At 42.1% G+C, this 57,671-nt stretch carries 53 protein-coding genes and 3 pseudogenes (1 of these 56 running past the window's edge); 21 read left to right on the forward strand and 35 right to left on the reverse strand.

Annotated elements, in window-relative coordinates; translation table 11 throughout:
- Positions 1–488, reverse strand: a pseudogene (locus tag JC525_RS12720) (DDE-type integrase/transposase/recombinase); the annotation flags it as partial.
- Positions 489–1,844: 1,356 nt separating this feature from the next.
- A pseudogene (locus JC525_RS20245) lies at positions 1,845–1,965 on the reverse strand (IS5/IS1182 family transposase); the annotation flags it as partial.
- A 540-nt stretch (positions 1,966–2,505) separates the two neighbouring features.
- Here JC525_RS20245 and JC525_RS12730 point away from each other — a divergent pair.
- Complete coding sequence (locus JC525_RS12730; protein WP_198816183.1) at positions 2,506–3,645, forward strand: AAA family ATPase; 1,140 nt, start codon at positions 2,506–2,508, stop codon at positions 3,643–3,645.
- A 690-nt stretch (positions 3,646–4,335) separates the two neighbouring features.
- Here the strand turns inward: JC525_RS12730 and JC525_RS12735 are convergent.
- On the reverse strand, positions 4,336–5,217 hold the full coding sequence (locus JC525_RS12735; RefSeq protein WP_198816184.1) for a hypothetical protein: 882 nt from the start codon (positions 5,215–5,217) through the stop codon (positions 4,336–4,338).
- 386 nt (positions 5,218–5,603) lie between these two features.
- Positions 5,604–7,070: a hypothetical protein gene (locus tag JC525_RS12740; RefSeq protein ID WP_198816185.1), complete on the reverse strand. Its 1,467-nt coding sequence runs from the start codon at positions 7,068–7,070 to the stop codon at positions 5,604–5,606.
- 536 nt (positions 7,071–7,606) lie between these two features.
- Between JC525_RS12740 and JC525_RS12745 the strand changes: the two genes are divergently transcribed.
- The 3 genes from JC525_RS12745 (at position 7,607) to tnpA (ending at position 10,239) form a co-directional block, all read left to right on the forward strand.
- On the forward strand, positions 7,607–8,530 hold the full coding sequence (locus JC525_RS12745; RefSeq protein ID WP_069945549.1) for a ParA family protein: 924 nt from the start codon (positions 7,607–7,609) through the stop codon (positions 8,528–8,530).
- Positions 8,530–9,657, forward strand: a complete 1,128-nt coding sequence (locus tag JC525_RS12750; protein ID WP_198816186.1) for a ParB/RepB/Spo0J family partition protein — start codon at positions 8,530–8,532, stop codon at positions 9,655–9,657. Before JC525_RS12745 ends, JC525_RS12750 begins: the two co-directional genes overlap by 1 nt.
- A gap of 390 nt (positions 9,658–10,047) precedes the next feature.
- On the forward strand, positions 10,048–10,239 hold the full coding sequence (gene tnpA / locus JC525_RS12755; RefSeq protein ID WP_198816187.1) for an IS66 family insertion sequence element accessory protein TnpA: 192 nt from the start codon (positions 10,048–10,050) through the stop codon (positions 10,237–10,239).
- Here tnpA and JC525_RS12760 read toward each other — a convergent pair.
- Positions 10,236–11,087 (reverse strand): IS110 family transposase, encoded by an 852-nt coding sequence (locus JC525_RS12760; RefSeq protein ID WP_198816188.1) that lies wholly within the window; start codon positions 11,085–11,087, stop codon positions 10,236–10,238. The two genes, tnpA and JC525_RS12760, sit on opposite strands and share 4 nt — an antisense overlap.
- The gene (locus JC525_RS12765) at positions 11,015–11,272 is read right to left on the reverse strand and encodes a hypothetical protein (RefSeq protein ID WP_198816189.1); all 258 of its coding nucleotides are present in this window, start codon (positions 11,270–11,272) and stop codon (positions 11,015–11,017) included. Before JC525_RS12765 ends, JC525_RS12760 begins: the two co-directional genes overlap by 73 nt.
- A 302-nt stretch (positions 11,273–11,574) precedes the next feature.
- On the opposite strand from JC525_RS12765, the gene JC525_RS12770 reads away from it, so the two are divergent.
- A complete protein-coding gene (locus JC525_RS12770) occupies positions 11,575–12,255 on the forward strand; it encodes a PEP-CTERM sorting domain-containing protein (RefSeq protein WP_198816190.1) in 681 nt (226 codons plus the stop codon).
- 170 nt (positions 12,256–12,425) lie between these two features.
- On the opposite strand, the gene JC525_RS12775 is transcribed toward JC525_RS12770, so the two are convergent.
- On the reverse strand, positions 12,426–12,893 hold the full coding sequence (locus JC525_RS12775; RefSeq protein ID WP_198816191.1) for a hypothetical protein: 468 nt from the start codon (positions 12,891–12,893) through the stop codon (positions 12,426–12,428).
- A 509-nt stretch (positions 12,894–13,402) separates the two neighbouring features.
- Between JC525_RS12775 and JC525_RS12780 the strand changes: the two genes are divergently transcribed.
- The gene (locus tag JC525_RS12780; protein ID WP_198816192.1) at positions 13,403–14,347 is read left to right on the forward strand and encodes a DNA replication terminus site-binding protein; all 945 of its coding nucleotides are present in this window, start codon (positions 13,403–13,405) and stop codon (positions 14,345–14,347) included.
- 122 nt (positions 14,348–14,469) lie between these two features.
- On the opposite strand, the gene JC525_RS12785 is transcribed toward JC525_RS12780, so the two are convergent.
- The 3 genes from JC525_RS12785 to JC525_RS12795 are packed head-to-tail and all read right to left on the reverse strand — an operon-like array spanning position 14,470 to position 16,636.
- Positions 14,470–15,165, reverse strand: coding sequence for a hypothetical protein (locus JC525_RS12785; RefSeq protein ID WP_198816193.1), 696 nt, complete (start codon positions 15,163–15,165; stop codon positions 14,470–14,472).
- A 26-nt stretch (positions 15,166–15,191) separates the two neighbouring features.
- Positions 15,192–15,701, reverse strand: a complete 510-nt coding sequence (locus JC525_RS12790; RefSeq protein WP_198816194.1) for a hypothetical protein — start codon at positions 15,699–15,701, stop codon at positions 15,192–15,194.
- Between the two features lie 14 nt (positions 15,702–15,715).
- Positions 15,716–16,636: a DUF6694 family lipoprotein gene (locus tag JC525_RS12795; protein ID WP_198816195.1), complete on the reverse strand. Its 921-nt coding sequence runs from the start codon at positions 16,634–16,636 to the stop codon at positions 15,716–15,718.
- Positions 16,637–17,187: 551 nt separating this feature from the next.
- Between JC525_RS12795 and JC525_RS12800 the strand changes: the two genes are divergently transcribed.
- The 3 genes from JC525_RS12800 (at position 17,188) to JC525_RS12810 (ending at position 21,888) form a co-directional block, all read left to right on the forward strand.
- On the forward strand, positions 17,188–18,588 hold the full coding sequence (locus JC525_RS12800; protein ID WP_198816196.1) for a GIY-YIG nuclease family protein: 1,401 nt from the start codon (positions 17,188–17,190) through the stop codon (positions 18,586–18,588).
- Positions 18,589–18,921: 333 nt separating this feature from the next.
- The gene (locus JC525_RS12805; RefSeq protein WP_198816197.1) at positions 18,922–20,253 is read left to right on the forward strand and encodes a hypothetical protein; all 1,332 of its coding nucleotides are present in this window, start codon (positions 18,922–18,924) and stop codon (positions 20,251–20,253) included.
- A gap of 258 nt (positions 20,254–20,511) precedes the next feature.
- Positions 20,512–21,888, forward strand: a complete 1,377-nt coding sequence (locus JC525_RS12810) for a family 16 glycosylhydrolase (RefSeq protein ID WP_198816198.1) — start codon at positions 20,512–20,514, stop codon at positions 21,886–21,888.
- 526 nt (positions 21,889–22,414) lie between these two features.
- Here the strand turns inward: JC525_RS12810 and JC525_RS12815 are convergent.
- From JC525_RS12815 to JC525_RS12835, 5 genes are all read right to left on the reverse strand, one after another.
- A complete protein-coding gene (locus JC525_RS12815) occupies positions 22,415–22,585 on the reverse strand; it encodes a hypothetical protein (protein WP_198816199.1) in 171 nt (56 codons plus the stop codon).
- Between the two features lie 62 nt (positions 22,586–22,647).
- The gene (locus JC525_RS12820) at positions 22,648–22,908 is read right to left on the reverse strand and encodes a hypothetical protein (RefSeq protein ID WP_198816200.1); all 261 of its coding nucleotides are present in this window, start codon (positions 22,906–22,908) and stop codon (positions 22,648–22,650) included.
- An 89-nt stretch (positions 22,909–22,997) separates the two neighbouring features.
- Positions 22,998–24,209, reverse strand: a complete 1,212-nt coding sequence (locus JC525_RS12825) for a type II toxin-antitoxin system HipA family toxin (RefSeq protein ID WP_198816201.1) — start codon at positions 24,207–24,209, stop codon at positions 22,998–23,000.
- The gene (locus JC525_RS12830; RefSeq protein ID WP_198816202.1) at positions 24,199–24,447 is read right to left on the reverse strand and encodes a helix-turn-helix transcriptional regulator; all 249 of its coding nucleotides are present in this window, start codon (positions 24,445–24,447) and stop codon (positions 24,199–24,201) included. The genes JC525_RS12825 and JC525_RS12830 overlap by 11 nt, the downstream gene beginning before the upstream one ends.
- Positions 24,448–24,541: 94 nt before the next feature.
- The gene (locus JC525_RS12835; protein WP_233095181.1) at positions 24,542–25,516 is read right to left on the reverse strand and encodes a tyrosine-type recombinase/integrase; all 975 of its coding nucleotides are present in this window, start codon (positions 25,514–25,516) and stop codon (positions 24,542–24,544) included.
- A gap of 328 nt (positions 25,517–25,844) precedes the next feature.
- On the opposite strand from JC525_RS12835, the gene JC525_RS12840 reads away from it, so the two are divergent.
- The 4 genes and pseudogenes from JC525_RS12840 (at position 25,845) to JC525_RS20140 (ending at position 28,435) form a co-directional block, all read left to right on the forward strand.
- Entirely contained in the window at positions 25,845–26,717 is an 873-nt protein-coding gene (locus JC525_RS12840) for a hypothetical protein (protein ID WP_198816203.1), read from the forward strand.
- Between the two features lie 43 nt (positions 26,718–26,760).
- On the forward strand, positions 26,761–27,594 hold the full coding sequence (locus JC525_RS12845; protein ID WP_198816204.1) for a Dam family site-specific DNA-(adenine-N6)-methyltransferase: 834 nt from the start codon (positions 26,761–26,763) through the stop codon (positions 27,592–27,594).
- A gap of 58 nt (positions 27,595–27,652) precedes the next feature.
- A pseudogene (locus tag JC525_RS20135) lies at positions 27,653–28,075 on the forward strand (nuclease-related domain-containing protein); the annotation flags it as partial.
- 111 nt (positions 28,076–28,186) lie between these two features.
- Positions 28,187–28,435: a topoisomerase DNA-binding C4 zinc finger domain-containing protein gene (locus JC525_RS20140; protein WP_269822356.1), complete on the forward strand. Its 249-nt coding sequence runs from the start codon at positions 28,187–28,189 to the stop codon at positions 28,433–28,435.
- Between the two features lie 335 nt (positions 28,436–28,770).
- Here JC525_RS20140 and JC525_RS12855 read toward each other — a convergent pair whose 3' ends face one another.
- Positions 28,771–29,121, reverse strand: coding sequence for a methyltransferase family protein (locus JC525_RS12855; protein WP_269822355.1), 351 nt, complete (start codon positions 29,119–29,121; stop codon positions 28,771–28,773).
- 434 nt (positions 29,122–29,555) lie between these two features.
- Between JC525_RS12855 and JC525_RS12860 the strand changes: the two genes are divergently transcribed.
- The 3 genes from JC525_RS12860 (at position 29,556) to JC525_RS12870 (ending at position 31,433) form a co-directional block, all read left to right on the forward strand.
- Positions 29,556–29,777, forward strand: coding sequence for a hypothetical protein (locus JC525_RS12860; RefSeq protein WP_198816205.1), 222 nt, complete (start codon positions 29,556–29,558; stop codon positions 29,775–29,777).
- Between the two features lie 630 nt (positions 29,778–30,407).
- On the forward strand, positions 30,408–30,689 hold the full coding sequence (locus tag JC525_RS12865) for a CRISPR-associated protein Cas2 (RefSeq protein WP_198816206.1): 282 nt from the start codon (positions 30,408–30,410) through the stop codon (positions 30,687–30,689).
- A gap of 339 nt (positions 30,690–31,028) precedes the next feature.
- Positions 31,029–31,433: an antitoxin Xre/MbcA/ParS toxin-binding domain-containing protein gene (locus JC525_RS12870; protein ID WP_198816207.1), complete on the forward strand. Its 405-nt coding sequence runs from the start codon at positions 31,029–31,031 to the stop codon at positions 31,431–31,433.
- Positions 31,434–31,552: 119 nt separating this feature from the next.
- Here JC525_RS12870 and JC525_RS12875 read toward each other — a convergent pair whose 3' ends face one another.
- From JC525_RS12875 to JC525_RS12965, 19 genes are all read right to left on the reverse strand, one after another.
- Positions 31,553–32,503 carry an IS30 family transposase gene (locus tag JC525_RS12875; protein ID WP_198816208.1) on the reverse strand — a complete coding sequence of 317 codons (951 nt, stop codon included), beginning with the start codon at positions 32,501–32,503 and terminating at the stop codon, positions 31,553–31,555.
- A 281-nt stretch (positions 32,504–32,784) separates the two neighbouring features.
- A complete protein-coding gene (merA, locus tag JC525_RS12880; RefSeq protein WP_012518534.1) occupies positions 32,785–34,224 on the reverse strand; it encodes a mercury(II) reductase in 1,440 nt (479 codons plus the stop codon).
- A gap of 3 nt (positions 34,225–34,227) precedes the next feature.
- Positions 34,228–34,506: a mercury resistance system periplasmic binding protein MerP gene (gene merP, locus JC525_RS12885; RefSeq protein ID WP_012518533.1), complete on the reverse strand. Its 279-nt coding sequence runs from the start codon at positions 34,504–34,506 to the stop codon at positions 34,228–34,230.
- Positions 34,507–34,556: 50 nt separating this feature from the next.
- Positions 34,557–34,904, reverse strand: a complete 348-nt coding sequence (locus tag JC525_RS12890; protein WP_015067766.1) for a mercuric transporter MerT family protein — start codon at positions 34,902–34,904, stop codon at positions 34,557–34,559.
- A gap of 123 nt (positions 34,905–35,027) precedes the next feature.
- Entirely contained in the window at positions 35,028–35,417 is a 390-nt protein-coding gene (gene merR / locus JC525_RS12895) for an Hg(II)-responsive transcriptional regulator (RefSeq protein ID WP_015067767.1), read from the reverse strand.
- Positions 35,418–35,509: 92 nt separating this feature from the next.
- The gene (locus tag JC525_RS12900) at positions 35,510–36,748 is read right to left on the reverse strand and encodes a tyrosine-type recombinase/integrase (RefSeq protein WP_012518530.1); all 1,239 of its coding nucleotides are present in this window, start codon (positions 36,746–36,748) and stop codon (positions 35,510–35,512) included.
- Between the two features lie 89 nt (positions 36,749–36,837).
- On the reverse strand, positions 36,838–38,256 hold the full coding sequence (locus JC525_RS12905; RefSeq protein ID WP_198816209.1) for an argonaute/piwi family protein: 1,419 nt from the start codon (positions 38,254–38,256) through the stop codon (positions 36,838–36,840).
- A 4-nt stretch (positions 38,257–38,260) separates the two neighbouring features.
- Positions 38,261–39,667 carry an SMEK domain-containing protein gene (locus tag JC525_RS12910; protein WP_198816210.1) on the reverse strand — a complete coding sequence of 469 codons (1,407 nt, stop codon included), beginning with the start codon at positions 39,665–39,667 and terminating at the stop codon, positions 38,261–38,263.
- Positions 39,668–39,918: 251 nt separating this feature from the next.
- Positions 39,919–40,524: a methyltransferase family protein gene (locus JC525_RS12915; RefSeq protein WP_198816211.1), complete on the reverse strand. Its 606-nt coding sequence runs from the start codon at positions 40,522–40,524 to the stop codon at positions 39,919–39,921.
- Positions 40,525–40,649: 125 nt separating this feature from the next.
- Entirely contained in the window at positions 40,650–43,760 is a 3,111-nt protein-coding gene (locus tag JC525_RS12920) for a CusA/CzcA family heavy metal efflux RND transporter (protein ID WP_198816212.1), read from the reverse strand.
- A 60-nt stretch (positions 43,761–43,820) separates the two neighbouring features.
- Complete coding sequence (locus JC525_RS12925) at positions 43,821–44,753, reverse strand: efflux RND transporter periplasmic adaptor subunit (protein ID WP_233095183.1); 933 nt, start codon at positions 44,751–44,753, stop codon at positions 43,821–43,823.
- A 5-nt stretch (positions 44,754–44,758) separates the two neighbouring features.
- Entirely contained in the window at positions 44,759–46,129 is a 1,371-nt protein-coding gene (locus tag JC525_RS12930) for a TolC family protein (protein ID WP_198816213.1), read from the reverse strand.
- Between the two features lie 72 nt (positions 46,130–46,201).
- Complete coding sequence (locus tag JC525_RS12935; RefSeq protein WP_198816214.1) at positions 46,202–46,579, reverse strand: hypothetical protein; 378 nt, start codon at positions 46,577–46,579, stop codon at positions 46,202–46,204.
- A 22-nt stretch (positions 46,580–46,601) separates the two neighbouring features.
- Complete coding sequence (locus tag JC525_RS12940; RefSeq protein WP_198816215.1) at positions 46,602–47,504, reverse strand: cation diffusion facilitator family transporter; 903 nt, start codon at positions 47,502–47,504, stop codon at positions 46,602–46,604.
- 216 nt (positions 47,505–47,720) lie between these two features.
- Positions 47,721–50,855 carry a CusA/CzcA family heavy metal efflux RND transporter gene (locus tag JC525_RS12945; RefSeq protein ID WP_198816216.1) on the reverse strand — a complete coding sequence of 1,045 codons (3,135 nt, stop codon included), beginning with the start codon at positions 50,853–50,855 and terminating at the stop codon, positions 47,721–47,723.
- A 60-nt stretch (positions 50,856–50,915) separates the two neighbouring features.
- Positions 50,916–51,851: an efflux RND transporter periplasmic adaptor subunit gene (locus JC525_RS12950; RefSeq protein ID WP_015065925.1), complete on the reverse strand. Its 936-nt coding sequence runs from the start codon at positions 51,849–51,851 to the stop codon at positions 50,916–50,918.
- The gene (locus tag JC525_RS12955; RefSeq protein ID WP_029937684.1) at positions 51,851–53,185 is read right to left on the reverse strand and encodes a TolC family protein; all 1,335 of its coding nucleotides are present in this window, start codon (positions 53,183–53,185) and stop codon (positions 51,851–51,853) included. Before JC525_RS12955 ends, JC525_RS12950 begins: the two co-directional genes overlap by 1 nt.
- A 72-nt stretch (positions 53,186–53,257) precedes the next feature.
- Positions 53,258–53,653 carry a hypothetical protein gene (locus JC525_RS12960; RefSeq protein WP_004588585.1) on the reverse strand — a complete coding sequence of 132 codons (396 nt, stop codon included), beginning with the start codon at positions 53,651–53,653 and terminating at the stop codon, positions 53,258–53,260.
- Positions 53,640–54,257, reverse strand: coding sequence for a cation transporter (locus JC525_RS12965; RefSeq protein ID WP_015065928.1), 618 nt, complete (start codon positions 54,255–54,257; stop codon positions 53,640–53,642). The genes JC525_RS12960 and JC525_RS12965 overlap by 14 nt, the downstream gene beginning before the upstream one ends.
- A gap of 79 nt (positions 54,258–54,336) precedes the next feature.
- On the opposite strand from JC525_RS12965, the gene cadR reads away from it, so the two are divergent.
- The 5 genes from cadR to JC525_RS12990 all read left to right on the forward strand — a co-directional run.
- Positions 54,337–54,726, forward strand: coding sequence for a Cd(II)/Pb(II)-responsive transcriptional regulator (gene cadR, locus JC525_RS12970; protein ID WP_198816217.1), 390 nt, complete (start codon positions 54,337–54,339; stop codon positions 54,724–54,726).
- A gap of 128 nt (positions 54,727–54,854) precedes the next feature.
- Positions 54,855–55,619, forward strand: coding sequence for a helix-turn-helix transcriptional regulator (locus JC525_RS12975; RefSeq protein ID WP_052806655.1), 765 nt, complete (start codon positions 54,855–54,857; stop codon positions 55,617–55,619).
- 76 nt (positions 55,620–55,695) lie between these two features.
- Positions 55,696–56,538, forward strand: coding sequence for a sterol desaturase family protein (locus tag JC525_RS12980; RefSeq protein WP_198816218.1), 843 nt, complete (start codon positions 55,696–55,698; stop codon positions 56,536–56,538).
- 170 nt (positions 56,539–56,708) lie between these two features.
- Positions 56,709–57,161 carry a hypothetical protein gene (locus tag JC525_RS12985; RefSeq protein ID WP_198816219.1) on the forward strand — a complete coding sequence of 151 codons (453 nt, stop codon included), beginning with the start codon at positions 56,709–56,711 and terminating at the stop codon, positions 57,159–57,161.
- A gap of 36 nt (positions 57,162–57,197) precedes the next feature.
- Positions 57,198–57,671: the beginning of an APC family permease gene (locus JC525_RS12990; protein ID WP_198816220.1), read on the forward strand. The gene runs 834 nt beyond the window's last position; the window shows 474 of its 1,308 coding nt (coding positions 1–474); the start codon lies at positions 57,198–57,200; its stop codon lies off the right edge, out of view.

Consider the following 57,671-nt stretch of genomic DNA (forward strand, 5'->3'; position numbering starts at 1 on the left):
AAATCAGTGATCGGATTGAACCGAAATGGGTGATCGGAATGGGCCGGAACATGCAGCGTCGCCGAAATTAGCTCTGGGTCATTATCCACACGTAGCTGAGTTGGTAATCCTCGCTCAGACTTAAGCTGTTCTAACACGCGTACGACACGGCCAGCGGGCAAAGACGTATCAACTTCAATAGCGAGGCACTCTCGCGTGCCTTCATCCACTACATTCAGTGTTCGGAACCGTTTACCGCAATATAACGTGTCATGCATAAAGTCCAACGCCCATTGATGGTTTGCCTGATCCAGCACTTCTAATGGCTGGGCTATTCGCTTGGGCAGTACCCATTTAGTTCTGCGTCTCAGGTTCAATCCCATCTGGCAGTAAACGCGATAGACGCGCTTGTAGCTGAAGGGAAAGCCTTTGAAACGCATTCAGCCAAAACACTTCCAGAAGCCTGCTCATGGCGACTTGTCCAAAACCGCATTGATAGCATCAACGACAACTTTCAGAAGCAGCCTGTCTCCTTATGTCCGTCTGTAGGTAATATCAGAGACAAGTTCCACCAAAGAATACTTTGGTATAGTTATTTGGTTACTCTTTGGGCTTACGTTAACTCTCAGCATGATGAAATTAGGCCTTTTTTTCCGAAAATTTCTTAGGAAAGTAGTATGTAATAATTTAATAACCTACCGAACAATAAAAAATATATTTTGAGTTGTCATTTCTAAATTCGTTCTTTCAAAGCTAATCGAAGCCAAGCCACTGATTAATATAGATTAATTATTTTTAGTGCTCGCTATTTTAATTTTATTGATTTGCTTAACACTATTTTTTAGTAAAATTATCATTATTATTTATTCTATAGAATATGAATTAAGTTGCTGTATCTATTGCTTTTTTTGAGGCTTTAAGTGTATTGGTAGGTTATATATAACCTTCTTCTCACAAAAAAAGCCTTCACAACTCCTCGTTTCAAAAATTTTCATTTTCGATATAAATCTTTTATTTTACCCCCTCTACCATTAAGCTCATGACTTTTAACACCTTTTACTTATGATTAGTAAGCTAGGTAGGTTATTTATAACCTTCTTGATAAAAATGTTGAAATGATGGTAGTTGTTCACTAAATATGTTGGCACCATGATTTGGCCTCCTAACAGACAAAGCATGCGTGTTAGCCGTATTCTTATTGGTTTAGTGACACGTTTGTGTCCCAAGTGACATTTTTGTGTCCCAAGTGACATTTTTGTGTCCCTAATTGTTTGCGGAGTTTAATTTTTTGTTTTTCTTAGTGACACGTTTGTGTCCCAAGTGACATTTTTGCGTCCCAGCGTACTTTGGTATGTACAAGGTGAAAAATGTCGGTAGGTGAAAAAACATAAGTAATGATAATGAGCATCCTTCTATTACTTCAATTGAAGTGGATATGGAAGTACCACATGCGCCAGTGGCGATGATATGAATTCTATGGTGATGCCTCCTCGCCCTAAAAATTTTGGTACAAGAAATGGTTGAATGGGTGATTTACTGGTTACCAGCGAGATAATTTCGGTTGTTACTGCTAACGAACGACAAGCTGAAACGGATGTTGTATCTATCCAGTAAGCGTAAAAGCGCTGAGGTGCTAAACGATAACTACATCGTTAGTGATGAATGCAGAACGACGTTTCTTGGTTGCTGAGCGTTGCAACCTCATGATGAAGTCGACATACTAGTACATGGTAAATTGCGATTAAATCGTACAAATTAGTCATTATACGAGACTATCTTCGCATCAAACGTCGTACCCTTTGTCGTCATCACACCACAACCCGACAGTCATAGGCTTCCGATTTTAAGTAACCTACGCGTGAATTTGTTTTTTTCAAGTAAGTGCCGGAAATTCATGATGGCAGTGTGGTCAGGAGCTGCATTATCCTGTGGCAGTCGCACAAACTTGCTTATTGAGCCAATTTCATATAACGCATATTCCATTGCCCTCCTGGCTTTAGAAAGGCTACAATTATAGACAGCAGTTCAGACCTTGGCAGCAGGTTCTCCATTAGGAATAAGACAATCTTTTCAAGGGTTTGCCAGCGCTTGCTGTAAAACTCACCATCAGCGAAAGAGACTTTTGGCTCTTCGGTGGTTGTGCTTTACTGTACAGCTATGATTTCACATCAGGGACTAGATCACACCATCCCTAAGTTTGGTAAATCATTAAAGCGAGACTTACAACTGCGAGTTTTCAACATTACTGTCTTCAACAGTCGAGCACTACAAGCTCTTTTCGGAGGCTTCATTTTTCCATTAAAATCTTTCTCGCGCTCGACTCTAATAAAATTTAACAAATGTAACTACACTTTATATTAACTTTTCTTATTCTTTGAGGTATGCAAGGTCTGGACTATTCCAACCACTAAAGGAAAAACACCGGTAGGGGCGAAGAAGAAGTGATCGGGTAAAACCGAACCGACAGAACTGACTCTCCGTTGCACGTATTCCGCATTTTTATATGGAAAATAGGGTCTAAATCAAGTGGAAAAAACAACTTTAAAAGCAGTCAAAGACGTGGTGGGCATACTTATAGAGCACGCTACAAAGGTAGAGAGCTCACTGCAGACTGAGAAAAAAATGAGATATTTTTCTACCAAAGAGGTGTGCAATTTTATTAATAGGACTACATCAACTTTATACAAAGCTGAAGAAGACGGTGTTATTAAAAAGCCGGAAGTGAACCCTGATACAGGGCGTAGAATAGGTTATACGTTAGAGCAAGTGAACCTCTTACGTGATCACTTCAAAATTGCTCCTAAGTTGAAGAGAAATAGACCTAAAGAACATCTAGGTATTACTACTGCGCTATATAACCCTAAAGGGGGAGTTGGCAAAACGACTACGGCTGTTAACATCGCACAGTACTGCGCCGTGATCGGCTACGAAGTATTAATAATAGATATGGATAGCCAAGCAAGTACGAGCGCTTTTTTTAGCACCGTTGGCAATGGTGACTTCGATGAAAATGACACCATTTTGTCTTCAACTTTAGATTCAGAAGAGACAACGCTTGATTATGCGATACGTGAAACCCACTTCGATAACTTGCAAATTATCCGCGCGACGCATCATTTGTCTAGTTCCGAGTTTGATGTATACAACCAAGTCAGTAGCGACGATATAGACCTTGTGAAATACTTTCAATCTTTGAAAGTTGCCATTGACTCCGTAAAGGGTAACTATGATTTCATTTTTTTAGATGCACCGCCAAGCCTTGGGATGAACGGTCTGCAGACACTTCTCAGTGTAGATAATATCATAATCCCATGCCCTCCCCGTATGCTTGATTTAGTTGTCACTAAACAATTTCTGGAAATAGCTACCCAACTTGTAGATAAGCATTCAAACGGAAAGAAATTTCACAGTGTCAAGGTTATGGTGTCGATGTATGACCTAAAAAAAGAGGAGTCAAAGAAGTTGATGAAAATAATGCCGGCAGTATTTGGTAGTCATATGTATATGAATCAGATGTTATACTCTGAATCTGTTGTTAATGCCTCTGCGGCCTTGCAAACTGTATGGGAAACCCCAAAACCAGATAAGCATACCACTGAGAATATGCGAATGCTTTTCAACGAAATTATTTGCGATTTGGTTGTAAGTAATAGAACTACTATTTAGTTTCAGCTGCTAAAATTAGGTATTGATTTGTAGTGTGAGACTATAACTATTTTTGTTCAATCGGCATCATTAAATATTCTTTCATAAGTTCCTCACTCAATATTGTTTTCAATTTACAAGACGGAATAAATTCTAAGGCTAGACATTGTTTTTGATATTTTTTAACTGTGACTTCCCCAGTGTGTTTGACTTAGAAAAAGCACTTACTGCAAGTCCATAACGCTCGAGTAAGTATGGAAACCGAAGACTTCTGAGTACTTTTATATCAATGCATTTAATTCAGATGGGTCAGCACAGAAAAGATTGTGATTTCTGACTAAGCAAATAAGTATCCTTTAAGAAAAATATCTGTGATTGGGTTGACCCCCTCTACCCTTTTCTTTCTCTTTCTATCTTATTCTAATGTACTTAGGTTTGGCGTTTTATTAACGTGAGTGGAATTCAAAGAGTTTCTATGGCGCAATATCATTATGGATGGTATCTGTTTTGAATAGGTGCGTATGGATGGCATCTATTGCACTTTAATAAAATTTTGAATCCATTATGTTCCCCTACTCTGATAGTTTTTTATGAGATAATAAGAATTACACAGCATTAACTGTGCTAGATTGTGTAAATATCAAACGTAAACGAATTTCAGGCACAAAAAATCTCCAGAACAAAGTCTGGATTTCAGGGAGTTGATGTGGTTCAGTAGTTCTGTGCTTTTCTCATTTCAGCCAGATAGTACGCATGTTCCGCTGGGGTAGCTTTTTTACCTGGCCGAGTGAGTTCCGTTGGCTTATTTATTGAATGACGAGTCTTACCTTGAGATTTTTGTTTTATGTCAAAAAGCCGAGATTTTAGCTGCTTGTACCCTGCCCTTACTCGCTCAGCTATCCTAACGCGTGTAAATGTAATTCGTTTGCCGTCTAGCTTAAGTGTTACTAGTCCGAGTTCGACAAGTGTATTGATTACCCGTCTTATGGTATTTCTTGACCACTGCATCATTGCTGATAAATAAGGCACACTTAGTGACAAGGTCGATTTATCAAATTTGTCTCTGAATTTGATTTTATTGTGAAGGTACCCGTGCAAAACTAGTGTTTTATGGAGGTGCCGAGATTGATTGCGCTTCCACTTTTCACATTTTGTAGAGGCTTGCAGCGCGTTCACATAAACTTTGAAGAATATATTTCTCAGGTCTGGTTGTTTATGTTTATTGCTTTTCCTTAGACAGTTTAAGATTTCTGACAATTCAGATGAGAACTCCTGTGCATACTGATGAGTACCAATTACTAAATAGTGTGATATGTCGTCAAAGTAGCTATAACGAAGAACTTTATTTTTGATGTCAGGTTTTTCAGCACGTGCTAAGAAGTTCTTCTCTACAAGCTTATCGATTGTTGACCTGATTGTGTTTGCGGAGTATCCAAGGTTTTTACAGAGACTTGCTGTGCTACGTTTAAATATTTGCCCCTTTTGCTTGTCACAAGCAAAATAAGTAACAAAAGAGAAAACATATGACTCTGTTTCATTGAGATGTTCAAAAAGCCCCGTGCTCATGAACACAAATTCTGTGTTTTTTCTCATTTTTTTACCAACAAATCGAGTTATTGTTGATAAAAAACGCCCTAACAGTTGACGTGATCGATCAATCCGCTAGAATCGGATGTGTAACTCGTTCGAAAAAGTTACATCCTAAGACCCGTGCAGTGCGCCAACACTTCACGGGTTTTGTCTTTTAAGCGCTTCTTATCTTCCCAAATAATTTATGTTGCTCTTCAATGAGCAAGTTAAAGATTTAATAAAAGTGAGAGAATGTCTTTAACAGATGTAATCTTTATACGAAAGGTAATAGAGATCAAGTTGGATCGTGATCTAATTTAGATCTTTTTATAGATTCGATCCGAGCCCTAATCTATTGATTTTCTTTGCTATAGATTCGATCCAAGGATTTTTTAGTATCAAATTATAAGTTATCGCTGACTATTGAAGTGGCTCAAAATATGTAATGCAGACATATCTCGTCTAAAAGCTATAACTGATGACCCATGCTCAGGTGAATAACCAATATTGATCAGGTAACCTTGTACCGTGGCCCGACCGTATTCGACTACTAATTCACCTTTTCTTGGCTCAGACAAATGGCATGTCTCTATAATTCGAACAATCTTGTCTTTGACAGCGTTATGAATTTTAGCTTTATATTCGGGATCTGCATTCGTAAGTACCATGTTTGAAAACTTACGCTTAAATTCACTTAGACTGGTCGAAGGAGCTACTGATTCACGAAGCTCGTTCCATGTATACATCTGCTGCGCCTGACGTCCAGTAATGAGATGTTCCCTCGCCCATAGGCCAAACAAAATTTCAATTTCATTCTTTGTTGCGAAAATATCACTGTCAATCAACAACATTTCGTTAAGAGATTTTTCAGCGCGCACGGCAGCTATAATATTTTTCACTGTCGAGCGCGGAAATTGAATAACTGCTGCTTTTTTTTCTATCTCTCTTTCATCTTCATAGGTAACAAGAGCCTCAAGTCTGAAAAGCTTGTAATACATTTCAATATCTTTAATTGTACTGTGGTCTTGTCCATATAAATCGCGCATATCAAATGTAGTTGCTGATATTCGCTGCAACGATTGGATAGCATTATTCATATAACCACCAGCTGATGCATCTGAAAGCGGAATATCCTTCGCCATTGATATAAGAGGCTCTAGTGGTAATGTGAATGTTTCTCCAATAGTATCTGCCTGTTCAACTCGTTCAGAAATATGATTGATAAGCCAGGTAATAGCGCCTGCGTAGTAGCTCATATCAGGTAGATAGATAAGCCTTCCCTCTTCTGCTCGTGCGGTGATGGAGATTGGTTTTACTCTACCGTCTACTTTTAGTTTAACGTTGATAGTACCTGCCTTATCTTTGCGATTAGTTCGCATCGCTTTAACTAGATATCTAACAATTTGTAGCTCAATAAATCGTGTTTTATCGTCATACCGGCCAATATCTATAGTTTCAACGGTATTAGATGACACCAATTGATAATTATCTCTCTCCGGTACTGATGAATAGTCTGCAGCTGCTACAGCCTGCCCTTTAGGTATCGCTAATGTAAAAAGCTTTCCTCTACGACGTCGTATTGGATCAGTTGTAATAAATTCACTTTTTATAAGATTAGCTTTTTCAAGAGTGACCAGATGATGTCGAATATTTGATACTTTTCGATTTATACATTCGGCGATATAATGGATACTTGCAATGCGTTCGTCGATATCCTGTAGAGCTATAAAGACGTCAGAAATCACAGCTATCGTAATTGGTGAAATAGATAATGCTCCACATAAACGAAGGTACAGTTTCAAATCGAGTGATTCAGGAGCGTTAACCAGAGGCGCTTTAAATCCATATTTTTCTGACAAGTCAAAAAGCTCTCGCACTATAATTTCCCCCATTGTTATAGATTACAGTTATTTCGTAGATTCGATCCTGAGGTTACCCAACTATCTTTATAAAGTCCATTTTAAAGGTTGAATTCAGTTGTAAGTTCATAAGAAATAAAACCTTTACTAGGTTCAGGTGAACCTGATAAGAGTTAACACCTCGCAAAAGCCTGCCCGTAATAGCTTTCAGCAAATTTCTAATTAATAAATCAAATAAGGAATTTATTAGGTTTATTGAGATCAAAGTCCTGGTTTCCTGTGATGATGTTTCAATAATAGGTACAAACTTTCAATCCTCTCGTAGCCTGCCGGACAAGCCTATTTACTTAACATTTTCTTAATTGAGTTCATATGAACCTAATAGGCATCAACACCTCTCAACACACTGCCAATAAAGGGTTTCAGTAAGATATCAATAATTGAAAGAAATAAACTAAATAGCTTCTCTAAATGGATTATTAAAAGATTCGATCCGAGACATTGAAAGGTTAGCATGTCAAACTGATATTATGTGCTGATACAAGGTCGAGATTATGAATAAAGACGAAATGTACAACGGACTGCGGGTGCTCTCTAGTTACCATAGAAAAGGAGGCGTTGGAAAAACGTTTCTCGCATCAACAATTGCATATCTGTTAGCAACCGGAGGGCCAGGCGGGAAGGGGATAAAGCGCCGTGTTTTAGTGCTGGATTATGATTCACAGCAAGATTCGTCAAAAGCATTCTTAAAAATGGATGCTATACCAGGCGATGATGAATACGCTGCTCCGCTACACCCAGAATTAGAAGAGATTGATGATCCAGAGTGGAGTGGTCGAAATACTTCCACTGATATCTTGTTTGACTCACCAGTATATGAATATCCGACAGCCTTCGAAAACATCAAAGTGTTACCATCTGAAGGTAATGTTGACCGCGTACTAGCTCTGACACCGCAAGCGGATAGACTGGTTTCAAAAATTTCGACACATATGCGCGATTGGTTTTCAATTCCAGAACTGGCGGAAGATTACGATATCGTTATTGTTGACAACCCGCCAAGTAAGTCACCGGTTAGCGCTGGTATGTTGGGAGCCGCTACTCATGTGATAATTCCAACTGAGCCTGAATACGACTCGATAGATGGTGTACCTATGTTGCTCAATCGAGTAGATCGTATCAACGAAGACCGACAAAAATCTCCACTGAAGATTGTGGGTGTTGTGCCAAATAAAGTTCCAAGCAAATCACGTCTTACTCAGAAAGATGAAGTGGCACTTGCGAAACTTTACGATACAAATGGTCCTACGGGAAAACATATGACGCGCTTTTGGCTTCAGCAGCGAAATTGCTATCGCGTTATGGAACGTCCATCTGTTGACGAGTCACATTTTAATTATGTGCATAATTATCACGCGCAAAAAGAAATGCAGAAGCTTTATGAACTGATTGAAGGTAGCTTATGGGGGAATGAATAATGAACAGCCCTAAAAAGGCAAGACGTAGAACAGTCGGAAAAGTTAATTCTCAAGAAGATTTAATAAGCCAATTTGAGTCAGGGGAGGGCGTATCCAAAAAATCTCAACAGATGTTGGATGACCTCAAAGCTCGGGACAAATCCAAAGAAAGCGAAGTACATGACGATCCTATCTTTAAGACATCTTCTGAATTAGATAGGGTGCTGGTGGATTATATACAACCACAGTCAGATAATTCACGATATTTACCCGTTACCTTTGCACAGAAAGCAGATAATGAGTCTATCGCAGCTTTGGATAATTGTGTTGTCTGTGAAAAGGGGATTCTTGAGAACCGATTATCAAAAGACAACCCCCGTTATGATGCCGTTAATTTAGAAATAGAAGAAATTAAAAATTTAGCTGAGACGCTAAAGCACAGTGAACTAGTTCATCCGATTTCTGTTTGGAGAAAGAATATGACTGACTATCCTATTGTAGCTGGTCATAGACGTTTCTACGCAATTCGTTTCCTTTACGGTGGTTTGATAAAAGTTAAAGTTAAAATCTATGCTGAAAAACCACGAAATCTTAATGTGCTCCGTCACATTGAGAATTTCTCTCGCTCTGATCTAACTCCACCCGATGCGTTAAATAGTTATGCAAAAGCGGTTCGCGAATTAGAAAGTTTGGAAGGGGCAAAGATGCAGACTGAACGCTTATCGTTAGTGACATCTTATTTGGGAATCAGTCGTACTTCATATTTCCGTTATGACAAGCTTTATGAACATTTTGATATTGTTTATAAACTTCTTGAAAACAAAGTAGTAACAAGCCTTATTGCGCTTTATGAAGAGATTAAGAAAGCGGAAAAATATAATGATGCAGAGCGTTATCTTAATAGGTTGGCAGACCTTGGAAAGTTTAAAAGATATATTCCTTCTGACGTATCTAAGAAGCCGGGCAGGGCGAAGCAATACATTACAATGCCAAAAGTGAAAGTGACAGAAACTTCAGCAATTCGTCGATTATTAACAGAGGATGTTACAAAGCTCGATGTTGGAATTGACTGGGAAAATGTTAACTTTGACGATGCAGTTGCATTAGAAAAGGTATTAAAATCTTTGTTGGTATCACTATCAAAATAACGTATCAAAGTTCAAGTGAAACTTTAGATCTTACTGGCGCTGCAGGCCAGTTATTACCTGGCTTGCAGTTGTTTTTTAATTAAAAAATTAAATGAAGTAAGAATTAAAGATTTTATGTAAGTTCCAAATTCGATCCGGCAATTACCCCTCCTATTTTTACACAAATTCAACCTTTAATTTCTGTCATTAGAAGCAACGGCTGGTTGACGAATGAGAGTTTGATACTAACAGTACTTATTTAGGCGTCAAAATACGCGAATGATTACTTGTGCTGCTTTTTAGTTCATACCGAGGATTTAAGCAGTTTGTATGTATCCGTCCGGTAATCCCCACATTCAATTCATAAATTAGCTGCGGCATGGTTTTCTCTTTTTGTTAAGGAGAATGACCATGCAGCAATATCAACGAAGAGAAGTGCAAGACTGGCTCAATCTATTTGAGCAACAAAAACAGAGCGGACTCACTGCGGTAGAGTTTTGTCGTCAGCAGCAGATTAACGCTCAACTTACCGTGCCAACAAATATTAATCCTCACTGGGTTGCAACTGTGATGAACACTTTTCGTATTTTTAAATTCGTTTAAGCGCTTGCTATTAACCCTGGATCATTACTTTCGTTTGTATTTACCATAGCCCAAGCTGCACGCGCTGTTTTGTTTGCTAACGCTACAGTTACCGTATTAATGTGCTTAAATGCGCAGAGCTTTTCAATCCATTTACTTAAATTATCATCATGTCGATGAGCATGCCGTATGACTGACCGTGCACCATGTACAAGTAACTTTCTTAAGTAACCATCGCCTCGCTTACTGATACCAAGTAACCTAGGTTTGCCGCCGGTACTGTGTTGCCTCGGCGATAAACCAATAGAAGCAGCAAAACCCCTTCCTCTACGATATCCTTTCGCATCACCGATAGCACAAGACAATGCACTGGCACATAGAATTCCAATACCTCGTAATTCAAGTAGTGAGCGTGCGACAGGGTCATTTTTGACTTCTTTCTCAATAAGCGTGTCGAGCGTATCAACTCGCTCTTGGAGCTGCCTTAAGTCATCAAACAAATCACGTAGCAACAAGCGAAACAGCGCCGACAAACCATTTTCTGCATCTTCCAGCCAAAGGGGGATGGCTTCTCTCAGTTTGTTGATACCCACCGGCGCAACTAGCCCATATTCGCTTACCAGTCCTCGTATCTGATTTGCTTTGGATGCTTTTTGAACCATCAACTTGTCCCTGATACGGTGTATAGATTTTATGTCTTGTTGCTTACTTGATTTCACACTTACAAAGCGCATATTCGGACGGCTCATAGCCTCACATATTGCCTCTGCATCAATCGCATCATTTTTATTACTTTTTACGTAAGGCTTAACAAATTGCGCATGAATGATTTTGACTTTAAAGCCTCGTTTTTGTAATTCTCGTCCCAATAGTGAGATGAACCACAGGCTTCCATTGCAATTTCAGTCCCTTTAGGGACCTTGTCCTCAATAGCATCCAACCACTTTGTTCGACAGTATTTTCCTTTCCACTGCCGCTCACCAAACCTATCTACCGCGTGCACATGAAAAACGGACTTTGCAATATCAACACCGACTCGAATAATCTGGCCCATGGGCTTCTCCTAATTTGAATACTGGTAACTCACCACTACCATATTGACCAAAAAAAGAACAATAGTTCAAGTTGAGGAGCAGTCCATCCCATTGCTTACGTTTGTATTCTCCTAGCATGCCAAAAAGGAAGAGTGAAACACTGATTTCTTTATGTATAAATACGTATCTTTCGATAAAGAAAAGTGTCTATTTTTTTTACATTCGTATTAAATAAGTTACGTCCTATTTGCTGTAGCTCACAAAATATAGGGCAAGGTATATATTTTGCTAATGTTTCACTGCTCAAGAAAAGGAAAACAGCATGAAGCACATTCTTACCACCTTATTATTGTTATTAATCAGTAAGGCAACGTTTGCCGACATTATAAAGTATGAGTATTCATTGAATTATATTGGCTACGAATACTATGGCGTAAATTACCTCGATGAGTCACAAATTGCCTTTGAACTTGATAATCTAAATACCAACCCGATTGAAGTATCCTTTACCTATGATGACACACTTATGTATTACTCCAACTGGCTTGATGGTGATAATGGAGTAGGGGAGTTCGGCGGTGGTGACGACACATTAGAGTCTCGATATGGGCCAGTAAGGGGATATAGTTTTTTTGATTTTACAGCGTTTAATATTTCCCCAGTGATTTTACTACTCGATGAGTTGATAGTTAGAATACCAGAGATTGAGAAAACAAATTATTCAAACCACAGCAACGCATACACATCGTCGAGCTCTACTGTAGACGCTTTCTCAATTGAGAAGGATTTTTACTCATTTTCACTGGAAGATAGCGCGAGCCTACAAACGAGTCGCGTTGTATTTTATCTGAATGAGAGTTCGCAACTGGCCGTCAATTTTGAAAGCAGCCTAGTTTCTAGAACCGTCACGCCATCACAATCCGATGTATCTGTTCCAGAGCCACAAACGGGTATTATCCTGGCAATGGGTGTAATGCTGTTGTTATTACGGCGCCGCCGCTAATAAGTATATTCACTAGGGCGTTTCTCTGTTTACCAAAGAGGGCAACGCCCAGCAAACATCATCAGATTTCACGTACGAGCGCCTATCTGGGTTCAATTAATGCAGCACGCCTTCAATAGTTATCATGTCACTATACGAAAAGCAAAAAAGCGAACATCAATCTAAAGCGTCTATTCGGTTCCAGGTTTTTCGACGTGATAATCCCAATTTTTCAACCAATAGATCAATAATGCCAAAGTGACCACAATAATGGCTGCGCGTGCTAAGAGGGCCATGTCGGTGAATGAGACCACCCACGTCCGAACAATAATGAAAATAGTGGTGCCGATAATCCATTTTAATTTTACAAATTCATCATATGGGCAAACCTTAAAGCCTTTAACATCTTTAAGCAGATGGTTGTAGAAACGGTTAGCAAAAAAGTAGCACAAGTGTCCGATGTAGAGACCCGTATAAGTGATGCTTGAATCCCCATATTCATCACGCAACTGTTTGGCGCTAGAGGAAGAAAAGGCCTCTAGTCCAATTTGATAAAGTAAAAAAGTAAGTGCACCGAACAGTGATGCGAACAACAGAGAAGATAGTTTAAATGCTCGATTTTTAGCGTTTTCTAGCGCTTTTTGTTCGTTGTAATCCATAATCAAAACCACAATTTAATGTTACAGCGGTGATATTATTTTTAAATTTTTTGATATTTTCAATATGTGTAAATCGTAGATGAAGATAATTTCATAAGGCTGAAGGTACGATACAACCGGCGACTATGTAATCGATAAATGTAGAAAAAAAGCATTCAATTAATACTTCTGACTTCCGGAAATTTCAGGTAGAAATATCTACTTCCCCAACAAACTCCAGGGCTGCGCCTGCTCACTAACACAAACGCAAAACACCGAAAACAACGATACCAACCTAATATTACAGACCACCTTCAAACAGGTATCAGAAAGAAAGGCGTCCCTCATCCACCACCGAGGTGCCCCTCTTGCTCAACTCGCGCCCGCCTTCGGCTGGTCGGGCAGGGCGGGTTTCAAGGTTGATGCCAGGTTTGGGCTGTCGCGGGTGGGTTTTATGGGGGTTTTCATGTGAAGGTGGTCTGTAAATATAATACAATAGGGATAGGTTTGATTGATAAGAGGATGTGGTGATGGTGAATGACTTTGCGCGCTTTAACAGTTTGCTCACTACATTAGATGAGTTATATGAGTCACTGTATAGTGCTATGCGGTTATCGCCCACGGCTTACTTTGCAGATATTGACGACGTCACCAAAGAGGATTTTAAAGCCTTCTCTGCCGGTGAATTAATACTAGGGCACCGCGATAGGTTCAATGTGCAGGCACAAATGCGCTGCCTGAATGCCCTTCAATGTTTTCATCGTCCTTCTCGGGATATTTCTGGCCGGGTAGCAGGTAAGTACCCTGGTATTTTGTTGCTTGAGAACCATGAAGACGTCATTGATACTATCGTTGCCATTAACACCACCAAGACGGCGATTAAGCAGTGTGTGCAAGATGTCGATCCAGTTACAGGCGCCCACCGTCGTAATCACCTGCAAAAGCATGAGTTTTTGCACCAGCACCGTGGGGCGGAGATTATCTCTTATCAGCTGTATCGCCATATCGATGTCATCAATTGTCGCCCTGATACAGATACCGCGCTTAAAAGCGTGAACTTCTATTGGGCTTACAAGAACGCTGACCAACGTTTACTGCCTGATAGGGCCAAGCATTATCTCTATAACTGCAATTCTGGGCTCAATGATGAGCAGCTTAAGGCGCTATCTCAGCAGATAGACGATACACGACACTCCCATCGCTTTTACGTGCGTAAAACACGCAATGCGTCGGTCAATGTCTCTTTGTATTACGGGGCCGTGGACGGAAAGCCGATGGTCAACACAATCAATGCCGCTCAGCCCATTATTTTGTGTAATTACGAAGACGCGCCCACGATACGCCCTTTAAGCGCCCATATACCTCAGAAACGTAAAGCAAATAGGCAGGGCCATGCGTGGATATGTCTAAACGAAGCCATGAACCTCTATACAAGGCCCATTACAGAAGCAGATAGAAAGCGTGAGGAACGTTAATAAATCAGTAAAATAATATACATCATGAACAAATGCAGGTGGCAACATAATAAAGAAGGCGAAAATAGCGCCTTCGCATCAAAACTGCCCGACACGTATTCATAAGCACCACAGGGCATTCCTTACGGAAGCTGCTGATTTGCTTTAGCACGGGATTTAAGCGGAGACAGTTCAGCGTTGATTCGAATGAGCGATAGGCTGTCTACCTCTGGTAGCTTGCTTCTCAAGCGCAGGTTGGTAAGCTCAAAGTCTACATCCTCCTCCTCCCAGTTTAAGTACACCTCTTTCATGCAGCGACCCGCTTTGGATAGATCTTTGGTTTCATTTGGGCCAAGTGGTAGCTGCTTCCCTAAGATAGCAACGCTCATCTGAATAGCGGGGTTGTTAGGGTCTTTATCGATGACATGCTCGTTAGCTGACACCAGTGCCGTCTCCCACTCTGTAATGGTATTTCCATTGGTATCATTTAATGCAACCCGTATATCAAGCTGCTCGATAATTTCGTTACCGCCATTAGTAATCTGTCCCCTAAAGCATAGTCGTTCACGTCTATCGTCGAAGTTGTTGCTTTTGTAGAAACTGAAATCCAACAACGATACATGATCGCTAAGATAAGTGGGGGATACGTGTTTGATACGTTCCACTTCCTCCTTATAGGCGTCTAATTTCTGTTTTGTTTGGGCGTACTCCGTTTGCAGTAAAGTCAATGTATTGAGTTCACTGTCAGACAATGGTGGTTCTGGAGATTTAGCAGGGGAGCACCCAAACATTAAGCCTGAGCTAATGATAATGATAAGGAGGGAGCTACTAGGCATCATGGGTTAATTCCTTTAATACGTGAGTGTTAGATTTTGTTGGGCTTGTCATTGCGTTCGAGGTAAGCCCGGTGCTCATTGGCTAATTGCACTTTAATATCGTTAATCTCCTGAGGTTCAACCTTTTGGCACTCCATCGCTTTGTAATCAAACGTTACATCTAAAGTCTTTCTGTCAATTGTGATATGGAGTGTCTTATCGCTCTCTAATTGGTCCAAGTAGATGAGCACGTTATTATCAGTTACTATCGCCTCTGTGGTGCCGTGAAGATTTGCTTCCTCAACATCATCATTCCATTCATAGTCGCCCATGAAAACGAACTGGCCTATGTTGCCCAATGTTGTCTCAGGATCGTAATACAGCACGTATGAATTTGCTTGAAGAGGACTTGAGCTGAAATTGGTTTTTTGGCAGAAAAAGAGCGTGGCATTCGCAAAATCACTGTCTACAAATTCCCGCTTGTTATCAGAGCAACCGGCCAACGCTGCCGTCAGCATCATTGTCGCTATTAGGCGCGTAAATGGAAGTCGAATTGGCATTGTGTGTCCTCATGTTAAGCGGTGAACGCGATATCAACGATTTTGATAATGGTCTTACTTTCATCCCACTCAGAGAGCTTTGATTTTAGGGTAAAGTATTTGCCTTCCTCCATTTCAGAGACGTAACCGGCTTTAAGTGGTTTGTTATTGTGTATTGAGTATCCGCTTACCAGAACGGGATGGAAGTCTTCTTCATAGATGGTGTTTCCGTTTTTGTCTTGGAAATACACGGTGACTTTGACTTTATCGAGTGAGCGGTGGCCATTATTTTTTAACGATACACGGATGGCTGGAACACCTTTATCGCGGTAGGTATCGATACGTTTTGCTTCAAATTCCGTGATTTCAACGTTTTCCATGTACTCCATTTTTTCGGTAAACGCACGCATGGCGATTCGGGTATGGGTGATGCCTGCCATGGCGAGGTCTTCAGCAGATGGGATTTTGGTCATGGCGTGGTATATATCTAAGGCCTCTTCAAAGCGTCGACTGCCGAGTAGTTCTAAGGCTTCTTCTTTAAGTTGTCGAACCGTTTCTTGTTCTTCGCGAGCTTTAGCCCGTGCGGCGTCTTGTTCAGCACGTTTGCGCTCTCTTACTTCCTTATCTTGTGCTAGAGCAGCGCGGTATTTGCTAAGTATTTCTTGCCCGGTTAACCCGTCCAGTGACTGAAGATTGATGGTCATGAGCGTTTCAGGTTTGGTGCCATCGTTGTTTCCGGCAAGTGAGCCCATCAGAGACGTGACTCCGTTGCGGCCACCGACAGAGTAATACATCAGGGCTTTGGAAAATTCCTCTCGCTCTGGCTCAGTCATGTCAGCGGTAATGTCTTGCGCGGAGCTTTTGATGGTTTCTTGTGACGTGGTATCGAGCGTGCTGGGGCCAAAACAGCCGGTAAGTAAAAGTAGAAGAGGGGCAATAAGGGCAAAGTGTTTCATGGCATCCATTCCTATGTGTGAGTTTTAACATTAACACTGCCTCAACAAGATAGCAGCGTGGTACGCGTTTTAGTAGTCTGTTCATCTGTTGATTGCATACACAATCATACTAAACATTATACATATCGTACTACCAACACTGAAAAGGGCGAACGTATTGTTAGGGTGGCATTCAGATTCGTCACTGAGAAAGTCATCGGGGTTAATATCTAGCGCTTTAGCAATAGCCACCCGCGCCGTCATCTGACGTTCAATACCCAGCCAACAAAAAAGCCCTCAATGATGAGGGCTCTGAACACATTAATTATTACAACTACAACCTATTATTTCTTCTCCAATAAACCTCCAGTGCTTTGCAACCTCGAGCAAAGAAAAGGTAGGCGACTATTGAAAAAGCAAGTAATGGTTCCAAAGAGTACAGGGATTCAATAAACGTGTGCATAATATCAATCACTTTTAAATGTAGTGTCTGTTAGCGCTTATGCGATATATATAGAATGGTGGGCTAACAAACATAGCTTGGCTCAACTCATAAAGGAATAGGAATGTTCATGGAAGATAAATTTGCTCTCATCACGCTAGCACTGCTCATCATCATCTGCTCTTACATCGCGTACCGCATTACAAAGAAACGAAAACTCTTTAATAAGGTCGTCAGTAACGCAAAAAAACGTGCAGTCACAATGGTTAGAGAGGCAAAGGCCCAAGCCTATGAAATAGAACAAGACATAGAACGACGAATTGACGATATCAATGCGCGTGAAGCTGCATCTGATGCACGTATAGCACGCCTTAAAGAAGCCGATAAAGAGATACGGGCTCGCCTTAAAGAGTCCAGGGCGCTCATCGATGACATCACGGATAGAAGCTGTCAGCATGCTGCAGATATTGAACTGCTGACTGAGGAAGACTTGCAGTCGAGTAAGTCCTATGTCGACGATAGAAAAGCGGTGAAAGCCAGACTGAAAAAATTGGCGATTGAAGCCATCGATAATGTGCGTGGCCACAATGCGGATGTTAACGTAGGTAAGTTTGTCGCGATATCTGCAAAAGCAGACATGGCCGGCGCATTGCTCTTGAGTGTCGTTGAAATGCTGTGTTCAAAAGTTACGGCAAATAGTGGACATCTTGCGGCTGAAAAACTCGCTGAGACCATTATTGCAACAGAAGCTTTGGTCAAAGCAATTGATAGTCGTGCTGAAATCAACAGCGAAATGAAAACGCTATTAATGAAACGCCTCGAAATAGAAATCAATTATAAGAAGGCTAAGCAAATTGCTAAGGAAGAGCAGCGCGAAATACGGGAACAACAGCGCGAAGAGAAAAAAGCTCGAGAAGAAGCCATGAAGGCACAAAAACAAGCCGAGAAGGAAGAACAAATCAAGGCTGACGCCATTGCAAAATTAGAAGCTGAAATGGCGCAAAAATCGGAAGAAGAACGTCTAGCTTATCAAGAACAGCTCGATGCGCTTAAATCGGAGTTAGCACTGGCCCACGAGAAAATGGAAAGGGCTAAAAGCCGCGCACAGGAAACTAAGCAAGGACACGTATATATTATTTCCAATATTGGCAGCTTTGGTAAAGACGTACTAAAAATAGGCATGACAAGACGTTTAGAGCCTATGGATCGCGTGAGAGAGCTGGGAGATGCCAGTGTTCCTTTTACATTTGATGTTCATGCGTTAATAGAATCGGATGACGCCCCAAACCTTGAATCGACTTTACACAGAGTATTCGAAGATAAACGTCTAAACCGTGTCAATCGACGAAAAGAATTCTTTAACGTGACCATCGAAGACATTGAACAAGAGCTAGAAAAGATGGAGATTGATGCACTTATCTCACGAGTACCTAGTGCCGATGAGTATTACCAGTCTCTCAAAATAGGGCAAAGCAGTAAGCAGACAAACAGCGAGAAAGATATCGATATACTCATAGAGCAAAAAGAATGATTGTGAGACCTTGCAGGCATCTATTGGTGTAAAATAGAGCATAATATTTTGAACTGTGGTAGCTCATATCTAATCTGACATATATGATAGATTGTGACTCGTCCCGACAGGCAGCAAAAGACAAAGAGCAGATCTTTAGGGGTAAGGCTTTAAACTTCCGAATTGTGCCATTAGCAGCCGTTCGAATATTTGTAATTAAACGACAGAAAAGTACGTAAAGCGGACATTTCATATTTTTTCCCATGAAACCACCGAATATGTTTTTTCATGGGAAACGGGTGTTACTATGAAGTCTCAGTAATATGCCTTTATATTTCAAGGAGAGATTGAATTATGTCGGTTGTGATGCTAGATAACTCAACAATTTCGAGCGTACAAAGAGCTTTAGGCAAGGCTCCCACCAAAGAACCCGCGTTATTGGATGTTGAACATGTAGCTTTAGAGCGGTTTTCAGAGGCATTTTTACTCAGTGATAGCATCATTGTCCCTGATACTTATAAGAAAGCTTTAACTCCAGCCAGAAAAAAAATGCTTTCCGATCCAGTCTTTACATTTATGACTGTGAAAGAGCAAGAAGATAGTGATTTGCTAAGTATTGCTGGTAAGTTATCTGAAGCATGGCATGTGGCATACAAAGAAGGCTCAGAGCGTAGTCTATTCTCACAGTATTTTCAGCAGGCGGATGCTTTTAGTAAGTTCATTTGGGAACATGGGAGTTCTGAATTCTATTTAGTCTTTAGAGCTATGGGAATTGATAAGGAAAGCCCATTTATCGAAGCTGTCCTAGATAGTCCGGCTGATTATGGATTAGGAGAGAAGCTCGAGATACAGGGTACTGACGACTTACCAGTTAAATGGGAAAAACTCTCATCTCATGTTAAACGACTTGTTTCCGTACTAGCGTGGCTTGGCAATCAATATATTTGGTACCAAGTCTACGCAGCAAAACACAATGCAAATTATCTATCCCATCCGCTTAGAGACTTCTTTTCATATGATTTCCTAGATCGCCTTAACCATGGTGCAAATACGAGTGAAAACTTTGCCAAATCATTTAGGACGGGGATGCAGGGGTTCCAGAAGAAAATGCTGGATACCTACCAAGAGCTTGATTTAGTGCCGCAATCAGAAAGTTTACATCTACCGAACTTTCTTCCATTCCTTGTCTCTGAGTGCGGAAACGGTCAAGAATACTTAGATGCCTTGTCGCATTATAGAAATGTAAACGAAGTCGTAGAAATAAGGGAAAGACTTTCTGATATTGATTCAGAAATAGAACGCGGTATTTATAAAAAGCATACCCAGATGGTTAAAGATATTGAGCGTGTTGGAGAAAATCTATTTAAAGAGAAAGGAGTTGATCCGCGCTTTATCAAGTTAGGCCCTCCCACCAAATTGCTTGGAATAAGTGTCTCTGGCGACGATGCGAAAATTGATTTGCCGATACCGACTGGATTATACAAACAGTATTTTGTGGGAAGGAAGTACCGCAGTTTTGTTAAGAAAGTTATGGATGAGCTTGCTATGCCATCACAATATGGGAAGCTAAAAGATCGCCTTAATAGTTATGCTTGGATTGATAAAGAGCAGTTTCCAAAGTTTTATCTAAAGCAGGATAGAATGCCTTCTCTGTTCCATAAGCCATTTAGCAAATCGTCGCTATGAAATATAACAAGACAATCATGTCCCCGTAAAAAGCGCGAACTTCGTTCCGTATAATTGCCCCTTCTTGGGGCGTTAACGTCCGTTTCTTGTCTATTGATGCCCGTCAGTCTTTGCTGTTGGGCAGGTCCGCACCTTGAGTTCAACTGATGATAAGCAACAGTAGTCCAATTGTTTTTCTTTTCTTGATTTTTATATTAATTTTAATGACTATTCGATGAACCACTAGCACTAACGAAAACTGTTACTAAGGTGATTTTAATGAAACTAACAAGCTGGCCTGCCGTTTTTTGTTGTCTATTCTTTGCCGTAGAAACGTTTGGTCAGTACCAAACTGGTCTAAGCGGCGAATTTCTGAATGAATCTGAATCTCAGACCTACAAGCAAACCAATACTTTTCATAATTCAGATGTTGTGTGGGCGGTAAATGTAGGTGGTAAGGATTACATTGGGCTAGACGGTATACACTATAAAGCAGAACAGTATGTTAGTGGTGGAATTCGGGGTGAAATAGATAAAATTTTAGGCTCTCAGGATAGTGTTTTGTATCAATCATATAGAGAGGGTGATGTCGCTATCGACTATCCTCTCGAAAATGGTGAATACAATATAGCTTTTCATTTCGCAGAGCCCTTCGATATTGACATGGACGGACGTTTGTTCGATGTAATGGCGCAAGACGAGCTGGTAATAAATGATTTGAATGTTCGCCTTGCACGGGATGGCAAGCATAAGTCAGGTTTGGTCACTGCTGTTTCAAACGTAAAAGTGACCGACGGAAGATTAAAAATAAGGTTTGAAGCAACGGCAGGAAAGCCTATTTTGAGTGCACTAGTTGTGCGCAAAACAAATGATGACACCAGAAAATGGAACTTGATTTGGTACGATGAGTTTGAAGGTAATAGTCTCGATGAGAGCAAGTGGTCGATAGATGTTTGGCCAGCATTCAAAGTTAATAGCGAAGACCAAGTTTATACTGCCAGAGAGAAAAATATCAGACTTGCTGATGGCAAGTTGATTATTGAGGCTCACAAAGAGGACTTCGAAGGCGCTGCATACACCTCTGGCCGTATTCATTCAAAAGGCAAAGGTGACTTTCTCTACGGCAAAGCCGACATCCGCGCCAAACTTCCCCCCGGGCAAGGCACTTGGGCTGCGATATGGATGCTACCAAGCGATCCTTACAAATATTCTACTACATGCAGACCCAATGAGGATTGGCAGGGAAGCAGAACCTGTGATGCATGGCCAAACTCTGGGGAGATAGATATCATGGAGCATGTTGGCCATGACATGGGAACAGTATGGGGAACTGTTCATAACAAGGCCTATTATTGGATAAACTGGGAACAGAGAAAGGGCAGTATTATTCAAGAGGATTTGGATAAAAGATTTCACCTCTATTCAGTCGAATGGACACCAGACCATATCCATATATTTCTAGATAACAAGCTATATTTCACTTACATAAACGAGGGAACTGGTTGGAAGGCTTGGCCTTACGACCATCCATATCACCTTATTTTAAACTTAGCTATCGGTGGAAACTGGGGAAGAGCAGGCGGGCCAATTGACGACAATATATTTCCTGTTCAAATGGAAGTTGATTATGTGAGAGTGTATCAGCTAGCTGAATAAGGTTTAGAGACTAATCAAAAGCCACCTTAACACCGATAACGTCTGCGTTGTGCTGATATGCAAGATATTGTTCTGTAGCTCTGTCGACTAATAGTTACGTATTATGTGGAGCTTGTATAAAAAAAGTTCTGACAGTCAGATTGAAGCCACAGATCTGCCGTATGCTCGAAGAAACAAGAACGGCATGAGCTTTTTATTTGCTGCAAAAAGGTGGCTTTGCGGCGAAAGCGCCATTTGAAATCAGAGTAATAAACTACTCATTGAATGTCTGCTGGTTGTCTAAAGCGGTCGCTTGCCTGTCAAATTGCTAATGTCTGGTTATCGCACATTTACGACCGTCGACTAAACTCCTTTTTGGATAAACCTTGCTAGAGCGAAATGCAGGCTTCATAAAAAAATGAGAACTTTGATGTCACAGTTTCAAACGTTTGTGTCATAGTTCTGATCTTTAATGTCCGAAGACATTAGCCAAAAGTGCATGGTATTGCATCACGATATCTTGCACCGTTTGCTTTGGAGAAAGTTTTCACAATAAAGGTTCAGCAATGCCCGTTCTCGTGAGCCATTTGTCGATAAGATTTATGGTGGTTATTGATATATAGCCGTACTGGCCATTACCTGATTTATCGGTTTTAGAACGCGGGCCGAAGATCCGTTGTTTGGCAAAATTGATGTGATGGAGATCAATTGCTAACAAATTTGACGCCCGGAAAATCGTGTCTATCGCTGTATTGAAGATGACTGCGTCACGCAAGCTAATCAGTGAATCCGTATCGAGTTTTGCATTGATGGCGTCAATATTTTAAGGCGCATGGGCGCGGCTTGAGACTGTCGGCTGGGCTTTTGATTTATCTTATGGTTGGTGTATTCGGCAAAGAGTTTTGACTGTTTCCACGGGTCCGGCAATTCGCTCACTTCAATAAAATAGCGCACTGAAGCAATTTTACGGCGTATGGTGTGATGCTTAAGTTTGGTCGACATCAAGTGAGCCAGATAGGCACAACACGATGCTTTAGTCATATTAACATCGCTGGCCATAGCAGGCAGTGCGTTATCTTTACAAAACGCCAGGTACTGATCGAAGTCGTACTGATAGGCCCGTTTCTAATTTACTGGTACTTTTTCTTCTTATCATGCCGATAAACGCTATATACACTCTGCTTAGCCATCGTGGAGTTTACATGCTTTTCTATCGACCCCCGTAATCCGTCCATGGAAGAAACCTCATTCAGCGAAGCCAGGCACTCGAGGATACCCTGCGCCATACTATCGACTGTATTGGCAGCAAAAGAGCGTGTCATTCCTGCACTAAAGGCAAACTCTATTAAATCACGCCTCTTAGGAAAAGCTCTGCTCTTGCGCATTTTAAGCGCCATTGTATTATCAATAGTTGGATAGATGAGCGTGTGAGTGACGTCATACACTGGGCTAAGTCGTATGTCTGACTGATTAGTGGAGTATTGCAATGAAAAGTTTTTAAGGTGCGCGTCACCGTTTCCAATCAAGCAGTTAAATGCAATCAGCGTAAACATCTTGTCTACTTCTTCAGGGGAGTGTGTATTGCGGTGTGTTGCCTTCATCACATTTTCATAACTACCTAAATATTTCTGGTCTCCAGTGCGCCCCATAAGCGTAGCATAATCCTCGATACCCATTTTATTGCCGTCATTATCTACGTCAAAACGCTCTACCACATAGTGCTGCAAATCATCTGATAGCCATACCTTGGGGGTATCCAGACCACAGTACTCAGCGCATTTCATGCAAACAAACTCGTTGACTGTCAGCAACGGGAATTCGTCATCAAAGGTTTTAACAATAACGTCTTGTTGTAAGAGAGTCGAACGGGATACCACTACCTTAGGCTGAACGCCGGATGCCATACCATTTAAGTAGTAGCGGTTGAGTAGTTGAGGGAATAAACTTTCTTTGCCAGACCAGTGCAGTATGTCATCAATGGCAATGGGGTCTGGCTCTGGCAAGGCGATACCAGCATCATAAGATAAGTGGCCTATGCCTTTCTCCCCCATGAGCGCCAGTAAGTACATATCATCGACGTTAGCATAGCGTATGAGCTTCTCAGAAATATACCGTCGCAGATAACCTTCAGGCAAATTCTGCGTGAATATTGGATGCAGTGCACCATTCGTATACGACTCAGGTTGGTAAGGCATCGTTAACGATACTGGCAAATCTTCATTAGTATACGTATAGCTAAATTGGGCCGTCCGATTTAAGATACCAGACGATTGTCCGGCCACATGAACGCTCAGTCGGAGAACCTGTTCGGGTAAACTTGCGAGAATTAAATTAGTCGTCATCGTAAATGGCCCCAAGTTCATCAAATTTCGGGCGGTGATTAATGGGGATGGCTGTTAACTCTAAGTCCATTAGAGTTAAGTAGCGCTCAAGCAGTTGCAGTGATCCCTGATAACGGCCGTTCTCAATTTGTGAGATCCGAGGACGGCCTGTTTTGAGCTTGTTGGCAACATCATCCTGACTCATACGTTGACGTTTTCGCTCTGCCTTTAACTGTTCGCCAATAGATTTTCTGCTCATTATTCACACTATAAATGTACCTATATATGTACAAATAACATTCTTTTGCATAAATGTACATATATAAATACATTTATTCAAAGACTAACAAAGGTTACCTTACGTTCGCCATTCCTGTTTTCGTCACATCAAATTCTTCACCGTAATGCATCGGCATCGCTGAACTTGTCCATCCACCCGCCTTTTGAATCTGATCTAATGAGATACCACGCTCAAACATGGTCACTACACCACCCACACGCGTGCTATGACAACTCGGTTTGAATTCTAAATTAAGTAAGGACGCTAAGTTCTTATATCTGGCCAACAGTGCATGGTATTGCATCGCGGTATCTTGCACCGTTTGCTTTGGGGAAAGTTTTCTTAATAAAGGGCCATCAGCAATGCCCGTTCTCGTGAGCCATGTATCGATAAGTTCGATAGTCGTGTTTGAAATGTAGCCATATTGACCTTTACCTGATTTATCGGTCTTAGAGCGCGGGGCAAATATGCGCTGCTTGGCAAAATCGATGTGATGCAATTCAATGGCTAATAAATTCGATGCCCGGAATATCGTGTCTATTGCCGTGTTAAAAATGACAGCATCACGTAACCCAATCAACGAATCCGTATCGAGTTGTGCATTGATGGCGTCAATATTTTCAAGACGCATGGGCGCGGCTTGAGACTGACGGCTGGGCTTTTGGTTTATCTTATGGTTTGTGTATTCGGCAAAGAGTTTTGACTGTTTCCAAGGGTCGGGCAATTCGCTTACACCAATGAAATAGCGCACTGAAGCAATTTTACGGCGTATGGTGTGATGCTTCAATTTGGTCGACATCAAGTGATCGAGATAGGCACGACACGTTGCTTTAGTCACATTAACATCGCTGGCCATAGCCGGGAGTGCGTTATCTTTGCAAAACGCCAAGTACTGATTGAAGTCGCACTGATAGGCCCGTTTCGTATTTTCCGATTTAAGCTCCCATACGTCATCTTTTAATTCACGTAAATTATTGATGACGCGTTCGCGATCTGCTCCTGCGATCGCCATCGGTACATTATCGACATGAATTAACATGGAGGACATAAATTCGCTCTTATTTATTATTTAAGATAATTTGCATTATATTGAATAATAGAGCAGGGGAGTAAGGTGATCAAGGCTTTTAAATAAAACGTTATATGTAACGCTTTATTTTAAGATACGGGGCAGGGCAGCTATAGGCCAAATGGAAAGCGTTACATATAACACTTTTAGATTTTTATAGAGGTATTTAGAGTGAGGACAACAATCACATTGTTTTCGCTCACATCTGGCACCAAAGGACGAGAACTATAAAAGCGTTACAAATAACGTTTTTATGTTGGCGCAGATTTACTATATGATGGAACAAATTTGATAGCGAGCAAGTACCATGACAGAAGACAGTCTTTGGCAGACATTCTTGGACGAACAATTAGCGTCCTTTTTAAGTTCATTACCTGATAAGGATATCCAAATCCCCTTTAGTATAGAAGCAAAAATGCTCGAGTGGGGTGGACTGGGTAAAACCCGATGTTTCATCGCGATGCGTAAATATATAAGACCAGCCAAAGTCACTGCCTTCGAGAAAACCTTTGAGGAATTCAAAGCGCAATCCCGCGCTAGCCTTTGGACGTCATACCTCCACAAACACCTCGTTAAGTTTCTTAAATCCGTGCCAGAGTCAGAGTATCTGCAGGATAAAGAAACGCTTTTGGCCACCGACACCAACATACTTAATTCATGGCTATCACTTGAGCCTAGACCGCTATATAAGGCGATGAGGCCGTGGCTATCACAACCGGTCATTAAGCAATTTCAAAACCGCTATCGTGCGTTCAAACACCGAGGTCTTAAAAATATCGAGACGATTGAGGTGTCGCCAAAGACTAAGCAATTAATTGACAGAGTTAAGAGAAAAACATACGCCGAAAACTATGATGAAGTTTTCGAGATGTTATTCTCTAAGGATTACGCCGTCACGACGGATGAAGACGTTGCCGCTGCCAAACAGCGCATCTCAGACGAGCTCCCACCGTCAACAAACCTTTTTTTAGAACACTTTCTATTACGGCTTAATCCTAACGACAGAAACAGAGTAAAGATGCTGATAGAACTCTCTTACAATGCAGGATGGGACGACGCCAAGAAAAGCAAAAAGCGGAAGGGCGATCCGAAGATGGAAGCCCTCGTTGATTTCGAACTTTTCAATACCGCGGCCAGGTTCGTCAATACTCATAACCTTGACAATGATACCGAAGCGTAAAAACTAGCACACTGAATGGTAGAAAAACTCTGATGCAAATACTATGAATCAACGTGCGCCGCTAAAATATCCAGGCTCTAAGCAGCTAATGATGAAAAGACTGCTGAGACACTTACCCAAGAAAGGTGATGTGCTTATTGACGTATTCACCGGGAGCGCATCGGTACCACTGAATACCGAATATAAGGAATATCACCTCAATGATGCCAACACAGACCTAATTTCACTGTATCGGTTCATACAACAGGATGTAAGCACGTTTATCATTGAAAGTAGAAAGCTATTTAATACGTCGACCAATAACCCTGAATTCTATTATTCGGTGAGAGAAAAGTTTAACCAATCACAGGACACTACTGAGCGAGCGCTATTGCTCCTATATCTTAATAGGCATTGTTTTAACGGGTTATTGAGGTACAACTCTAGGGGCATATTCAACACGCCTTTTGGGCGGTATAGCTCCCCATATTATCCAGAAAAGGAATTAGAACATTTTGCTGAAAAGCTTGTAGCCGCGACTTTTTATAATATGGAGTTCTCCGACTTTTTCTACGAAATGGAAGATAGGTTTACTGGAAGGGATATGAAGTGTCAGTGCTATGTTGACCCGCCTTACATAAAGCACGACGAACAAACTCAAGTATTTACTCAATACACTGCTAATGGCTTTTCATTAAACCACCACCGAGCTCTGAATAAACAATTAACCGACAACCGTGCAATGTATGACAAGGTTCTGGTATCAAATCATGAGGGTAAGAGACTCAAAGAAATTTATAAGGGAGCTGTAAAAACGGTGAGGTTTAGAGTGCCAAGGACAATATCTTCCAGCGTTACAAAGAGAACTTCTGCACCAGAGGTTCTTCTTTATTATTAGATTTTGTGGTGTGTGAATGGCTATAGATACATCTACATTGTAAACAGGTTTGTTAGATATGGATTTTGCACCAGTCGTAAATCAATTAGCAGAGTTATTATGGCTTCTGATACCAATCGCTATTGGTACAGAAATTTTAAAATCTCCTTGGTTCAAAGGAAAATTTGGCGAGTTCTTTGTTAATTTTTCTGCAAAGCATATGCTAAACCCAAATACATACCATTTAATCAAGAACGTAACCTTGCCAACAGATGATGGTAGTACGCAAATCGACCACATCATCGTTTCGAAGTTCGGTGTATTCGTAGTTGAAACCAAAAACATGAAGGGATGGATCTTTGGAAACCCCTAACAAAGGATTTGGACACAAAAGCTCTACAAACATTCAAGCAAATTTCAAAATCCATTGCATCAGAACTATAAGCATGTACAAACACTTGTATCGCTATTGGGACTTAATGATGATCAAGTGCATTCCGTCATTGTTTTCGTTGGTGATAGTAAGTTCAAAACAGAATTGCCTGAAAACGTAACCAACGGTTTGAGTTACGTGAAGTACATAAAATCAAAAAAATCGCCAGTTCTCACGTCTATGCAAATTATAAAAATCAAGGATGAAATAGAGCAAGGGAGGCTTAAACCATCACTCGAAACAAATCGTGAACATATAAACCATGTAAAAAGAATTTCTATTGTTAAAAATAATATTCGTATACCAAAGTGCCCAAAATGCGGCGTACAAATGGCCTTAAGAAAAGCCAAGAAAGGTAGAAACATCGGCCATAATTTTTGGGGCTGCTTAACCTTTCCGAAGTGTGATGGGATAATAAATGTCAAATGACAACTAGAAATAGAAAAAGTTTGAGTTTTAAAGGTTCTAGGTGACACTACAGTATTAAAACTCATCTAATGACTCGAGTTTGTAGTGGCTCGCGAACATAATCCCTCTGACTTGATTACATCGTACATTTTGGACTCACATTAAGTGAGAATATGACCGGTGCCTGACTCACTTTAATTGACAATGAACTCACGCTAATCGAGAACGGGCTTGCAAACATAATCAGTCGGCTCACTTTATTTAAGAATAACGACAGTTCATAAAAATGGACGTTAAAAGATACCGTTCGTTAGTTTATGCATATAAAGCAGCCTGCGCCATTACTTATTTAAGCGTCAAAACTTAAAGCGTGAAAGCTTAGGTATGTATCGGTTAGTGTCAGACTTATATTTTAGAAAATCATCGCCATGCACTTTCTTCAAATAAGGCTCTTCAATTTGTCGAACAATCACTTCAATGCAAATCCAACATACAAAAGCACATGCCCAAAGCAGCAAATGTGGGAACGTTATACACACCCCTGCCCAAAATAGAAAAATACCAAAGTAAATGGGGTTGCGAGACTTTGCGTAAATCCCGTGGGTAATAAGTGCAGTCGTTTCTTGCTGGTCAACGCCAATACGCCATGAATCTCCCATTTGAATTTGAGACAACAAAGTTACAGCAATTCCGCAGGCGCCAATCAAGGAGCCGAGAAGCTGAAATGGAATTGAAGGAACAAATAGTAGCGGTGCTAGCCACTTCTTATCATTTTATTTCGTGAAACAAATTTGGTGTCGGTCTCACTTTCGTTATAGATACGACATTGGCTTAACCTCAGTATGTAGAAAAATTCTCTACTTTATTTATGTATCTATTTGCAATATGGGCCTTTCCTAAACAAAACTCCGAATTCACGCATAGCAAATGACAATTATTCTCCATGAGAAAAATTCTGTCGAAATCAGACTGCTCGGATCGAATCTTTAAAAAAATGGATAATCTTTAAAAAGCATTGTATTAGCGTTATCGCAACAAGTTATGCTTTGTGTTCGCGATTGCGCCGAGCAAAAGCTATGTGTTAGCCAGATGCTAACATGAAATGGAAACGCAGATGGCAGAGTGACTTTAAGAAAACAAGATGATGAAGACGATAACTGAACGAGAATACGCACAATTTCAGCAGCTAAAGGAAATGTTTATACACAGCACGCCTGAAGCATCTGGTGCATTTTTTATTTGCGGTGCATCAAAAGATACAGACGAATATGGACTGCCCGAAAGTATTCTTGTTTGCCCCTCCTATGGTGTGAATATTATCGCTAGTTACAGAAAGGTATCCGTAGGAAGGTCAGGCCAATAAGCCAATTGAATGCTTTTAAACTGCAGTATGTGGTCTGTATAGAAATTTTTTGATTTTGGAACGTATATGTCAACAAAAGACTGGGTATCAAATCATCGCGATGGTACAAGCCTGTATCAAGAATGTATTTAAGATTTTGAAAAACATCAGGTAAAACCTAACCCTGCGGTTATCCAATCAGATAACCCGAAGAACTTCTCGATTACAAGAGAAGAAAATGTTGATGGAAAGCATATCCTACAACTTACTCTCGAAATTCCTGCCGACCAGTTTGATGAAATTGCATTAGCATGGTGTAAAAAACGAAATCTACATGGTGCTATGGGAGGTCCAGTCGGACTGGAGTTTGGATCACCGGGCTCTGGCTATCCTCAAGAGTACAGAGCCAAGTGTTTTTTGTTTATGTCTGTCGATAAGCACGTGACCATATTTACAATTCCATAACCCTAGGACGGGTTTTCTCCAACAAAGCCAGGTTTTGGCGTGTAGCAAATGAGAATCATTCCCGATGAGTAGAATGTTGTCGAAAACCCATAAATAGTCCATACAGCAAGAAATACTGTTGATTTATACAGCTTAATCCCAATGTATAGATTGTACGAATTTCGTACACTCAACTTTGGAGAAAAAATGGCAAATAACCTTTTCATTTCATATGACCTAAATTCACCAGGTCAAGACTATAGCAAAGTAATTGAAGCTATTAAGGGCTTAGGTGGATGGGCAAAAGTACAAAAATCACTATGGTTTGTAACCTCAGATTATTCGGCTAGTAAAGCGTGTGATTTAGTTTGGGCGAAGATGGATTCTAATGACTCTTTAATAGTCATTGACGCGAAAACTAATCAAGCTGCTTGGCAGAATCTAAGTGATGAAGTCAGTAACTATATTCGTAACAATTGGAGCGGATAGCTAAGCCAAATCGACTTCCAGGCAAGCCCTTCACGGGCTTGCCTGGAGTCTTGTTTAGGCTTTTCCTAAACAAAACCCTATGGGCGTGTATGAATGACGATACTTGTTAAGCTCCTCAAGTAATTTAAGGCAAATTGACATCCTAGGGTTTGAATTCTAGTCAGAATCATTCAAAATATTGTTATTTAAGCTAATCAGGCTTTATTTAATAAAAACGTCACTTCTACGCATAGTAGCCAATTAGCACTATTTACCTTTGCAAAGTTTTCTGATTCAACGCTTTACTGGCTTGAGATAGACTGTAGTCTAATGAATAGATTCGTCAATGAAGACTGTTCAATGACCTTTGCTACTGAATATTATGCGCTGACCGGCAAAAAACTTTCACATTCAATTCTCGAAGAGATCTCTGTGGGGTTGCCAATAAGCTCAGCTCGTGTGATACAAAATTCGTTGTCATTGACAATGTATGAGACGAGCAAACTGCTCCATTGCCCGATGTCTTCACTTAAGAGAAAAGATGTCAGATTAAGTACCATAAGCAGTGATAAAGCGCTGTTTCTTATGCGTGTTGTACAATATGGCGAAGATACATTTGAAAACAAATTACATCTTCGCAAATGGATTCGTTTGTCAAACATAGGATTAGGAAACAAAACACCTTTAGAAATTATGCATTTTTCGATAGGAATCGAAACGATTTTAGATTCTTTGGAAAGACAGAAATGCTCATTTGTAGCATAGAGTATTGCCGGCCTGGTCTAATCAAAAAAGCTGGATTCTCTTTAAGGTTAATATCTTGACTATTAGACTTACTGCGTAATAATAACGCGAATTCAACTCCGAAGTGCACCACTCGCTCATTAAGCTGCTTTTCTCATTTCTTCGAACACGACAGCCGGTTGTTTGAACCCAAGGCACTTTCTTGGTCTTAAGTTGAGTGCTCGCTCTATCTGCTTAAGCTGGTCGTCAGTCACAGTGCGTAAGTCGGTGCCTTTCTTTATGTACTGACGCAACAAGCCATTGAAGTTTTCATTCAGGCCGCGCTCCCACGAGGCGTAAGGGTTGGCAAAGTAAATGTCGGTCTTCAATGCCTGAGCTACTTGCTCATGGTCGCAGAACTCGCCGCCATTATCTGCCGTGATAGTGTGTACATGACGACGATAACGCCACAGCATTTTTATCATCGCCTCACGAACGTCAACAGCGCTCTTGGCGTTGACATTGCGCAATAAATACAGCTTACTCTTGCGTTCTACCAAGCTCACAATCGCACCTGTACCTTGCTTACCTAATACCGTATCGACTTCCCAATCGCCAAAGCGCCGTTTTTTATCAACAATGGCTGGGCGTTTCTCTATCCCAACGCGATTGGGGATTAGCACCCGTCTAGCGTGGCTACCCTTACGGTATTTTCGACGCCCACGGCGTAAGTGTTTAAAGAGCTTACCGCCTTGCAGCTTGTCCTGTTGCACGTAGCGATAGACCCATTCGTGACTGACTGCATAGCCTATACGTTTGCCCACGCCCGCAATTTGCTCAGGACTCCACTTCTGCGCCAAGCAAAACTCGACAAAGGCAATGGTCATCTCACATAGCCGATGTTTCGCTGCCAAATAGCGCCTTTTCAACGTTTTGGCGTGCGCCACTTCAGGTAAATAATGACTTTCTTTTACTCGGTTTCGCCGTACTTCTCGACTGATTGTACTGTGACTGACGTTGAGGCGTTTTCCTATCTCTCGATAACTTAAACCCTCGCGCAGATAGGCTTCAATCTGGTATCTTTGTCCTTCGATCAACTGCTTGTAACTCATGGTGCTTACTTCTATTTGTTTGGCGACTTTAGAATACCACCAACAGGCAGTTGATCGTCTGTCACCGTTTAACCATGAGTGGTGCACTTATTATCTGAATTTGCGTAACACTTATTACGCATAAATGAGTTCAGTCTACAACCCTGTTTAGGCTGAACTACCGTTTAGGTCCCTAAATTTTGATGAATATTTGTAAGCAACTGATTTTATTGTTGGATTCTTACTGACTTTATAAAAATACTCCGTCGAGTAGCGTTAATTCGTGAATAGAATTATATTTATTATCCAGCGCAACAAGACAACTCACTCACATCTTTATTAAAAGTCTGCGCACACAGTTTCAGACCTTCAACCATGGTTAGATAAGGAAAAAGCTGGTTTGCTAAATCTTCAATTGTCATTTGATTGTGTATAGCAAGGGCTGCACTTTGTATTAGCTCACCACCTTCGTGTGCTAAGATTTGCGCACCGATAAGCTTATTGGACTGTTTATCTGCCACTAACTTTATAAAACCGTCTGTCTCAAAGTTGGCTAAGGCTCTTGGCACATTTTCCATTTCTAATACGCGGCTAATAACGCTTATTCCCTGATTTTCAGCTTCACCTTCTGATAACCCAACGGTAGCAACTTGCGGATCGGTAAAAATAACGGCAGGCATGATTGATAAGTCTAGCTTCAAGTTATCACCAGTCATATTTGAACCGGCACGGCTGCCTGCAGCCGCCGCAACATACACATATTGAGGTATGGTTGAGCAATCACCTGCAGCGTAGATATGAGAAACATTTGTCTCAAGCTTTTCATTAACAAGGACAGCGCCAGATCCATCGGTCCTGACACCTACTACATCTAAATCAAGTCCTACAGTGTTTGCGTGACGACCTGTAGATATCAATAACTTCTCACAGAGCACTTGCTCATCTTCGGTCTGTATGAAAAAACCATTGTCATCATGAGTGATTCGAGTGACTTGGGTATTATTTATTATTTCAATGCCCTCTTTCTCAAAACACTGACTTAATCTATCACCCAACAGTGGATCCTCACTTTTCAACAAGGTACTGCGCGCTAAAATAGTAACTTGGCAACCTAATCGAGCATATGCCTGAGCAATTTCTACAGCGACAACCGATGAGCCAATTACTGCAAGGCTCTTAGGTAGCTCTTTTTCGAACAACGCTTCTGTTGAAGTCCAATATGGGGTGTTTTGTAGTCCTTCTATTTTAGGGAAAGTGGGTGTTGAGCCTGTTGCAATAAGAAATTTGTCTGCAAGTAGTGTTACTTCTGTACCGTCAGCATGGGTAATGTTCAGCGCATTTTTGCTACTAAACCGCGCATACCCCTTAATCAAGGTTAATGCCGGATTGTTTTTCAGTATATTTTGGTATTTGGCAGTTCTCAATTCGTCAACGCGACTGATTTGTTGATGCGATAAAAGCGTGCGGTCTATCTTAGGTTCGTGGTCTTCAATGCCTGTAAAAGGGTTGCTTCGTTGTTGATGTGCTAATTGAGCGGCGCGGATGAGAATTTTAGATGGAACGCAGCCGACATTAACACAACACCCGCCTATAACGTCGGCTCCTTCTATTATGGTGACCCTTGCACCATTTTCTGCCGCTTTAATGGCGCACGAGAATGCCGCAGATCCACTGCCAATAATAGCAACATGAAGTTGCTTCGCCTTGCTTGCACAACAATTAGAGCTGCCTTGTGCGTTCATAGATTAATCGCTACTTTTTACGTTAGACGAATAGCCTGCATTCTCGGTGGCTGCCATTAACTCTTTTGTATTGGTTTTCGTATCGTCGAAAGTAACAATAGCTTCATTTGGCTCATATGTGGCTTCGACTGTTTTCACACCTTCCACTTTTTTCAGTGCTAATTTGACCGTAACGGGACAAGTAACACAATTCATGCTAGGTACTTCTAGCGTGACTGTTTTTAACTCTGCCCACGCGGTGGTGCTTGAAAGTAAAGCCATCGTAAGTAATAGTTTTTTCATAATATTTTCCTGTTTTAAAATGTTTTAGGGATTGTGTAAGGTTCTCGAAATCAGATTAACCAAACTAGCCAATAGTTACTTGTGATCAAAACAAGTGCTATTAATGACGTTATCCAAAAGGCAATTTGACGACGACGCCTTGTTTGCGGAATTGCGCAGACACTGCCTGGTTGGCATTTTTCAATCGGCCGATGGATTTTATAACCTGCATAGCCAAGGAAGAGCATGACGGTCACTACAAAAACTGGACGGTATGGTTCAAAAGCGGTTAGGCTACTAATCCATGAGCCACTTATTCCAAGCAACAATAGGACTAACGGACCTACACAACAAATGCCTGCCCCGATCGCCGCGATAATACCTCCCACCATCGGCATTTTAGAGTCGTCGTTGATCATATTTAATCTCGATATTGCATAAGATAGCACCGAGTATAAAGTATGTACCTTAGTACAGAGTCAAGCTTGATTAGTTATTTCATTGTGATTTGTTAGCGGGATGCTCTAGATAGTTAGATACATTTACTTTGGTGACAAGGCATTAATAATGGGGCAATGGCTATCATCATCATTCGTCTGACACTTAGTGATGCTCTCCAATAGCGCATGCTCTAATTGTTTTAGGTCTTCCAGCTTAGATTGCACAGATGCAAGTCTCTGTTTTGCTAGCGCTTCTACCTTGCTACAGCACTCGCTATTTAACGACAGCAGAGATTCTATTTCTTTAAGCGTAAATCCTAATTCTTGAGCGCGTTTTATGAATCGGATCCTATCAACCGTTTCCTTAGGATATAATCGATAACCCTCAGAGGGCTTTTGTGGCTGACTGATTAAGCCATTGCGCTCATAAAAGCGAATAGTTTCTTTATTCACACCGATTAGTTTTGCAATCTTTCCGATTGTCCCTGACATAAGCGAATCACCTCTACAATATAATTGTAAGACACAAGTAGTTATATCAAAGGCTTAAGCCGAGATATTGCCTAACTAAATGTCAAATGTAGCTATTGAACTTTTCTATCTTTACCTGATGCTGCTCGGCGTTTTCGCTCCACTTGCACATAAACTGTGTCAGTGGTCGCACTACTTGAATGACCTAGATCCTCAGATAAATCTTTCAAAGGCCTGTCACGTTCAATCTCCATGCTGGCACCGGTGTGACGCAAGTAATGTGTCGTTGCTTCATTTAATTTCTGTGCGGCTTCTACTCCTTGTTCTGACTTCATCTTATCGAAAGCTGCGTCAAATACTTGCTGCACGAGCCTGGATATTTGACGGCTTGTTAAACCTCCACGACCTCGTATTTTTTCGACCAACACGGTTTGTTCACCTTTGGATGGCAACGGTGACAGCCCACGCCATTCTCTATATCGTTTCAAAAACGTAAGATAACCCGGTGGTACCGTGATATCTCTAATCTTTTTGCCTTTTCCATAGGTCTTAAACCACCAGTTGTTGTCCTCATCTGTCCAAAAATGACTCATCAACGGTGTCCAGTCTTGGCGTTCTGAGAGCTCTGAAAGTCTCAGAAATAGGGTTTTCATGGTAGCAATAACGAATAAATTGCGTTCCACAAGCGGATCGTTATCAGCCATTTCAACTGCGGTATCTAGGAGATATTGCCATTGCTGTTCTGTTAATCGACTGATAGTTTTCACCTGACTGTCTTTTATCATATATTTACAGTCACGTTTTGCTAATGGAATAGGATTGCCGAAACAAATTTCTTCATCGATGAGATGGCGATAAAAAGAGCTTAATGCCACAAAGGTAGATTCTAGGGTCTGCAATGACGGTTGGTACTTTTTCGGATCGAGCACTCTATCTTTATCGTATTTGGGCGGCGTTTGCCTGAACGGCGTCCACTTAAGGTTTGAAGCAAAGTATCCGTTTTTGAAGCTAAATCGGTCATGGAGCTGCGTACTTATCCATTTAACCGGTGGCGCCACACAAAAATCAATGTATCGCAAAATATCTGCTTTGCGTAAATCGTCCACTGGCTGCTTATCCACCATGAAGACCCACAGTAGAAACTTTTCGATGTCATTTCGAAAACGCACATACGTGTGTTGTGATTTGTTGCGACCGATATACAAAAGGTAATCTTTTGCCCAGTCCCAGTGCTGTCTAATCCATGTTGGTTGCTTATCTAAGAATGAACTTAGTTGTGGATAGTCAGATAAATTGAGTTCTGCCAGCTCAGTATACGTGGGAAACAACGGTGTAGGTTTAGTGATGGCCAAATGTGTTTTTATTGTTGGTTAAGGTTGCAACACTATACTTACTCTTGCACCCTATGTCTAATACTAAACCGTATTAGACATAGTAGAGGTTACATGTAGAAACTGTAACTGACCTGAGGTTTCTCTCCTAAATCAACATACTTCATTATTTCTCCCACTTTCTTTGCACACTCAAGAGTAATTGGTAAGCGCCCGTCCAATTGCGTGTTGTTCCAGTTCATCTTGGTTAAACCAAGAATTTCCTCCGCAAGCTCTTCAAGCGAAGAATCATTTTCAAACACATCAATTTTTAACGGATTGGGAATATATGCCCCCGGATATGTCTGATAAAAATCTATGGTTCCTCGTGTGTACAGAATACCTTCATTTTCATTGATTGAAAGTAAAGTACCTCTTACCGGTGGATAGTTTGAATCGCTGAACAAACGCATGTCAGTGTTTGTTATCGAAACAAAGTCCTTTGCACTGATGCTCTTTTCCTCAAGTACACGATTAAATCCTTTAATCTCAGTATCTCTAAACTTCGAAGTCTTATGGATGACAATCCTTGCAGGCATGTGCATTAGTGCTTTACCATATTCTGACAATGCTGAGCTCAACAAATCATGGGCTTGTTGCTCAGACATATATGGTCGTTTATCATTTTTGTCTATTACAACGGGCGTGCCACGGAGAATGACACCGTGTCCGAATTCATCGAACACCTGAGCAAGGCTTGTTGAGATCGTTTCACCATCTCTGCTTCGATAAAACCCTATTCCAACATAACAACTTTTGGGTTTAAATCGCTCTTCTTTTAACCGCCAGGGAACTGTTTTGTTACCCTTGTAATAGAGAGCTGTTGCAAAATTCCAAGCTCGTGTCGCATCATCCTGATTGCCTCTGTTAGCTTTACCCGTTAACAATGTGCTCTCAACAACTAACTGCAGTGGTACACCGAGATGCATACACTTTGCTTTTAGGAGCCTTCTGAAATCATGTTCCAGATAGAGTTCAACTTTCCCAGTGTCCTCTGTTGAATGCTTTTCTCTTTTTGTCAGAGAGATAAACATTTCATCAGGAATTACACAGATGATTACATCAATTGAACGATTTTCCGCAAGAAATTGTATCTGCTCATAAAACAAGTTAACGGCATCGACAACTCGATCCTCTCGCGTTTTATTTTTACCAACTTTGACAATTGATGATTTTTGAATAGTGCGTGTGTAGCCCGGAGACGAAAGTAATTGGGTATGAAACCCATAATCCAATGACACCCCTCCAAAGCCTTTAAATAGATTTGAAAGATGGCTTTCTTTGGCTAAAATACCAGTTCGACATAAATCCAGCCAGACATCTAGCTTGTCAACACCTTCCCCTCTTCCCACGATCCCTAATCTAAGTTCTGAGCGCCGCAATTCATCTTTTGTGTCATATACGCCCATACGTTCAATTCCATTCCTTGGACATATATGAGTACCTTTCCCAAATTCAAGAAGTGGCTCTTGGATGATTGTAATTTTCATAGTTTTATACTTCCGCCTCTTCTTCAACATTGTCATCAGATGACAAGGGATTTTCTTCGGGTGCGAGTTGTATAAGCTGTTCAAACTTGATGCTTTCGCCCAATTGAGCATCCATTTGAGCAAGAAAGTACGATACAAACCGCGTAAGATTTCTTACGGCTTGGTTGTTTTCTAATCCTTTTTGTTTCGATACCAACTTATCATGAAACCTGGAACGACGGTGTGTATTGTAGGTGTATAGCCAACTTGGGACGATCATTGCGTGAAACTGGTCTTGTATTTTTACGAATGTTAACTGGAAACTCAGGTGCTTAAAGTGAGCTACTTTGCCGGGTTCCTTTTTGCTCTCTACGCGCTCGAAAACGGTTCGTTGCGCTGCTTTTAATCCTATCCACTTTTCTTTTCTACTAATCTGTTCTTTATCTTCGGGTTGAAAGTAATATTGTTTTTCGAACATATCAAAACCAATGCAATAGTCTTTCACTTGTTCGCGAACCTGACCTTGCAATAGTGACTTAAAGACATTCTCATACTCAACATATTCAGAATCATAAAGCTCGTTAGAATCTAATTCTTCGATGCTTCCTTTATCTACTATTGACATCAAAGCCGTATGATCATCAAAGTTTGAGAATGTAAACAGTTTCCCATCATGAAATGTCCATGCAGAAAATTGGGAGCCTTCTAGTGCTAACGCTAAGCGCACACATAAAAACATGTCTGATGAGCGCCTTCCCTTATATCCCAGCTCAGCTCTGGCTCTTTCAAACACTTCTTTTTTAACGATCGTCAATTGTGCTACGTACACCGTATTAGGGAAAGAAATTGGAGCCAAATTAGTTGTATATGCTCTTGGCAACTCAGTTGTTGATTCTCGGAGTGCGAGGTAGCCGTCTATCTCACCGAGGATAAGCTTAAACTCATGCAAAATACGCTTTTGTGCAGTGACCCTCAAATTAGATGCTTTTGCTAGAATGTCGCCAGGATCTATTACATGAGTGTTGGTATTGAAAGTGAATACATCCCCCGTAATTTTATCGATAGACAATTGTGAGTAACTTTTCTGCTTTTTAACGAGCATTAAAACGTAAAGCTCATCAAAATTTGATTGGTAGTTTTTTTCAATGAACACATTCAATGTCTTTTTGATTTTTTCCAGATCTGTCGTTGCTGTTACTTGAAAAGCCACTCGGTCAAATTCATCACCTAAATCGATACCCGGGAAATTTTTTTGCTTTGCATTTAAGTTATGTAGCTTTGGTAGATGAAATAGCTCTTTCAGTATAGGGATCAAAGCATCTTCCAATGCAAGGTTGATATCGAGTTTTCCCTGCTTCGTTGCAAGCTCAACTTGAGTAACCAGTCTAGATACTACTTGGCGAAGCTCGTTTTCTACGGTTAACACTTCCATCGATAGCTATGTCCTTTTTATACTGAGATTATATACAGCTTATATAGTAACGCTTTTCATTTAATCAATAACAATTTAGATCATTTTTCCCATTGATATTGCTAGCCATAATACTCATTGAAAGTGCTTTAAATTTGCTGAAGTTATGACAGCCGTCATAGGTGGATTTTTCTAAAGTTACGACCCCAAAATAGGCGATAGCGATAGCCAGCTATCACCCTGAAAAATGTAGAGTACGAAGGTCCTTGGTATTAAGCGTCAACACTAAATCGTGAAAGCTTTGGTATGTATCGGTTGGTGTCAGACTGATATTTTAGAAAATCATTGCCATGCACGTTCTTCAAATAAGGTTCTTCAATTTTTCGAACAATCACTTCAATGCAAATCCAACATACAAAAGCACACGCCCAAAGCAGCATATGAGGGAACGTTATACACACCCCTATCCAAAATAGAAGAATACCAAAGTAAATAGGGTTGCGAGACTTTGCGTAAATCCCGTGAGTAATGAGTGCAGTCGTTTCTTGCTGGTCAACCCCAATACGCCATGAATCTCCCATTTGAATTTGAGACAACAGCGTTACTGCAATTCCGCAGGCGCCAATCAAGGAGCCGAGAAGTTGAAATGGAGTTGAAGGAACAAATAAGAGGGGCACCCGTCCTAAGTAACCATAAAGAATGAGACCAAATGCTAAGCAAAACGTAACCACGAATATAGCCCCTGGTAAAATTTCAATTAATGATGCGTTTATAGATGCTGCTCTAATACCAAAATCACCATTTCTCTTATATTGAACAAAGCTTCTACCGAGGACTGCTAGCAATAAAAAACTACTAATTAAAATAAGCGGAATCATATGTATCCTTATCGTATATGACGTTAAGAATATGATTGTAAAGTCTATACTTAATATAGAGTCAAGAGGTGCCTAAAAATCGTTCAGGTAAAACTTAGGCATTTATGAACAAATGCCCAAGAACACTACTGCTCCCCTTTACTATGCACGAGTCGATAGAGTACAGGCAGCACTATCAGTGTTAGCAAGGTTGACGATATTATCCCACCGATGACCACTGTGGCCAAAGGCCGTTGCACCTCTGCGCCAGTACCCACGTTGAGCGCCATGGGCACGAACCCAAGGCTTGCTACCAATGCAGTCATCAGTACCGGACGCAAACGTGTCAACGCGCCGTCAATAATCGAATTGATTAAGTCGCCAGTTTCATCCAATCTTTGCCGGATAAACGACAACATCACCAAGCCATTGAGTACCGCAATACCCGACAGAGCAATAAACCCGATTGCAGCAGAGATTGATAACGGCATATCCCGTATCCAAAGCGCAAAAATGCCCCCTGTTAACGCCAACGGTACGCCAGTGAAAATAATCAGCGCATCTTTAAACGAACCAAACGCAATAACGAGTAATGCCAGGATCAAAAAGAGTGTGGCGGGTACCACAAGACTCAACCGTTGACTGGCACTTTCTAGTTGCTCAAATGTGCCGCCGTAGTCCAACCAATAACCTGAAGGTAAGTCGACATTTTGTGCAATTTGTTGTTTCGCTTCATTCACAAATGAACCCAAATCACGCTCACGCACATTGGCTGTGACGACAATCCGGCGCTTACCATTTTCTCGGCTAATTTGGCTGGGTATGCTGGCAAACTCAAGTTGGGCAACCTCTGAAATTGGGACGTAAGCCCCCTCACCCGTCATAATCGGAATGCTACCCAGTGCATCTAGATTATTGCGAATACCTTCCGGGTAACGCACCACAAGTTCAAAACGCCTGTCTCCTTCAAATATAAGCCCCGCTTCTTTCCCGCCAATGGAAGCACTTAACCACATTTGTAAGTCAGTGACGTCCAAATTGTAGCGAGCCAACGCATTAGGTTTCGGGTTGACGGTAAAAATGGGAATTTCATCCACTTGCTCTATACGCGCATCAGCCGCTCCTAGTACATCTTGCAATACCGCCAAGATGTTAATGGCGGTCGCTCGCAGCGTTGTTAAGTCATCACCATAGATCTTAATGCCCAAGTCAGCGCGTACACCGCTGATGAGCTCATTAAAACGCATTTGTATGGGTTGGGTAAACTCATAATTATTGCCGGGCATATTTTGTAAGTCGCGTTCTAACTGCTCTACAAACTCTGCTTTGGACACTTCAGGGTTAGGCCATTGGTCATGTGGTTTTAGCATGACAAAAGTATCGGTCACATTGGGCGGCATGGCGTCAGTCGCGACTTCCGCCGTACCGGTTTTAGCAAAAACCGTTTGTACCTGTGGATATTGCATAATGGTTTGCTCTAGTCGTTTTTGCATATCCACCGCTTGCTCAATGCCAGTGCCAGGGACGCGCATAGCGTGAAGGGCAATGTCACCTTCATCCAGTTGAGGCACAAATTCAGTACCCAATCGCATCCCTAACCACATGCTTATCACGACCAATCCAGTTGCGACGATCATGACCAACCAGCGCAATTTCAGCGCCCACAATAGAACAGGACGGTAAACAGATTTAGCGCCTATGATAATCGGGCTTTCTTTTTCACTCACCTTACCTGACATGAACATCGCGACCGCTGCGGGCACCAGTGTGATAGAAAACACCATCGCAGTCAGTAAAGCCAAAATAACAGTTGCCGCCATGGGGTGGAACATTTTGCCTTCTACGCCAGTTAAACTAAAAATAGGGATATAGACAATCGTGATGATCATTACCCCAAATAAACTGGGACGTATCACCTCATTGGTCGCCTCAAATACGACTTCCAGTCTTTCTTTTAATGGCAACACCGCACCTGTTCGCCGCTGTGATTCACTTAATCGCCGAATGCAGTTCTCGACAATGATGACAGCGCCATCGACAATCAAACCAAAATCAAGTGCCCCCAAACTCATTAAGTTGGCGCTAACGCCCGTTTGTACCATTCCTGTAATCGTCGCCAACATCGCTAGGGGGATGACCGCAGCCGTGATGATGGCCGCTCGCACATTGCCCAAGAGTAAAAACAAGACCACGATGACAAGCAATGCCCCTTCCACTAGGTTTTTTCTGACGGTATCGATCGCTTTATCCACCAAAGCTGTGCGGTCATAGACCGTTTCAATCAGCACCCCGTTAGGTAAACTAGTTTGGATTTCATCTACTTTATCAGCGACGGCCAAGGCAACGGCTCGCGAGTTTTCACCAATCAGCATCATCGCTGTACCTAGCACGGTTTCTACCCCTTCGCGCGTCGCAGCGCCGGTGCGAAGCTCTTTGCCTATGGCAACCTCAGCAATATCACCAACCGTCACAGGAGACTGGTTTGTGAGTGTCACCACCACTTGGCTAATGTCATCGATAGAGGATAACTGCGCCTGTGATCGCACCAGTATTTGCTGGCCGTTTCGCTCTATATACCCTGCCCCTTGGTTCGCATTATTGCGTTCAAGTGCTCGCAGCAAGTCATCTGTACTAACGCCATAGTTCAACATTAATTGAGGATCCGGATTAATATGATATTGTTTGGTGTATCCACCAATGGCATTGACCTCAGTAATTCCCTTTACCAAGGCCAGTTGCGGCTTGACTACCCAGTCATGCAATTCACGCAACGCCATGGCATCAAACGCTCTTCCGTCTGACGTTTTGGTGCCAGGTTCAGCGCTCAACGTATACATGTAGATTTCGCCGAGTCCCGTAGCAATCGGCCCCATTTCTGGCTCGATACCTTGGGGCAGTTGACTTTTAATAATGCCGAGGCGCTCATTAATAAGGTTTCTGGCAAAATAAAGGTCAGTGCCTTCCTCAAACACAGCGGTCACTTGTGATAGACCGTAACGAGATAGCGAACGTGTATAATCCAGGTTAGGCAAACCCGCCAAAGCAGTTTCAACCAAAAAGGTGATGCGTTGCTCGGTCTCAAGTGGCGAATAGCCTTGTGCTTGCGTGTTGATTTGCACTTGAACATTGGTGATATCAGGGACGGCATCAATGGGGAGTTTTTGATAGCTAAATAAACCAAACCCAATCACGATAAAGCTTAGCATCAAAAAGATCCCGCGCCTTTCAATCGACGTGCGTAAAATGGAAGCTATCATGCTAAACCTCCACGATTGCTCACTTGCTTTATGAGCTGAAATAGACTGTTGATAGAGGCGTTAGTGATCATGACCCGCCTCCGATTTCTCTAAGTCTGCTTTAATCAAATAGCTATTGGTCGCAACTACGGACTCGCCTTCGGTAAGCCCTAGGAGCACTTCAACACGCGTTCCATCCGACATGCCAAGTTTGACGGGGCGAGGTGTGTATTCGTCATAATGCTGAACAAACACCACTTGATTGTCTTCGTATTCTTGAACCGCAGAGACGGGTACAAGGAGACTCGCGGCTTGAGTGGCAGTGGTCACCTTTGCTTTCACCAAGGTACCTAACGGCCAGTAACCGTCACTATTATCAAGTGCAACGTTGGCAAGCGAGTGAGGGCTGCCATCTACCGACGGTGTTAGGTAAGCGATAGTCGTGACTTGACTAAAATCAGCATGGCTAAGTCCAACACGTTGGCCGACTTTGATTTCACCCAGTTGCTGTGAAAATACGGTCAGCTGCGCCCAGACGTTTTTATAGTTAGCCAACGAAAATAGCACCTGTCCGTTAGACAGCTCACCGTTGTTTGCATGCCTGGCAATCACACTGCCATCAAAGGGCGAGGTAATCGAATAGCTTTTTAAACTTTCATTCGACTCGACAATCGCTAGCACATCGCCTTTTTTTACCTTGTCACCTATGTTGACGTTAACGCTTTTTATCACGCCATTAAATCGTGCACGAATATGGCTAAGTGAGGCGGGATCGGCACTAATTCGACCGTAAAGCGTGGTTGAAACAGCAAGTTCTCCTGGAAAGGCTTGTACAGTTGTGATCCCATTTTTCGTTGCTGTTGTGGTGCTCATTGTCACCACTTCATCCGAGTGACCTTCTTCACCATGGTCATCTTCACCCGCAAATAGCGCGGTGCTATGAATTACTAGCATTAAGGTAGTGGCCAAGGGCGTTAGGTGTGTTAATTTGCGGAAAATGTTTAATTTGTTCATCGTCATTACTTCTTATCGAAATGCGCATTACCAGCCGTTCCATCGCTTGATGGATTGGCGGTGCGCTGAGTTATGAGGGAAATACCCGTCAGCGCTTCTATTTCAGCGCTGCTAAGATGGACTTGCGTAGCCGCGTTGATTAACGCTAAGCGAGTGTTTAAAAACTCCTGCCGTGTCGAGACCCATTCCAGATAGCTAAATCGTCCATCCAAATACGCGTTTTCAACTAAGTTCAGCGCGTCTTTAAGCGGTGGAATGACGTTTTGCTGGATCGATTCAACCTCCAATAACGCACGTTGTTGCTCACCCAGCGCTTGGTTGACTGAATGCAATAGATTTCGCACGTCGCTTTGTTTTTGTTGTTCAATCAAATCAAGCCGTGCTTTTTGTGCTTCATATTCACCTAGATTGCGCTGTTTCTGAAACAGCGGCACACTCACCCCGGCGACAAACGCAGTCTCATCGATACCTTGTATCCGGCGGATACCGGCTGACCACTCAATGTCTGGCCTGTTGCCTGCTTGCACTAAGCGAAGTTGGGCTGATTGAACGCGGCTTTGCTGCGCAAACAAGTCAATATGTGGGCTGTTTTGAATAGCCATTGACAGTGCATTAAAGGAAGCTGTTTCTTGGAAGACAAAGAGTTTACCCTCTACTCGCCTAAAGCTTGGATTTGGCTCTCCCCACATGATCGCTAAACTGCGTATGGCAAAGCGAAGGTTTTGCTTGGTCACGTCAACATCAAGTTGGGATTGAGCAAGTGCTGATAGCGCCCTTTTTTGGTCAAGTAGCGGCGATGCACCGGCTTCCACTCTTTTGGACACGGCCTCAAGGGTATATCTCGCCAGTGCTTCAGCTTCCTTGGTCACGGCCAATAACGCTTGGAGCGACAGCACGTGAATGTAGCGGCGGTTAAGTTCACCGAGTAAGTCCAAAGTGCGGATTTTCTTTTCAACATCTTGTTGCTCCCTGCGCGCTGAAAGCACACCCAGCCTGGCGGCAGGTTTGTTGTCGAGCTGTATCACTGATGACAAAGTAAGCGTCATCTCAAGCTCTTTAAGGCCAGATACCTCACCTGTTCCTAAAAAGTTTTCAAGCTCAACACCGGCGATCAAACCGGGTTTTAAGCCTGCTGTTTTTGTTTCACCCGCCAACACTTGTTGTCTGAATTCAAACTCATGCAAATTTGGGTTATCTGCCAATGTGCGTTTGATCGCATCTTCAAGGGTAATGCTTTCACGCATTAGCGGTGTTTTTGGCTCGTATGAGCGCACGTTAGTCCATACCGAAGACTCGGCTTGGGCGATAATGGGCAGACCGAATATAAGCAGGCACGTGATAGCACGGGCACGCCCAATTAAAAAAGACGGTTTCATAGTGAAGTCCTAATTGTCTATTAAAAGCGAACATCGCATGAACGTTTGAATGCGACGTAATCTAAAGAGGTTTTAGGACGTGTATTTGGGTGGTCGTAATAGGCGGTTAATGGCTGCGTCTAAGACGGCATCCAAATAGTTGAAGTTGTGGCCGGACGCGACCTCATTAAGGTTATTGATGCTGTGATGACTTACCCATTGGGCATGTGAGCCGTGGCAGTGTCCGCAGTGGTGGCAATCGGCAGGATTATGGTGCCCCTTTGCGTCATCTTTACTGATATCTATTTCAGGGCTTACCGAAGCGTCGCTGCTATGCTCGGCATGATCATGCTCGTATTGCAGGTGCTCAGTGTCTATTGCATGAAAATCCAATGAATTAGCGACAGCAGAAAACGACTGAAATACAATCAGCATGATCATGATGTAGCTTGTTCGTTTAAGTTTTTTCATCTTCAGTAGTCTATCAATTGCTTTACGCCTCGTCACGGCATTGTTCATCTGCAAACTCAAACTCGACTGTCGTATGCTCAAAATTATATTTCTTGAGTGAGCCCTGTACGTCATTTTTAAGCGTTTGAATATGCTCTGTGGTCACATCTCCAACTAAGACTAAGTGAACGGTCATCACATTGCGCTCGCCATCGAGAGACCAAATATGAAAATGGTGTAAGTCACTGACGTGTTCATTTGATAACAAATCATCTCGGATGTGTTCAAGTTGCGCTTTATCGGGCGTGGCTTGCAAAAACAACAGTAAGGTTTGTTTTAAATTACGGATCACATTGAAAAGAATAAATAAGGTAAAACCGATGGATAAAATGGGATCTAAAATCGCCCAAGGCTTGAACATCAATACAATCGATACGATAAATACGGCCACCCAACCCAGGACATCTTCGAGTAGGTGCCAATTGAGCACGCGCTCATTAAGAGAATTTCCTTCACTGAGTTTGTAGGCAGCATAACCGTTTACTGCTATACCAAAGATTGACAATAACAACATCCCTTCAGCCTGGGGCATTTCAGGATCAGCCAGTCTGGGAATGGCTTCAAATAGTATCCAAACGGAACCAATAGTCAGCACAACGCCGTTAATTAATGCGCCCAGCAGTGAAAACCGTTTATAACCATAGGAAAATGTACGATTAGCATCTTTTTCACTGAGCTTGTTTAAGCCCCATGAGGTGCCAATAGATAAACTATCGCCTAAATCATGAACAGCGTCCGCCATAATAGCGGTACTGTTCGTTAGCCAGCCACCAATAAACTCGATAATGGTGAACACCACATTTAGGAAAAACGCCCAACCAATACGCTTTGACGCATCACTCGAACGTCCATGTGAATGGTCGTGACTATGATTGTGACTGTGCATGATTTAACTTTTTAAACACATGATGTTTTGCTGCTTTACTAAAGTTCATAAAGCCCCTCCCACATATCTAATGTAGTTGCTTGGAGCGTCCTATTCATTTTCTTAATAGTATTATCGATTTAGTTACAAAAAAACCAATGACACCATCAACTATTACTTTCCAGCGCTTGTATTTCAAAGGTCGATACTAGGAATCGACCTTCTCCATAACCAGTATTAACTAGCGTGATTAATCGCCAATTTAGTTAAATGTCTCCCATACACTATTCTGTAGAGAACTGGTAGAACAACCAAAGTAAGCAGTGTCGAGGACAAAATGCCGCCAATCACAACAGTGGCCAACGGTCTTTGTACTTCTGCTCCTATCCCTGTATTGAGCGCCATGGGCACAAATCCAAGGCTTGCAACTAATGCTGTCATTAATACCGGACGCAAGCGAATAAGAGCCCCTTCAACAATGCTATTCACTAATTCTCCGGTTTCTAGCAAACGTTGCTTGATGAATGACAGCATTACCAATCCGTTTAATACGGCAATCCCAGACAACGCGATAAAACCTACAGACGCGGATATGGATAAAGGCATATCCCTTAACCAAAGAGACATTACACCGCCTGTTAATGCCAAAGGGATACCTGTGAAGATAATTAACGCATCGCGTATAGAACCAAACGCAATTACCAGCATTGTCAAAATCACAAACAACGTAACCGGTACCACAATCGTCAATCGCTGACTCGCACTTTCGAGCTGCTCAAAGGTTCCACCATAGTCGAGCCAATAACCAGCAGGTAAATTTACTTCATCATTAATTCTCGCCTGAGCTTCCTCAACAAAAGTGCCAATATCTCTGTCACGCACATTTGCTGTGACAACAATACTACGTTTGCCATTTTCCCGGCTTATTTGGCTAGGTACTTCTTTAAATGCCAGTGTGGCTAATTCGCTTATTGGTACATGCTCACCAGAGGGCGTGACTATGGGAATGGTCTCAAGCTGAGTGAGTTCATTTCGAATGTCGTCGGCATATCGCACGACAATTTCAAAGCGTCTGTCGCCCTCAAAAATCATTCCAGCGGTTTTTCCACCTGTCGCAGCATTGAGCCATAACTGCAAGTCCGCTATATCCAAACCAAAGCGTGCCAATTGATCAGGCTTTGGTGTGACGGTGAAGATTGGAATGCCTTCTACCTGCTCAAGCCTCGCGTCATCAGCCCCTTCAATCGTTGAAATAACGGACAAAATGTCAGAAGCAGATGCAAAGAGGGTATCTAAGTCATCCCCAAATAGCTTTATCCCCAAATCTGCCCTTACGCCACTAATCAATTCATTAAAACGCATTTGTATAGGTTGGGTAAATTCATAATTATTGCCGGGCAAAGTAAACAAGTCCTCTTCAAACGTTTCCACTAACTCAGCTTTTGTCATTGATGGATCGGGCCATTGCTCCCGAGGTTTTAAAATAACAAACGTATCAGTAATGTTTGGCGGCATAGGATCGGTGGCGACCTCACCCGTACCCGTGCGACCGAATACCGTCTGTACTTGCTTATACTGCATAAGTTTCGCTTCAAGAGTTTTTTGCATTTCAACTGCTTGTTCTACCCCGGTCCCAGGGATCCTAATGGCTTGTACTAAGATATCACCTTCATTGAGCTGAGGAATAAACTCCGAGCCTAATTTACTGCCCATCCATAAACTGCCGACAACCAAAGCACTCGCTGCTACTACCACTAGCCATCTAAAACGCAGCGCTCCGGTTAAAACAGGACGATAGACTGCCTTTGCACCTTTAATAATCGGGTTTTCTTTTTCGCTAATATTTCCTCTCATGAAAATCGCTATCGCCGCAGGCACTACGGTAAAACAAAATACCATTGCGGCAAGCAAAGCCATTATCACGGTCGCTGCCATGGGGTGGAACATTTTACCCTCGACGCCAGTGAGCGTGAACAAGGGGATATAAACAATGGTAATGATCAATACACCAAACAAACTGGGGCGTATGACTTCATTAGTGGCTTCATAAACAACATTCAGCCTTTCTTTGAGCGGTAGAGTAGCGCCGTTTTGTTTCTGGGATTCGGATAATCGTCTGATACAGTTTTCAACAATGATAACTGCGCCATCGACAATCAAGCCAAAATCCAGTGCGCCTAAACTCATCAAGTTAGCAGACACATCGGTTTTGACCATGCCCGATATCGTGGCAAGCATTGCCAAGGGTATTACAGCGGCGGTAATAAGTGCAGCTCGCACATTCCCAAGCAAAACGAATAGCACAACGATGACAAGTAAAGCGCCCTCGACGAGGTTTTTCTGTACTGTGTCGATGGTTTTGTCAACGAGGCTTGTTCTATCGTAAACCGCTTCAAGGATAACGCCCTCGGGTAAGCTTGTTTTAATGGTTTCGAGCTTACTGTCCACAGCTTTGGCGACCGTACGAGAGTTTTCTCCCACTAACATCATTGTCGTGCCAATCACTGTTTCTTGCCCATTTAACGTGCCGGCTCCAGAGCGCAGCTCTTTACCGAGGTTGATTTGGGCGATGTCTTGAATTTTTACCGGTACGCCATCAATGATCTTAACAACCACCTGGCCGATATCGTCGATGCCCTTCAGTTGGGCTTCCGATCTGATCAGTACTTGTTGCCCATTTTGTTCTACAAAACCAGCGCCTTGATTCGCATTGTTGCGTTCTAGCGCACTGAGAAGGTCACCTGTACTTATCCCAAAGTTTATCATTGCGACTGGATTAGGATTCACATGATATTGCTTTTCAAATCCGCCTATCGCATAAACCTCGGTCACCCCCTCAACAAGCGACAATTGGGGCTTAACTACCCAATCATGGATCTCCCTTAATGCCATAGCATCATAGGGTTGACCGTTGTCCTGTCGCGCCTGAGGCTCAGCACTTAACGAGTACATGTAAATTTCACCCAAGCCTGTGGCGATAGGGCCCATTTCAGGGGTTAACCCTGTTGGCAATTGCGCCGCGATGGCGGTGAGACGCTCGTTGACGAGATTTCGTGCGAAATATAAATCAGTGCCCTCTTTAAACACGACTGTGACTTGCGACAAACCATAGCGTGATATCGAGCGGGTATACGATAAATTAGGCAAACCGGCCAGCGAGGTTTCAACTATAAACGTTATGCGTTGCTCAGTCTCCAAAGGCGAGTAACCTGGGGTTGCGGTATTTATCTGCACTTGCACGTTGGTGATATCAGGCACAGCATCAATCGGCAGTTGTTTGTAACTGTACATACCAAAAAAGGCGACAAACAAGGCGAACAACATCATGACACCACGGCGCTCAATCGACAGACGGAGTATTCGTGCAATCATGCTCTCACCTCACCGTTTTTATGGACTTGGCTTTGCTTTTGACAATAAATGCGCAGGTAATTAGTCATCATCGCCCGCCTCCATTTTTAATAAATCAGCTTTTAGTAGATAGCTATTTTCTACAACGACTTGCTGGCCTATTTGAACGCCCTTCACAATCTCTACTAAACGGTTGTCCGTGTTCCCAAGTTTTACTTGGCGGGGGTAAAATCGTTCCCCTTCTTTGACAAAAACAATGGTTTGCCCATCTAACTCTTGTATTGAACTTTTGGGGAGTGCCAGATTGACTTCTTGGAAACCAATCTGAATATAACCCTCTACCATAGCGCCTAAAGGCCAATAACCACTGCCATTATCAACGTTCACAAACGCGATAGAATAGGGTTTGTCATCCGGTGAGGACGTAATGTGGCTTATACTTGATTGTTGCTGCAATTCCTCAAGCCTTAAAGTGACTTCCATATCAGCGGCAATATGAGTACGTTGTTTGGGGAAAATAGCCAATTGAGCAATTGCGCGAGAGTAATTAGCAACAGAAAGCAGCACTTGACCGTTGGTGAGCTCACCATCATTGGCGTGTCTAGCTATGATTTTTCCAGACATCGGTGAGGTGATTGAGTATTGATTTAAACTCTCGTTTGACTCAATGATTGCCAGCGTGTCACCTTTTTCTACTTTATCTCCAATATTCACCATGATACGTTTTACAACACCGTCGAAGCGGGCACGAATATGACTCAGTGACGCAGGATCATGAACTATCCGCCCAAATGTTCTGGTTGTGAGCGATAATGATCCTGACGCGGCTGAAGCAGTCACGATATCGTGTTCAAGCATCCGTTCTTGAGATAACACTACGTACTCGGGTCTTTCTTCGGCTTCCTCATCGTCATCATCAGCCAGGGCGACAGTAGCAAACAGTAAAGTAAGTAGCATGGCTAACACGCCAAGCAAGTCACGTGCGCTAGTGAGTAATGTAAATTGTGATGTATTCATTATTTTTTCTCTAGTAATTCTGATGATTGAGCAGACGTCGAGGGAGAGTCAGAAAACACGGGAATTCCCGTAAGTGCCTCTAGATCTGCGCTTCGAAGGTGGACTAAGCCTGCGGCTTTTATCAGTGTTCGTTGCATATCTATGAGTTGCTGTTGCGTTGTCACCCACTCTATATAGTTGTAGCGACCACTTTCATAGCCATCCCGCGCCAATTTCAATGCAGATTCCAATGTGGGAACGACATTGTCTTGAAGGGTCGTAACAGTGAGCAAGGCTTGATCTTTTGCACTAATGACTTGATTTAATTGGCGAGTGAGTTCACGAATTTTCGCTTGTTTTTGATAGTCGATACTGTCAAGCAATGCGCGCTGTTGTTCGTATTCTCCTAGATTCCGCTGCTTGGTATTTAACGGCACCGAAATACTGGCGACTAACGCTGTGTCATTAATTCCCTGCATTCTTCGGATACCGGCTTCCCACGCAATGTCGAACTGCTGACTGGCCTGAACCACTCTCAATCTGGCCTCTTGTACCCGATAGTTATCAGCATAAAGCAGAACGTGTGGATTGCTTTGAAGCTGTGAAAGCATATGTTCAAGTGATAGTGAATTTGGAAACGATAACAGTGTCCCTTCAACTTCCGCAAACGCAGCGTTAGTGTCACCCCACATGATGGCCAGGTCGCGTTTATACTCATTGAGTTTTTGTTCACTTATCAATAACGACAAACGCGCCTGCGACAACGCTGACTCTGCACGTTTTTTCTCAAGTGGTGAAGAAGCCCCCGCTTCAACCCGTGTAGAGACTGTCTGAAGCATTGTGCGAGCCAGCATTTCAGCTCGTTGCTCAGTCTTGTGCAACGCTTGTTGGACAATGACATTGATATATCGTCGAGTTGTTTCACCCAAGATGTCCAGCGTACGAATGCGCCGTTGTGTAAGCAGTTGTGCTTTTTTTGAACTCACCACATTCATTCGGCCGCTGACTTTATCTCCAAGCTCGATGACCGACGATAAGGTCAGTGTCAATTCGGCATCTTTGATACCAGACACTTCGCCTGTTCCCAACACATTTTCAACTTCAACCCCAACAGACATTTCAGGTCGTAAGCTGGCCATTTTTGATTCACCATCCAAAGCCGAAGATTTAAATTCGAACACAACTAAATCTGGGTTGTTTGATAATGTGCGTTTGAGCGCATTTTCAAGCGTGATTGAAGACTTTTGCGCATTGGCAGATTGAACAGATATGCTCATGGTTACCAGTGCAGCAGATATCAATTTCAGATACGCTGAGCTAGCTTTTTTTATGCCCAATGGGCGTGAAGAACTCATAAAAGAACCTTTTGTTCATAAGATAACGACATACATGGAAAGCACCCATGCAAACATATAGGAGGGAATGGATTAATGTTGAGGTGGGCGCAAAAGGCCTTCGACTAGGCCGTCAGTGACGTTGCGGGAATAACTGTATTGATTGGTATATAACGGTTTAGATACGTCATTTATTGGGTGTTGTGCCAGAAACTTAATCTGTCCACATTGACACAGCACACAATGGAAACACTTAGACTCTTCACTCGACGTATTATCACCAGCATTTACATTTTTTTCGGGAACATCATAAGTGCCTATCGACTTTGATTGTTCAGGGACTGACGATACCTCCGCAGGGTAGTCATCGCATTGAGCGGCGAACGAAAAGCCCGATTGACACATGAGCAAAGTAATAAGTAGCCATGCCAACCTACGCAGTTTTGATGTGCAATTAAAAATTGGCATTTTCTTATCAACTTTGCGCATTAAGCGCTCGCTGTCTTTCATTTCCAGCATCTTCGAGGATCATTTTTGCCCCGCGCAACACAACGCACGAAACTATCACACCGATAACCAGATCAGGCCATCGAGAATCGAGCCAAAACACCAAAACGCCAGCAAAGATAACACCTAAGTTGGCAATCACATCGTTGGCTGAAAATATCCAGCTTGCCCGCATATGCACTTCTTCATTTCTTTGTTTGCGTATGATCACAAGACAAATGACATTAGCAACCAGTGCAACTGCCCCCATAGCCATCATTAGTCCCGATACAGGTTCGCTACCGTAAATTGACCGTCTTACAATATCAATGATAATCAACACACCCAGTGCCATCTGAAAAAAGCCGCTAATTCTAGCCGCATTGGCTTTGTGCAATAGCGATTTACCAATAGCATAAAGGGCAACACCATAGACAACTGCGTCGGCGAGCATATCAAGTGAATCGGCTATTAATGCGGTTGAATCAGCAAGCAACCCGATCCCCATTTCTATAACAAACATTGTCGCGTTTATTCCCAAAAGCCAATACAAAACCTGTCGTTGAGACTGGTCTTTTATTTCAACTTCGCACCCACATCCGCTCATTAGAAACACACTCTTTACTGATGAATAGTATGAGTATAAAGTCTATACTTGGTATAGAGTCAACGGTTAGGAGAAAAAAATGAAAATTGGTGATGTCGCAAAGACGACAGGTTGTAGTATTCATACCATTCGTTTTTATGAAAAGAAGGGGCTCTTGCCTGAGCTTAAGCGCTCAAGTGGAAATTATCGTGTCTACGACAAGGGGACTATTGAACAACTCCTGTTTATCAAACAGTGTCGTTCATTAGATATGTCTATCATGGAAGTAAAAACGCTAATGGACAGTCGTTCGAGGCCAGATCAGAGCTGTTCAAATATCAATACGTTAATAGCTAAGCATTTATCAGACGTCATTATTCGCATTAAAGAGCTAAACGCATTAAAGTCATCACTCGAAAATATGGCGTCAAAGTGTGATCAAAACAAAACCATTAGGGACTGTGGCATTTTAAATTATTTACACACTTAAAAGTGTAAGAAGCATACAATTTCATAGCGGGCGCTCACCTTAACTTGTATCTATCGGCTAACATTCGTCATGTGTATAGATTTGTGAAGCAAAAAATACTAGCCTGAACTTTTGATAATGAGTCAGCCATGCATATTCATTTGTGGCCCTACAAAGCGATTTACATCGGAGTCAGTCCTGATAATGATGTTCATGCACATCATGCAGTCCAAATTTGCATTGGTTTAGACAGAGACATCTCGGTTCAAGATTACAAGGCACAAAGTATTCACACCGGACAATGTATTGTGATTTTCGAAGATGTCCCTCACAAGCTTTTTGCGCAGGATGATCAAATTGTAGTCATCTATTTAGAGCCTGAGGATAGGCATAACCAACAATTTCTCACTGCCTTGCGTCAAACCAGGAGTGATGGAATTAATACTCTGCCGCTTACTGGTAAAGAATTGGGATACATTTCTAAGCATCTATTTACTGACGTCGATATCGACAAAGTGTGGAAAACAGTAAATAAAGCGGTAGGGCTAGTCTACAGTCCTGCGCTTTCATCGCGCCCAGAGGATAAACGGGTACGAGCGGTCATCGACATTATTGCTTCGCAGCGAGGTTGTGCAATCGATATGGCGTTTTTATCATCGAAGGTTTTCTTGTCCCCAAGTCGTCTCACACATCTTTTTAAGCAAGAAGTGGGTATACCTATTAGTCGTTTTATTGTCTGGTGGCGTGTGCGCGCCGCAATAGAACAACTGAGTAAGTCAGCAACATTGACTGAGGCTGCCCATGCTTCGGGTTTTTCTGACTTACCTCATATGAGTAAAACGTTTAAACAGCTGTTTGGATTTGCACCTTCCTCGTTATTCAAACCGCACACCATTAAAATTCACAGTAATTAGCCGTTTGATACAAGCCGAATCAAGTTTGACTAGGGAATAATATACGCATCAATAAAAACGCGAATGTGTAAATACTATGAGAACGTTGGTCCAATGGATGTTCAGTCCATTATTTTTTTTAAGCTTTATCTTTGTTGCAACCAGTATTTCCCAAAACACAAGATCTCCAGCTTGGCTTATACCCCTGCTTTTATTCGCCATCGTCGTATCTTTTGCAGCTGAGAAATGGCTACCATATGAAAAAGCATGGAATAGACCGCAGGGCGATTTCGGGCGAGATATAGTGCATGCCATTGTTAATGAAGGCTCTTTGGCACTCACGGTCGCGTTTATCCCAATTATGACCGCGATAGTGCCCCACTTCAGTATTTGGCCACACCATTGGCCACTACTAGTGCAACTTGGCTTTGCCATCATTGTCGCTGACTTTGGGATAACGATGGCACATTATTTTAGTCATAAATACAAAGTGCTTTGGCGCTTACACGCGGTTCATCATAGCGTTGAACGAATGTACGGGTTCAATGGATTGTTAAAGCATCCCCTTCACCAAGCGATTGAACTAAATGCAGGTACACTCCCATTACTTTTGATAGGTATGCCCTTAGAAATAGGCGCATTGTTAGGGTTTAGTGCTGCCATACAATTGCTGTTGCAACACTCTAACGTTGATATGCGGCTTGGCCCGCTAAAATATGTTTGGGCTGTTGCTCCAGGTCACCGACATCATCACTTAAAAGACGGTACCAAAGGTGACGTTAATTTTGGGTTGTTTACGCATCTATGGGATCACCTCCTTGGCACTTTCGTCACCAATTCTAATGAACGACCCTCACCATGTGATGGCGAGCTAGGAATTGGTAGTCAACCTAATTACCCACAAAATTATATCTCGCAGCTTTTTCAGCCTTTTAAGTGAAAGATTTAGCTTTTGGTTTTCTAATCAGCTGCTCGACAATTGCTGCTCCAGAATATTATTCATGAGGAATATTACAAACATGTAATCAACCAGTAATAGCAGCGTCATGAGTTAATTACTTATGTTCGGTATCCTAACTTAGCAGTTATCGTTATTTCGAGGAAAAACAAATGCAAATTGAGCAATTCAGTGACATTTTAGAGTGGACAGCTAATTACCATCAGGCTCTCGCTGAACAACTGCATTGCTGTTGTAAGAAGACAGATTTGAACAAACTTGTACTCGATTATCTCGCAATGCATGAAAACCACCTAAGTAAGCTGATCTTAGCCTTCAAAAACTTAGGTAAAACCGGAGAATTGGATACTTATTTTGTTGAGTACATAAACGATAAGCCTGACATACCTTTACTGTGTCCGCCTAACCTAGATGATTGCACTACTTATGAACAGGTCATAGAGCACGTTATGAAACGCCATCAACAAATTATCGAATTATTTTCGTATCTAAGGAAGCAAATGGTCGTTGGGCATCAAATAGAACTACTTGATTCTATTTTAGAAACCGAACAACAAGAGATTAAAATAATGGCACATGGTATTAACCGAGCGCACGAATTATAAGCCTTTCATTGGATTCATAAACTATGGAGTGAGGTTGTGAGGAAGCACCAACACAAGTCAAATTACAAAGAAGGAAGTCTCAGTCTTATTGGCGCGGTTGCAATGGGTACAGGTGTCATGATCGGTGCAGGTATCTTTGCTTTGACCGGACAAGTGGCTGAATTGGCCCGCGAGTGGTTCCCATTAGCCTTTATCATAGCGGCAATGATCACATCAGCAAGCGCGTATTCCTACGTGAAGTTATCCAATGCTTATCCTTCTGCAGGAGGGATTGCCATGTTTTTACAAAAAGCTTATGGCAAGGGGACTGCCACTGCGGTTTTTGCATTACTCATGTACTTTTCAATGGTAATTAATGAAAGCTTAGTTGCGCGGACATTTGGTCAATATACCGTACAAATAATTTATACAAAACCCAACGATTGGTTTGTCCCAGCGTTAGGTGTAGCAGTATTGATCTTTGCCTTTTTCATAAACATTATGAGTAATAAGGCTATCCAATCTATTTCA

This window comes from Alteromonas sp. IB21, from assembly GCF_016405965.1.
In the GTDB taxonomy this organism is placed as follows: Bacteria; Pseudomonadota; Gammaproteobacteria; order Enterobacterales; family Alteromonadaceae; genus Alteromonas.

What these genes read in the sequence shown, in the direction of transcription:
- JC525_RS12745 (WP_069945549.1), top strand. Translation starts at nt 7,607, where the DNA reads ATGAATAAAGACGAAATGTACAACGGACTGCGGGTGCTCTCTAGTTAC.
- JC525_RS12825 (WP_198816201.1), bottom strand. Translation starts at nt 24,209, where the DNA reads ATGACGACTAATTTAATTCTCGCAAGTTTACCCGAACAGGTTCTCCGA.
- JC525_RS12820 (WP_198816200.1), bottom strand. Translation starts at nt 22,908, where the DNA reads ATGACTAAAGCATCGTGTTGTGCCTATCTGGCTCACTTGATGTCGACC.
- JC525_RS12945 (WP_198816216.1), bottom strand. Translation starts at nt 50,855, where the DNA reads ATGATTGCACGAATACTCCGTCTGTCGATTGAGCGCCGTGGTGTCATG.
- JC525_RS12845 (WP_198816204.1), top strand. Translation starts at nt 26,761, where the DNA reads ATGAATCAACGTGCGCCGCTAAAATATCCAGGCTCTAAGCAGCTAATG.
- JC525_RS12955 (WP_029937684.1), bottom strand. Translation starts at nt 53,185, where the DNA reads ATGAGTTCTTCACGCCCATTGGGCATAAAAAAAGCTAGCTCAGCGTAT.
- JC525_RS12870 (WP_198816207.1), top strand. Translation starts at nt 31,029, where the DNA reads ATGACCTTTGCTACTGAATATTATGCGCTGACCGGCAAAAAACTTTCA.
- JC525_RS12780 (WP_198816192.1), top strand. Translation starts at nt 13,403, where the DNA reads ATGGTGAATGACTTTGCGCGCTTTAACAGTTTGCTCACTACATTAGAT.
- JC525_RS12735 (WP_198816184.1), bottom strand. Translation starts at nt 5,217, where the DNA reads ATGAGAAAAAACACAGAATTTGTGTTCATGAGCACGGGGCTTTTTGAA.
- JC525_RS12950 (WP_015065925.1), bottom strand. Translation starts at nt 51,851, where the DNA reads ATGAATACATCACAATTTACATTACTCACTAGCGCACGTGACTTGCTT.
- JC525_RS12770 (WP_198816190.1), top strand. Translation starts at nt 11,575, where the DNA reads ATGAAGCACATTCTTACCACCTTATTATTGTTATTAATCAGTAAGGCA.
- JC525_RS12790 (WP_198816194.1), bottom strand. Translation starts at nt 15,701, where the DNA reads ATGCCAATTCGACTTCCATTTACGCGCCTAATAGCGACAATGATGCTG.
- JC525_RS12840 (WP_198816203.1), top strand. Translation starts at nt 25,845, where the DNA reads ATGACAGAAGACAGTCTTTGGCAGACATTCTTGGACGAACAATTAGCG.
- tnpA (WP_198816187.1), top strand. Translation starts at nt 10,048, where the DNA reads ATGCAGCAATATCAACGAAGAGAAGTGCAAGACTGGCTCAATCTATTT.
- JC525_RS12785 (WP_198816193.1), bottom strand. Translation starts at nt 15,165, where the DNA reads ATGATGCCTAGTAGCTCCCTCCTTATCATTATCATTAGCTCAGGCTTA.
- JC525_RS12935 (WP_198816214.1), bottom strand. Translation starts at nt 46,579, where the DNA reads ATGAAAAAACTTAAACGAACAAGCTACATCATGATCATGCTGATTGTA.
- JC525_RS12830 (WP_198816202.1), bottom strand. Translation starts at nt 24,447, where the DNA reads ATGAGCAGAAAATCTATTGGCGAACAGTTAAAGGCAGAGCGAAAACGT.
- JC525_RS12750 (WP_198816186.1), top strand. Translation starts at nt 8,530, where the DNA reads ATGAACAGCCCTAAAAAGGCAAGACGTAGAACAGTCGGAAAAGTTAAT.
- JC525_RS12960 (WP_004588585.1), bottom strand. Translation starts at nt 53,653, where the DNA reads ATGCGCAAAGTTGATAAGAAAATGCCAATTTTTAATTGCACATCAAAA.
- JC525_RS12795 (WP_198816195.1), bottom strand. Translation starts at nt 16,636, where the DNA reads ATGAAACACTTTGCCCTTATTGCCCCTCTTCTACTTTTACTTACCGGC.
- JC525_RS12890 (WP_015067766.1), bottom strand. Translation starts at nt 34,904, where the DNA reads ATGATCAACGACGACTCTAAAATGCCGATGGTGGGAGGTATTATCGCG.
- JC525_RS12835 (WP_233095181.1), bottom strand. Translation starts at nt 25,516, where the DNA reads ATGTCCTCCATGTTAATTCATGTCGATAATGTACCGATGGCGATCGCA.
- JC525_RS12905 (WP_198816209.1), bottom strand. Translation starts at nt 38,256, where the DNA reads ATGAAAATTACAATCATCCAAGAGCCACTTCTTGAATTTGGGAAAGGT.
- JC525_RS12915 (WP_198816211.1), bottom strand. Translation starts at nt 40,524, where the DNA reads ATGATTCCGCTTATTTTAATTAGTAGTTTTTTATTGCTAGCAGTCCTC.
- merP (WP_012518533.1), bottom strand. Translation starts at nt 34,506, where the DNA reads ATGAAAAAACTATTACTTACGATGGCTTTACTTTCAAGCACCACCGCG.
- JC525_RS12965 (WP_015065928.1), bottom strand. Translation starts at nt 54,257, where the DNA reads ATGAGCGGATGTGGGTGCGAAGTTGAAATAAAAGACCAGTCTCAACGA.
- JC525_RS12860 (WP_198816205.1), top strand. Translation starts at nt 29,556, where the DNA reads ATGATGAAGACGATAACTGAACGAGAATACGCACAATTTCAGCAGCTA.
- JC525_RS12810 (WP_198816198.1), top strand. Translation starts at nt 20,512, where the DNA reads ATGAAACTAACAAGCTGGCCTGCCGTTTTTTGTTGTCTATTCTTTGCC.
- JC525_RS12805 (WP_198816197.1), top strand. Translation starts at nt 18,922, where the DNA reads ATGTCGGTTGTGATGCTAGATAACTCAACAATTTCGAGCGTACAAAGA.
- cadR (WP_198816217.1), top strand. Translation starts at nt 54,337, where the DNA reads ATGAAAATTGGTGATGTCGCAAAGACGACAGGTTGTAGTATTCATACC.
- JC525_RS12865 (WP_198816206.1), top strand. Translation starts at nt 30,408, where the DNA reads ATGGCAAATAACCTTTTCATTTCATATGACCTAAATTCACCAGGTCAA.
- JC525_RS12910 (WP_198816210.1), bottom strand. Translation starts at nt 39,667, where the DNA reads ATGGAAGTGTTAACCGTAGAAAACGAGCTTCGCCAAGTAGTATCTAGA.
- JC525_RS12985 (WP_198816219.1), top strand. Translation starts at nt 56,709, where the DNA reads ATGCAAATTGAGCAATTCAGTGACATTTTAGAGTGGACAGCTAATTAC.
- JC525_RS12980 (WP_198816218.1), top strand. Translation starts at nt 55,696, where the DNA reads ATGAGAACGTTGGTCCAATGGATGTTCAGTCCATTATTTTTTTTAAGC.
- JC525_RS12775 (WP_198816191.1), bottom strand. Translation starts at nt 12,893, where the DNA reads ATGGATTACAACGAACAAAAAGCGCTAGAAAACGCTAAAAATCGAGCA.
- JC525_RS20140 (WP_269822356.1), top strand. Translation starts at nt 28,187, where the DNA reads ATGCAAATTATAAAAATCAAGGATGAAATAGAGCAAGGGAGGCTTAAA.
- merR (WP_015067767.1), bottom strand. Translation starts at nt 35,417, where the DNA reads ATGTCAGGGACAATCGGAAAGATTGCAAAACTAATCGGTGTGAATAAA.
- JC525_RS12940 (WP_198816215.1), bottom strand. Translation starts at nt 47,504, where the DNA reads ATGCACAGTCACAATCATAGTCACGACCATTCACATGGACGTTCGAGT.
- merA (WP_012518534.1), bottom strand. Translation starts at nt 34,224, where the DNA reads ATGAACGCACAAGGCAGCTCTAATTGTTGTGCAAGCAAGGCGAAGCAA.
- JC525_RS12920 (WP_198816212.1), bottom strand. Translation starts at nt 43,760, where the DNA reads ATGATAGCTTCCATTTTACGCACGTCGATTGAAAGGCGCGGGATCTTT.
- JC525_RS12800 (WP_198816196.1), top strand. Translation starts at nt 17,188, where the DNA reads ATGGAAGATAAATTTGCTCTCATCACGCTAGCACTGCTCATCATCATC.
- JC525_RS12930 (WP_198816213.1), bottom strand. Translation starts at nt 46,129, where the DNA reads ATGAAACCGTCTTTTTTAATTGGGCGTGCCCGTGCTATCACGTGCCTG.
- JC525_RS12925 (WP_233095183.1), bottom strand. Translation starts at nt 44,753, where the DNA reads ATGAACAAATTAAACATTTTCCGCAAATTAACACACCTAACGCCCTTG.
- JC525_RS12765 (WP_198816189.1), bottom strand. Translation starts at nt 11,272, where the DNA reads ATGGGCCAGATTATTCGAGTCGGTGTTGATATTGCAAAGTCCGTTTTT.
- JC525_RS12975 (WP_052806655.1), top strand. Translation starts at nt 54,855, where the DNA reads ATGCATATTCATTTGTGGCCCTACAAAGCGATTTACATCGGAGTCAGT.
- JC525_RS12875 (WP_198816208.1), bottom strand. Translation starts at nt 32,503, where the DNA reads ATGAGTTACAAGCAGTTGATCGAAGGACAAAGATACCAGATTGAAGCC.